This window comes from Streptomyces sp. LX-29, from assembly GCF_029541745.1.
Classification (GTDB): Bacteria; Actinomycetota; Actinomycetes; order Streptomycetales; family Streptomycetaceae; genus Streptomyces.
Window position 1 is genome coordinate 7,466,089 of sequence record NZ_CP089746.1, and the last position, 57,671, is coordinate 7,523,759.

General features: G+C 71.3%; 20 protein-coding genes (2 of these 20 only partly in view). All 20 read left to right on the plus strand.

Annotated features, from left to right (window positions below; all coding sequences use genetic code 11):
• Window positions 1-11,565: the 3' portion of a type I polyketide synthase gene (locus tag LRS74_RS30930; RefSeq protein ID WP_277744101.1), read on the plus strand. Its footprint begins 3,984 nt before the window's first position; 11,565 of the gene's 15,549 nt are visible here — the last part of the coding sequence; its start codon lies off the left edge, out of view; its stop codon occupies window positions 11,563-11,565.
• Between the two features lie 54 nt (window positions 11,566-11,619).
• Window positions 11,620-22,425 (plus strand): type I polyketide synthase, encoded by a 10,806-nt coding sequence (locus tag LRS74_RS30935; RefSeq protein ID WP_277744102.1) that lies wholly within the window; start codon window positions 11,620-11,622, stop codon window positions 22,423-22,425.
• 35 nt (window positions 22,426-22,460) lie between these two features.
• Complete coding sequence (locus LRS74_RS30940) at window positions 22,461-34,109, plus strand: type I polyketide synthase (protein WP_277745008.1); 11,649 nt, start codon at window positions 22,461-22,463, stop codon at window positions 34,107-34,109.
• Between the two features lie 744 nt (window positions 34,110-34,853).
• On the plus strand, window positions 34,854-36,332 hold the full coding sequence (locus LRS74_RS30945) for a sugar transferase (protein ID WP_277744103.1): 1,479 nt from the start codon (window positions 34,854-34,856) through the stop codon (window positions 36,330-36,332).
• Window positions 36,333-36,414: 82 nt separating this feature from the next.
• Window positions 36,415-37,740 carry a nucleotide sugar dehydrogenase gene (locus LRS74_RS30950; protein ID WP_277744104.1) on the plus strand — a complete coding sequence of 442 codons (1,326 nt, stop codon included), beginning with the start codon at window positions 36,415-36,417 and terminating at the stop codon, window positions 37,738-37,740.
• Entirely contained in the window at window positions 37,730-38,995 is a 1,266-nt protein-coding gene (locus LRS74_RS30955) for a glycosyltransferase family 4 protein (protein WP_277744105.1), read from the plus strand. Before LRS74_RS30950 ends, LRS74_RS30955 begins: the two co-directional genes overlap by 11 nt.
• Entirely contained in the window at window positions 38,992-40,359 is a 1,368-nt protein-coding gene (locus LRS74_RS30960; protein ID WP_277744106.1) for a Wzz/FepE/Etk N-terminal domain-containing protein, read from the plus strand. The genes LRS74_RS30955 and LRS74_RS30960 overlap by 4 nt, the downstream gene beginning before the upstream one ends.
• Entirely contained in the window at window positions 40,356-41,888 is a 1,533-nt protein-coding gene (locus LRS74_RS30965) for a Wzz/FepE/Etk N-terminal domain-containing protein (RefSeq protein WP_277744107.1), read from the plus strand. The genes LRS74_RS30960 and LRS74_RS30965 overlap by 4 nt, the downstream gene beginning before the upstream one ends.
• 3 nt (window positions 41,889-41,891) lie before the next feature.
• Window positions 41,892-43,820 (plus strand): asparagine synthase (glutamine-hydrolyzing), encoded by a 1,929-nt coding sequence (asnB, locus tag LRS74_RS30970; protein WP_277744108.1) that lies wholly within the window; start codon window positions 41,892-41,894, stop codon window positions 43,818-43,820.
• A 17-nt stretch (window positions 43,821-43,837) separates the two neighbouring features.
• Entirely contained in the window at window positions 43,838-46,021 is a 2,184-nt protein-coding gene (locus tag LRS74_RS30975) for a bi-domain-containing oxidoreductase (RefSeq protein ID WP_277744109.1), read from the plus strand.
• Window positions 46,018-48,003, plus strand: coding sequence for an alginate lyase family protein (locus tag LRS74_RS30980; protein ID WP_277744110.1), 1,986 nt, complete (start codon window positions 46,018-46,020; stop codon window positions 48,001-48,003). The genes LRS74_RS30975 and LRS74_RS30980 overlap by 4 nt, the downstream gene beginning before the upstream one ends.
• A gap of 9 nt (window positions 48,004-48,012) precedes the next feature.
• Entirely contained in the window at window positions 48,013-49,545 is a 1,533-nt protein-coding gene (locus LRS74_RS30985; protein ID WP_277744111.1) for a right-handed parallel beta-helix repeat-containing protein, read from the plus strand.
• Window positions 49,546-49,547: 2 nt separating this feature from the next.
• Window positions 49,548-50,840, plus strand: a complete 1,293-nt coding sequence (locus LRS74_RS30990; protein ID WP_277745009.1) for an O-antigen ligase domain-containing protein — start codon at window positions 49,548-49,550, stop codon at window positions 50,838-50,840.
• An 8-nt stretch (window positions 50,841-50,848) separates the two neighbouring features.
• Complete coding sequence (locus LRS74_RS30995; protein WP_277744112.1) at window positions 50,849-52,126, plus strand: glycosyltransferase; 1,278 nt, start codon at window positions 50,849-50,851, stop codon at window positions 52,124-52,126.
• Entirely contained in the window at window positions 52,123-53,358 is a 1,236-nt protein-coding gene (locus tag LRS74_RS31000) for a class I SAM-dependent methyltransferase (protein ID WP_277744113.1), read from the plus strand. Before LRS74_RS30995 ends, LRS74_RS31000 begins: the two co-directional genes overlap by 4 nt.
• 13 nt (window positions 53,359-53,371) lie before the next feature.
• Window positions 53,372-54,166, plus strand: coding sequence for a glucose-1-phosphate cytidylyltransferase (locus LRS74_RS31005; RefSeq protein WP_277744114.1), 795 nt, complete (start codon window positions 53,372-53,374; stop codon window positions 54,164-54,166).
• Complete coding sequence (locus LRS74_RS31010; RefSeq protein ID WP_277744115.1) at window positions 54,163-54,810, plus strand: PIG-L deacetylase family protein; 648 nt, start codon at window positions 54,163-54,165, stop codon at window positions 54,808-54,810. The genes LRS74_RS31005 and LRS74_RS31010 overlap by 4 nt, the downstream gene beginning before the upstream one ends.
• 3 nt (window positions 54,811-54,813) lie before the next feature.
• A complete protein-coding gene (locus LRS74_RS31015; protein ID WP_277744116.1) occupies window positions 54,814-55,848 on the plus strand; it encodes an SDR family oxidoreductase in 1,035 nt (344 codons plus the stop codon).
• Window positions 55,836-57,119, plus strand: a complete 1,284-nt coding sequence (locus tag LRS74_RS31020; protein WP_277744117.1) for a DUF4910 domain-containing protein — start codon at window positions 55,836-55,838, stop codon at window positions 57,117-57,119. Before LRS74_RS31015 ends, LRS74_RS31020 begins: the two co-directional genes overlap by 13 nt.
• Window positions 57,120-57,124: 5 nt before the next feature.
• Window positions 57,125-57,671, plus strand: the start of a protein-coding gene (locus LRS74_RS31025; RefSeq protein ID WP_277744118.1) for a hypothetical protein. The gene runs 761 nt beyond the window's last position; the window shows 547 of its 1,308 coding nt (coding positions 1-547); it begins with the start codon at window positions 57,125-57,127; its stop codon lies beyond the right edge, outside the window.

Genomic DNA, 57,671 nt, shown 5'->3' on the forward strand with positions numbered 1-57,671 from the left:
GTTTCCGCGGGTGCGGGTGAGGGTGTTGCGGATCTGGCGCATGCCGCGGTGTGGGGTCTGGTGCGCTCGGCGCAGTCGGAGAACCCGGACCGGTTCGTCCTGGTGGATGTGGACGGGGACGAGGCTTCGGCGCTGGTGTTGCCGTCCGTCGTCGGCTCGGGTGAGTCGCAGGTGGCGGTGCGGGCCGGTGAGGTGCGTGTGCCGCGTCTGGCGCGTGCGACGGTCTCTTCGTCGTCTGATTCTCCTGTTTGGGATGTGGATGGCACCGTCTTGGTGACGGGTGGTACGGGTGCTCTGGGTGCGTTGGTGGCTCGGCATCTGGTGGCTGAGCATGGTGTTCGGCATCTGTTGTTGACCAGTCGCCGGGGTGTGGACGCTCCGGGCGCGGTTGAGCTGCGTGATGAGCTGACCGCACTGGGCGCTCGGGTGACGGTCGCGGCTTGTGATGCGGCTGATCGTGAGGCGCTGGCCGGGCTGCTGGGCACGATCCCTGCCGAGTATCCGCTGTCCGGTGTCGTGCACACGGCGGGTGTGCTGGATGACGGTGTGATCGAGTCGCTGTCGTCGGAGCGGTTGGAGACGGTGCTGCGTCCGAAGGTGGACGCCGCGTTGAATCTGCATGAGCTGACGCGTGACCTCGATCTGTCCGCGTTTGTGCTGTTCTCCTCGGCGGCTGGGCTTCTGGGTGCGTCGGGTCAGGGCAACTACGCGGCGGCGAATGCGTTCTTGGACGCGTTGGCTGAGCGGCGTCGTGCGGAGGGTCTGGCGGGTCAGTCGCTGGCTTGGGGTCTGTGGGCTCAGGCCGGTGGCATGACCGGTGGTCTGGCGGAGGCGGATGTCTCGCGGATGACGCGTGCGGGTCTGCGTCCGTTGTCGGAGCCCGACGGTCTGGCGCTGCTGGACGCCGCCCGCGCCGCGGGCGATGCCACACTGGCTCCGATCCACCTGGACCCGGCCGGCTTCGCAACCCAGCCCGGTCTGCCCGCGGTTCTCCGTTCCCTGGTCCGCACCCCGGCACGCCGCACCGCACACGCCGGTGTCGGTGCGAGCACGGGCGGGGCCGAGGCCGAGAAGCTGATGCGGCGTCTGGCACAGGCATCCGCAGCGGAGCGGGGCCGGGTGCTGCTCGACCTGGTCCGTACGCGAGCCGCGGCTGTACTCGGCCACGCCGACGCGGACGCCGTCCCCGCTCGTCTGGGCTTCCTGGACGCGGGCTTCGACTCGCTCACCGCGGTCGAACTGCGCAATGCGCTGGGCTCCGCCACTGGCCTGCGGCTGCCCCCGACGCTGCTGTTCGACTACCCCACGCCCATGGCCCTCGCGGAGCACCTGCGTGAGGAGCTGGTGGGCGAGGCCCGGGGCCCGCTGCTTCCGACCCCGTCGGAGTCGACCGGCACGGATGACGACCTGATCGCCATCGTGGGGATGAGCTGCCGCTATCCGGGCGGCGTCACCTCGCCGGAGGAGCTGTGGGAGTTGCTGGCTGCCGGCGGGGACGGCATCTCGGAGTTCCCGTCCGACCGTGGCTGGCAGATCGACCGCCTCTTCGACGCGGACCCGGACCGCACCGGCACGAGCTATGTGCGTGAGGGTGGGTTCCTGCACGACGCGATCGAGTTCGACGCCGGGTTCTTCGGGATTTCGCCGCGTGAGGCGCTGGCGATGGACCCGCAGCAGCGGCTGCTGCTGGAGACCTCGTGGGAGGCGCTGGAGCGCGCCGGTATCGATCCGCTGTCGGTGCGCGGCAGCCGTACCGGCGTCTTCGCGGGCGTCATGTACCACGACTACGGCGCGCGGCTGCATGAGGTGCCCGAGGGGCTTGAGGGCTTCCTCGGAAACGGTAGCGCCAGCAGTGTGGTTTCGGGCCGGGTGTCGTACACCCTGGGTCTGGAGGGTCCCGCGCTCACGGTCGACACCGCGTGCTCCTCTTCGCTGGTCACCCTGCACCTGGCCTGCCAGGCCCTTCGGCAGGGTGAGTGCACCATGGCGCTGGCCGGTGGTGTCACCGTGATGTCGACGCCGGGTGTCTTCGTGGAGTTCAGCCGTCAGCGGGGTCTGGCGGCGGACGGCCGGTGCAAGTCCTTCTCGGATTCGGCTGATGGCACGGGGTGGGCCGAGGGTGTCGGCATGCTGGTGCTGGAGCGGCTGTCGGACGCGGAGCGGAACGGTCATCAGGTGCTGGCCGTGGTGCGGGGTTCGGCGGTGAACCAGGACGGTGCCAGCAGTGGTCTGACGGCGCCGAACGGTCCGTCGCAGCAGCGGGTGATCCAGCAGGCGCTGGCCAGCGCCCGGGTTTCCGCCGATCAGGTGGACGCGGTCGAGGCGCACGGCACGGGCACCACGCTGGGCGACCCGATCGAGGCCCAGGCGCTGCTGGCGACCTACGGCCAGGGCCGTCCGGACGACCGTCCGTTGTGGCTGGGTTCGGTGAAGTCGAACCTGGGTCACACGCAGGCGGCGGCTGGTGTCGCCGGGATCATCAAGATGGTGATGGCGATGCGGCACGGTGTGCTGCCGCGGACCCTGCACGTCGACCAGCCGTCCACCAAGGTGGACTGGTCGGCGGGTGCGGTCGAACTGCTGACGGAACAGGTGGCCTGGCCCGAGACGGGTCGGCCGCGCCGGGCCGGCATCTCGTCCTTCGGGGTCAGCGGCACCAACGCCCACGTCATCCTGGAGGGTGTCGCGGCGGGCGAGCGGTCCGAGGACGCGACCGCCCCGGCCGCTGACGGTGCTGCCGTGGTGCCGTGGGTGTTGTCGGCGCGGAGTGTGGAGGCGTTGCGGGCGCAGGCCCGGCAGTTGGCTTCCTTCGTTGCGGACCGGCCGCGGCTGGACCTGACGGACGCCGGCTTCTCGCTGGCGACCGGCCGGGCGAACCTGGAGCACCGCGCGGTGGTGCTCGGTTCCGACCACGAAGAACTCGCTCTCGGGCTGACCGCTCTCGTCAACGACCAGGCCACCGCCCAGGCCGTCCGGGGGGTGTCGGGCTCGCCGGGTGGTGTGGTGTTCGTGTTCCCGGGTCAGGGTTCGCAGTGGTTGGGGATGGCGGTGGAGCTGTTGGAGGCTTCGCCGGTGTTCGCTGCGCGGATGGCCGAGTGTGGGGCCGCGTTGGCGCCGTTCACGGACTGGTCTTTGCTTGATGTGGTGCGGGATGAGTCGGGGGTGTGGCTGGAGCGGGTTGATGTGGTCCAGCCGGTGCTGTGGGCGGTGATGGTGTCGCTGGCGGCGGTGTGGGAGTCGCATGGTGTGGAGCCTGCCGCGGTGGTGGGTCATTCGCAGGGTGAGATCGCGGCCGCGGCTGTGGCCGGTGCGCTGACCCTGGAGGACGCTGCTCGGGTTGTGGCGTTGCGGAGCCGGTTGCTGCTGGATCTCAGTGGTGATGGCGGGATGTTGTCCGTCGCGTTGCCGGTGGAGCGGGTCGCTGAGCGGATCGGTGGGTTCGGTGACGCGGTGTCGGTGGCCGCGGTCAACGGTCCTGGCTCGGTGGTGGTTTCCGGTGAGCGTGTGGTGCTGCTGGAGCTTCAGGCGGGGTGGGAGGCTGAGGGTGTCCGGGCGCGGATGGTGCCGGTGGATTACGCCTCGCATTCGGCGCAGGTGGAGGAGATCGAGGGCCGTCTGCTGGAGGTCCTGGCCCCGATCCAGCCCCGCAACGCTCGTGTTCCGTTCTACTCGTCCGTGACCGGTGCCCGGATCGACACAACCGGTCTGGATGCCGGGTACTGGTACCGCAATCTGCGGCAGACGGTGGAGTTCGCCAACGCCACCGCGACCCTGCTGGATGAGGGTCATGGGGCGTTCATCGAGGCCAGTGCGCATCCTGTGTTGTTGATGGGTGTGCAGGAGACCGCGGATGCCGCGGATCGTCCGGTCGTCACGATCGGCACTCTGCGCCGTGAGGAAGGCGGGCGGCAGCGGCTGTTCACGTCGCTGGCGGAGGCGTATACGCAGGGCGTCGAGGTGGATTGGGCGTCGGTGTTCGCGGGTGTGGGGGCGCGTCGGGTGGATCTGCCGACGTATCCCTTCCAACGCCAGCGCTACTGGCTCGACGCGGCACCCGGCGCGGGAGACATCGGTTCGGCGGGGCTTACCGCGGCCGACCACCCGCTTCTGGGCGCCGCCATCGGCCTTGCCGACGCGGACACGCATCTGTTCACCGGACGCCTGTCGCTGCACACGCACGCCTGGCTCGCCGACCACGCGGTGATGGACACCGTGCTGCTTCCCGGCACCGCCTTCGTGGAGTTGGCGGTCCGTGCGGGCGACGAGGTCGGTGGGGCACGCGTCGAGGAGCTGACGCTCGAAGCACCGTTGACGCTCCCGGAGCAGGGCTGGGTCCGTCTGCAACTCGTCGTCGGAGCAGCCGACGAAGCGGGCCGACGCTCGCTGACCATCCACTCACGCGTCGAGGGCGAGGCCGCTCCGGCCGACGAGCAGGTGTGGACGCGCCACGCCAGCGGTGTCCTCTCCGGCGACGTGAAGCCGGCCTCCTTCGACCTCGAAGCATGGCCTCCGGCCGATGCCGTGGAGGCCCCCGCCGGTGACGCCTACGAGCGCTTCGCCGCGGCCGGCTATGTGTACGGCGACGTCTTCCAGGGCCTGCGGCGGGCATGGCGACGCGGCGACGACATCTTCGCCGAGCTCGCCCTGCCCGAGGACGCGGTGGCGGAAGCAGGCCGGTTCGGTCTGCACCCCGCCCTGCTCGACTCCGCGCTGCACGCCTTCGCGCTGGAGAACTCCGGGGACGCGCGGCTGCCGTTCGAGTGGCGGGGAGTCTCCCTGCACGCCTCCGGCGCCTCGGTCCTGCGGGTACACATCTCGCCGGCCGACGACGGAGCGGTGTCGCTGGCGGTCGCGGACGGCACCGGCGCTCCGGTGGCATCCGTCGACGCGCTGTCCCTGCGGCCGGTCTCCAAGGAACAGCTCGATGGCGCACGGCGCGGCTCTGACCTCCCCCTCTACCGGGTGGATTGGCAGTCGGCGTCGCTGTCGGTGGCTGAGGTTGGTGCGGGTGGTGCTGGTTGGGCGGTGCTGGGTTTGGAGGATTCTGGTCTGCCGGCGTCGTTGGGTGTGGGTGAGGTCGTTTCGGATCTTGCCTCGCTGGGTGCTGGTGGTGTGGTGCCGGATGTGGTGCTGGTGCCGTGTCTGTCCGGTGCTGCGGATGTACGTGGTGCGACCGGTCGCGTCCTGGGCCTGCTGCAGGAGTGGCTGGGGGATGAGCGGTTCGCCGCGTCGCGTCTGGTGTGGGTGACCCGTGGTGCGGTTGCCGCGGGTGACGGTGAGGGTGTTGCGGATCTGGCGCATGCCGCGGTGTGGGGTCTGGTGCGCTCGGCGCAGTCGGAGAACCCGGGCCGGTTCGTCCTGGTGGATGTGGACGGGGACGAGGCTTCGGCGCTGGTGTTGCCGTCTGTTGTCGGCTCGGGTGAGTCGCAGGTGGCGGTGCGGGCTGGTGAGGTGCGTGTGCCGCGTCTGGCGCGTGCGACGGTCTCTTCGTCGTCTGATTCCCCTGTTTGGGATGTGGATGGCACCGTCTTGGTGACGGGTGGTACGGGTGCTCTGGGTGCGTTGGTGGCTCGGCATCTGGTGGCTGAGCATGGTGTCCGGCATCTGCTGTTGACCAGCCGCCGGGGCCTGGACGCTCCGGGCGCGGTCGAGCTGCGTGATGAGCTGACCGCACTGGGCGCTCGGGTGACGGTCGCGGCCTGTGATGCGGCTGATCGTGAGGCGCTTGCCGGGCTGCTGGGCACGATCCCCGTCGAGTATCCGCTGACGGGTGTCGTGCACACCGCGGGTGTGCTGGATGACGGTGTGATCGAGTCGCTGTCGTCGGAGCGGTTGGAGACGGTGCTGCGTCCGAAGGTGGACGCCGCGTTGAATCTGCATGAGCTGACGCGTGACCTCGATCTGTCCGCGTTCGTGTTGTTCTCCTCGGCGGCTGGGCTTCTGGGTGCGTCGGGTCAGGGCAACTATGCGGCGGCGAATGCGTTCTTGGACGCGTTGGCTGAGCGGCGTCGTGCGGAGGGTCTGGCGGGTCAGTCGCTGGCTTGGGGTCTGTGGGCTCAAGCCAGTGGCATGACCGGCGACCTCGACGACGAGGATCTGCGGCGCCTGACCCGTATGGGGCTGAGTCCGCTCTCCACCGAGCAGGGCCTGGCGTTGTTCGACGGTGCTTGCGCCGCGGACGAGGCCGTGGTCGCGCCGGTGCGCCTCGACACCGCGGCACTTCGCGCCCAGGCCGGTGCCGTCGGCCTGCCCGCACTGTTGCGCGGGCTGGTTCGCGAGCCGGCCCGGCGCAGTGCCGCGTCCGCGGCGGCAGCGGAGGCCGGCGCTTCGGCGCTCCGGCAGCAGCTGGCGGGACTGTCCGACACCGAGGCCCACCGCGTCCTGCTGGATCTGGTGCGGACGAACGCGGCGGCCGTCCTCGGCCATGCGTCCGGCGGAGGCATCGAGTCGACCCGGGCCTTCCGCGAGCTGGGCTTCGACTCGCTGACCGCCGTCGAACTGCGTAACCGGCTCAGCGCCGTCACCGGTCTGCGCCTGCCCGCCACGATGGTCTTCGACTACCCGACGCCGGAGGCCCTGGTCGACTTCCTCCTGGGCGAGCTGCTGGAATCCGCGCGGGAATCCGGGCCGGCGACGCAGGCTCCGGTCGCCGCCGCCGCCACCGACGACGACCTGATCGCGATCGTGGGCATGGGTTGCCGCTACCCGGGCGGGGTCACCTCCCCGGAGGAGCTGTGGCAACTCGTGTCGGCCGGCGGGGACGCGGTCTCCGCCTTTCCCACGGACCGTGGCTGGGTGCTGGACGGCCTGCACGACCCCGACCGCCGGCGGCACGGGACCTCCACCACGCTCAGTGGCGGATTCCTCTACGACGCGGCGGACTTCGACGCGGAGTTCTTCGGGATCTCGCCCCGTGAGGCGCTGGCGATGGACCCGCAGCAGCGACTGCTGCTGGAGACCTCGTGGGAGGCGTTCGAGCGCGCGGGTATCGATCCGCTGTCGGTGCGCGGCAGCCGTACCGGCGTCTTCGCGGGCGTGATGTACCACGACTACGGCGCGCGGCTGACCTCGGTCCCCGACGGTGTCGAGGGCTACGTCGGCAACGGCAGCGCGGGCAGTGTGGCCACCGGTCGGGTGGCGTACACGCTGGGGCTTGAGGGTCCGGCGGTGACGGTGGACACGGCGTGTTCGTCGTCGCTGGTGGCCCTGCACCTGGCGGCGCAGTCGCTGCGGCAGGGTGAGTGCTCGATGGCGCTGGTCGGTGGTGTGACCGTGCTGTCGACGCCGGACGTGTTCGTCGAGTTCAGCCGCCAGGGCGGTCTGGCGGGGGACGGCCGTTGCAAGGCGTTCGCCGGTGCGGCGGACGGCACCGGTTGGGCCGAGGGTGCGGGCATGCTGCTCATCGAGCGGCTGTCCGATGCCCAGCGGAACGGCCACCCCGTGCTGGCCGTCGTCCGTGGTTCGGCGGTGAACCAGGATGGTGCCTCGAACGGTCTGACGGCGCCGAACGGTCCGTCGCAGCAGCGGGTGATCCAGCAGGCGCTGGCCAGCGCCCGGCTCTCCGCCGATCAGGTGGACGCGGTCGAGGCGCATGGCACGGGCACCACGCTGGGTGACCCGATCGAGGCCCAGGCGCTGCTCGCGACATACGGGCAGAACCGCGCTGACGACCGTCCGTTGTGGTTGGGTTCGGTGAAGTCGAACCTGGGTCACACGCAGGCGGCGGCTGGTGTCGCCGGGATCATCAAGATGGTGATGGCGATGCGACACGGTGTGCTGCCGCAGACCCTGCACGTCGACGAGCCGACGCCGCATGTGGACTGGACGGCGGGCGCGGTCGAGCTGCTGACCGAGCAGATCGCCTGGCCCGAGACGGGCCGGCCCCGCCGGGCGGGCGTGTCCTCCTTCGGCGTCAGCGGCACCAACGCGCACGTCATCCTCGAAGGTGTTGCGGTCGTCGAACTTCCTGAGGACGCGGCTGCCCCGGCTGCTGACAGCGGTGCTGTGGTGCCGTGGGTGTTGTCGGCGCGGAGTGTGGAGGCGTTGCGGGCGCAGGCTCGGCAGTTGGCATCCTTCGTCGGGGAGCGGCCGGAGCTGGGTTCGGTGGATGTGGGTCATTCGCTGGTGACGGGCCGGTCGGTGTTCCGGCACCGTTCGGTGGTCCTCGCTGAAACTCGTGAGTCCGCGCTGCGTTCCCTTGCCGCGTTCGCTGAGGGCGGCGATGTCTCCGGTGTGGTGCGTGCCGAGGCGAGTGTCTCCGGTGGCGCGGTGTTCGTCTTCCCTGGTGGGGGTTGGCAGTGGGTGGGGATGGCGGTGGAGCTGTTGGAGGCTTCGCCGGTCTTCGCCGCGCGGATGGCCGAGTGCGCGGCCGCGTTGGCGCCGTTCACGGACTGGTCGCTGCTTGATGTGGTGCGCGATGAGTCGGGGGAGTGGCTGGAGCGGGTCGATGTGGTCCAGCCCGTGATGTGGGCGATCATGGTGTCGCTGGCCGCGGTGTGGCAGTCGCATGGTGTGGAGCCTGCCGCGGTGGTGGGTCATTCGCAGGGTGAGATCGCGGCGGCGTGTGTGGCCGGCGCGCTCACTCTGGAGGATGGTGCGCGGGTCGTGGCGCTTCGGGGCCGGTTGCTGACGGATCTGCCCGGTGACGGGGTGATGTTGTCGGTGGCGTTGCCGTTGGAGCAGGTCGCGGAGCGGGTCGAGGAGTTCGGCGGCGCGGTGTCGGTGGCGGCGGTGAACGGTCCGGGTTCGGTGGTCGTCTCCGGTGACCGTGAGGTGCTGCGGGCTCTGCAGAGTGAGTGGAAGGCCGCGGGGGCTCGGACGAGTTCGGTGCCGATGGGTTACGCCTCGCACTCGGCGCAGGTGGAGCCGATCGAGGACCGCATGCTGGAGGTCCTGGCACCCGTCCAGCCGCGTGGTTCCCGTGTCCCGTTCTACTCCTCCGTGACCGGTACCCGGATCGACACCTCGGGTCTGGATGCCGCGTACTGGTACCGGAACCTGCGGCAGACGGTGGAGTTCGCCAAGGCCGTTGGCACGCTGCTGGATGAGGGGCATGACGCGTTCATCGAGACCAGCGCGCACCCGGTGCTGATGATGGGCGTGCAGGAGTCCGCGGAGGCCGCCGACCGTTCGGTGGTGACCGTGGGCACGCTGCGCCGTGGTGAGGGGGGTCGGGAGCGGCTGCTCACCTCGCTGGCCGAGGCGCACGCGCGCGGAGTCGATGTGGACTGGACCTCGCTGTTCGCGGACAGCGGGGCGCGCCGGGTCGACCTGCCCACCTATCCCTTCCAGCGCGAGCGCTACTGGCTCGACGCTTCCGCTCCGGTGCCGGAGCCCGTCGCCGGGCAGAGCGCGGGGGTCGCGGAGACCCTTTTCTGGGAGGCGGTCGAGAGTGAGGACGTCGCCGCGGTCGCCGGCACGCTCGCGATCGACAGCACCGACACGCAGTCCGCGCTGAGCCCGCTGGTGCAGGCCCTGTCGTCCTGGCGGCGGCGCCACCGCGAGCAGGAAGTGGCGGACTCCTGGCGGTACCACACCACGTGGCAGCCGCTCGCCGGCACACCGGAGGGCGCGCTGTCCGGGACCTGGCTCGTGGTGAAGACGACCAGTCACCAGGACGACGGAACCGTCAGTGGTGCCATCGAGGCGCTGACCGCGCACGGCGTCCGCGTCGTCACGGCCGAACTGACCGAAGCCGACCTCGACCGCGCGGCCCTTGCCGAGCGCCTGACCGGCCTGGTCCCCGGCGGCGAGCAGGACGGCGCGGACCCGCTCCAGGGCGAGACGTCCGCCTTCACCGGCGTGCTGTCGATGCTGGCGCTCGACGAGCAGCCGCTGAAGGAGCACCCGGACACTCCGGCCGGCTTCGCACTGACCGTGGCGCTCCTCCAGGCGCTCGGCGACGCCGGGATCGCGGCGCCGCTGTGGTGCGCGACGCGAGGCGCCGTCGGCGTCAGCCCGGCCGACCCCGTCACCAGCCCGGCCCAGGCACTGGTCTGGGGCTTCGGCCGGGTCGCCGGTCTGGAGCACCCCGAGCAGTGGGCCGGCCTGGTCGACCTGCCGGAGACGCTGGACCAGCGGAGCCGGTCCCTGCTCTGCGGGGTGCTGGCCGGAAGGGACGACGAGGACCAGCTCGCCGTCCGTACGTCCGGGGTGTTCGGCCGCCGGCTGGAGCGCGCCCCGCTGGGCGCTGCCCCGGCGGCACGGGACTGGCAGCCCTCCGGCACCGTCCTGATCACCGGTGGCACCGGCGCGCTGGGCGCCCACACCGCACGCTGGCTGGTCCGCGCGGGCGCCGATCACTTGCTGCTGGTCAGCAGGCGCGGCCCCGACGCGCCCGGGGTGGCGGAGCTGGAGACCGAGCTCGCCGAGAGCGGCGCCCGCGTCACCGTGGCCGCCTGCGACGTCACCGACCGGGAAGCCGTGGCACGGCTCCTCGACTCGGTGCCCGCCGAGCACCCGCTCACCGCGGTGGTGCACACGGCGGCCGTTCTGGACGACAGCATGGTGGACTCGCTGACGCCGGAGCAGCTGGACCGGGCCCTGCGGGTGAAGGTGGGCGGTGCGCTGCACCTGCACGAACTCACCCAGGACATGGACCTCTCCGCGTTCGTGCTCTTCTCCTCGGTCGCCGGCACCATCGGCGCCTCGGGGCAGGGGAACTACGCGCCCGGAAACGCCTACCTGGACGCGCTGGCGCACCACCGCCGCAGCCGCGGACTGGCGGCCACCTCGGTGGCCTGGGGCGCCTGGGACGGCGACGGCATGGCCGACGGCTCGTTCGGCGAGCTGCTGGACCGGCACGGTCTGCCCGCGATGGACCCCGGTCTCGCCACGGCCGCCCTGCGGCGGTCCCTGGACCACGACGACACCTGCGTCATGGTCGCCGACGTCGCCTGGGAACGCTTCTCCGTCGCCCTGACCGCCAGCCGGCCGAACCCGTTCATCAGCGGCATCGAGGAAGTGCGCCGACTGCGCGGCTCCGGCTCCGGTTCCGGAACCGACGCCGGCGCCGAAACGGCGGCGCAGGTGCCGGAGCTGGTGGCGCAGCTGGCCGGCACCGCGGCGGACCAGCGGCGTGCGCTGCTGGTCGAAGCGGTGCGCGCCCAGGCGGCCGCCGTACTCGGATACACCTCGCAGGGGGCCATCCGGGGCGACCGGGCCTTCCGCGAGCTCGGGCTCGACTCGGTCACCGCCGTCGAACTGCGCAACCGGCTCGGTGCCCTCACCGGCCTGCGCCTGCCGACCGGCCTGGTCTTCGACTACCCGAACCCGGAGGCCGTGGCCGACTTCCTCCTGCAGGAACTCGACCCGGACGCGGGAGAGGGCGGCGAGGCGTCGTCCGCCTCGGCCCTCGAGGAGTTCGAGAAGCTGGAGACCACGCTCCTGGAGATGGAACCCGACAGCTCCGTGCGCACCCGGATCATGATGCGCATGCAGGCGCTGGTCTCGCAGTGGCGGGAGCCGGGCGACCCGGAGCCCGGCCCGAGTGAGACCGACGACCTCCAGTCGGCCACGGATGACGAGATGTTCGACCTGCTCAGCAAGAAGTTCGGAATTTCTTGACCTCACCGCTCCCTTCTGCTGTGACGTGTCGAGTTCCCAAGTACGGAGATTTTGATGGGGAATGAAGAAAAGCTTCGTTACTTCCTCAAGCGAGTAACGGCTGACCTGGAGCAGGCGCACGAGCGCCTGCGTGTGCTGGACGCCAGGGACCAGGAGCCGATCGCTATCGTCGGCATGAGCTGCCGCTTCCCGGGCGGTGTCAGCACGCCCGAGGAACTGTGGCAGCTGCTCGCCACCGGCGGTGACGGCATTTCGGATTTCCCGGCGGACCGTGGCTGGGGCCTGGAGGGGCTGTTCGACCCGGACCCCGACCACCCGGGCACCAGCTATGTACGGCAGGGCGGATTCCTCGACGACCCCGCCGGATTCGACGCGGAGTTCTTCGGGATATCGCCGCGTGAGGCCGTGGCGATGGATCCGCAGCAGCGGCTGCTGCTGGAGACCTCGTGGGAGGCGCTGGAGCGCGCCGGTATCGACCCGCAGTCCGTACGGGGCAGCCGCATCGGCGTCTTCGCCGGCACCAACGGCCAGGACTACGCGGCCACCATGGAACGGTCCTCCGACGCGTTCGACGGCTATCTGATGACCGGCGCCGTGGCCAGCGTGCTGTCCGGCCGGGTGTCCTACACCCTCGGGCTGGAGGGCCCCGCGGTCACTGTCGACACCGCCTGCTCGTCCTCCCTGGTGACCCTGCACCTGGCGGGTCAGGCGCTGCGCCAGGGCGAGTGCACGCTGGCGCTGGCCGGCGGCGTGACCGTGATGGGCACGCCCAGCATCTTCCAGGAGTTCAGCCGCCAGCGCGGGCTGGCCGCCGACGGCCGGGTCAAGGCGTTCGCCGACACGGCCGACGGCACGGCCATGGGCGAGGGCGCCGGCATGCTGGTGCTGGAGCGGCTGTCCGACGCGCAGCGCAACGGTCACCCGGTGCTGGCGGTCATCCGCGGTTCCGCCGTGAACCAGGACGGCGCGTCGAACGGCCTCACCGCGCCCAACGGCCCCGCCCAGCGACAGGTGATCCAGCAGGCGCTCTCCAGCGCCCGGCTGTCCGCCGATCAGGTGGACGCGGTCGAGGCGCATGGCACGGGTACGGCGCTGGGTGACCCGATCGAGGCTCAGGCGCTGCTGGCGACATACGGCCAGGAGCGTGCCGAGGGCCGTCCGTTGTGGCTGGGTTCGGTGAAGTCGAACCTGGGTCACACCCAGGCCGCTGCCGGTGTGGCGGGTGTCATCAAGATGGTGATGGCGATGCGGCACGGTGTGCTGCCGCAGACCCTGCACGTCGACGAGCCGTCCACCAAGGTGGACTGGTCCGCGGGCGCGGTACGCCTGTTGACCGAGCAGGTGGCCTGGCCCGAGACGGGCCAGCCGCGCCGGGCAGGTGTCTCGTCCTTCGGCGTGAGCGGCACCAACGCACACGTCATCCTGGAGGGCGCTCCGGCCACTGAGGCCGAACCCGTTGCGGAGCAGCCCGCCACTGATGTGGCCGGTGGTGTGGTGCCGTGGGTGGTGTCCGCGCGGAGTGCGGAGGCGCTGCGGGGGCAGGCGGGGCGTTTGGCTGCTTTTGTGGAGTCCCGGTCTGATGTGAGCCTGGCGGATGTCGGGTATTCGCTGGCGGTGTCGCGGTCCGCGTTGGAGCACCGGGCCACGCTGGTGGCCTCGGATCGTTCGGAGTTCCTGGCGGCTCTGGAGGCGCTGGCTGCCGGTGAGGCCCCGGCGGGTACGGTCCAGGGCGTGGTGTCCGGCGGCAAGCTCGCCGTGTTGTTCACGGGTCAGGGTGCGCAGCGGCTCGGCATGGGTCGGGAACTGTACGAGCGGTTCCCGGTGTTCGCCGAGGCCTTTGATGCGGTCTGTGCGGAGCTGGACGTTCATGTGGAGCGGTCGCTGCGTGAGGTGATCTTCGCGTCTGAGGCCGAGGTGCTGGACCAGACGGGGTTCACCCAGCCCGCGCTGTTCGCGGTTGAGGTGGCCCTGTTCCGGCTGGTGGAGTCGTGGGGGGTCCGCCCCGACTTCGTGGCGGGGCACTCCATTGGTGAGCTGTCTGCGGCGCATGTGGCGGGTGTGCTCTCGTTGGCGGATGCGGCGACCTTGGTGGCTGCTCGTGCCCGTTTGATGCAGGCTCTGCCGCAGGGTGGTGCGATGGTGTCCATCGCGGCCCCGGAGGCTGATGTCCGGTCGGCCCTCGATGGCGCCGCTGGTGTGTCGGTGGCGGCGGTCAACGGTCCCGCTTCCGTGGTGATCTCGGGTGACGCTGAAGCCGTGGCGCGTATCGGTGAGGGCTTCGCGGCGCGTGGGGTGAAGACCAAGCGGTTGCGGGTCAGTCACGCGTTCCACTCGTCGCACATGGACGGGATGTTGGAGGAGTTCGCGGGGGTCGCGAAGGGGTTGTCGTTTGCGGCTCCTCGCATCCCGGTGGTTTCCAATGTGACGGGTGAGATCGCGTCGGTTGAGGAGCTGTGCTCGGCGGAGTACTGGGTGCGGCATGTACGCGACGCTGTGCGGTTCGCCGATGGGATCCGTGCGCTGGAGGCGCAGGGTGTGACCCGGTTCCTGGAGCTGGGCCCGGACGGGACCCTCTCCGCGATGGCCCGGGACTGCCTGGCCGAGGACAGCGATGCCGTGCTCGTCCCGGTCCTGCGTCGTGACCGCTCCGAGGAGCAGACGCTGCTGGCGGCCCTCGGGCAGCTGTATGTGCATGGTGTCGCTGCCGACTGGGAGGCGGTCTTCGCTGGTACCGGCGCCCGCCGGGTCGACCTGCCCACCTACGCCTTCCAGCACGAGCGCTACTGGCCGAAGGACCCTGTTCCCTCGTCGGGTGACGTCACCGCGGCGGGACTCAACGCGGCCGACCACCCGCTGCTTGGCGCGGCCATGTCGCTGGCCAACGACGACGGGTTGCTGCTGACCGGCCTGCTGTCGCTGCGCACCCACCCCTGGGTCGCCGATCACGAGGTGATGGGCTCGGCACTGCTGCCCGGCACCGCCTTCGTCGAACTGGCCCTTCAGGCCGGCGACCGGGTCGGGTGTGATCGGGTGGAGGAGCTGACGTTGGAGGCTCCTCTGGTCTTGCCTGAGCGGGGGGCGGTGCAGCTGCAGATTTCTGTGTCGGCGGCCGGTGAGGGTGGCCGGTGTGGGTTTGTGTTCTATTCGCGCTCGGCTGAGTCGGGGGTGGATGAGCCGTGGACGCGGCATGCCAGTGGGTCGTTGGTCGCTGGTGGTGTGGCGTTGTCGTCGGTTGGTTTGGTGGAGTGGCCTCCGGTGGGTGCGGAGGTGGTGGAGCTTGCCGGTCTGTATGAGCGGTTCGCGGATGCGGGTCTGGTGTATGGGCCGTCGTTCCAGGGGCTGCGTTCGGTGTGGCGGCGTGGTGAGGAGACCTTTGCCGAGGTCGCTCTGCCGGAGGGGATCAGCTCCGAGGCCGACCGCTTCGGTCTCCACCCGGCCCTCCTCGACGCCGTCCTCCACGCCATGGGTGCCGACGGCCTGGAGGGACCCGATGGCGCGCGCCTTCCGTTCTCATGGGGTGGCGTGTCGCTGTACGCCGTCGGCGCATCCGTTCTGCGGGTACGGCTCGCGCCTGCCGGCGCCGACGCGGTTTCACTGACTGTCAGCGACGGCACCGGGGCGCCGGTCGCCATGGTCGATTCCCTCGTACTGCGCCCCATATCCCGAGATCAGCTCGCGAGCGGGCACCAGCAGTCGCTGTACCGGATGGACTGGCAGCCCCTGGCGCTTCCGGCCGGCCCGGCCCCGGCCACTCAGCGGTGGGCGGTCCTGGACGATGATCCGCTCGGGCTGGCATCCACCCTGGGGCTGCCCCGGCTCTCCGTCGCTTCTCTGACGGACGCGGCAGGATCGGGAGAGATACCCGACACCGTCCTCGTTCCTCTCGTCGTCGCCGCCGATGACGAAGAGGAGGCTTCCGACGTCTCGTCGAGGCTGCGGAGTGCGACGGGTCGTGTTCTGGGGCTGGTGCAGGAGTGGCTGGGGGATGAGCGGTTCGCCGCGTCGCGTCTGGTGTGGGTGACGCGTGGTGCGGTTGCCGCGGGTGACGGTGAGGGTGTTGCGGATCTGGCGCATGCCGCGGTGTGGGGTCTGGTGCGCTCGGCGCAGTCGGAGAACCCGGACCGGTTCGTCCTGGTGGATGTGGACGGGGACGAGGCTTCGGCGCTGATGTTGCCGTCCGTCGTCGGCTCGGGTGAGTCGCAGGTGGCGGTGCGTGCCGGTGAGGTGCGTGTGCCGCGTCTGGCGCGTGCGACGGTCCCTGCCCCTTCTGATTCCCCTGTTTGGGATGTGGATGGCACCGTCTTGGTGACGGGTGGTACGGGTGCTCTGGGTGCGTTGGTGGCTCGGCATCTGGTGGCTGAGCATGGTGTTCGGCATCTGCTGTTGACCAGCCGCCGGGGCCTGGACGCTCCGGGCGCGGTCGAGCTGCGTGATGAGCTGACCGCACTGGGCGCTCGGGTGACGGTCGCGGCCTGTGACGCGGCTGACCGCGAGGCGCTCGCCGGGCTGCTGGGCAGCATCCCCGCTGAGCATCCGCTGACGGGTGTCGTGCACACCGCGGGTGTGCTGGATGACGGTGTGATCGAGTCGCTGTCGCCGGAGCGGTTGGAGACGGTGCTGCGTCCGAAGGTGGACGCCGCGTTGAATCTGCATGAGCTGACGCGTGACCTCGACCTGTCCGCGTTCGTCCTCTTCTCTTCCGCTGCCGGGATCCTCGGCGCGCCCGGTCAGGGCAACTACGCAGCAGCCAACGCCTTCCTCGACGCTCTGGCGCAGCACCGCCGCGGCCTGGGCCTGGCGGGTCAGTCGCTCGCCTGGGGCCTGTGGGCCCAGAGCAGTGGCATGACCGGCGGCCTGTCCGAAGCGGACGTCTCGCGCATGACGCGTGCGGGTATGCGCCCGCTGTCGGAGTCCGACGGGCTGGCCCTCCTCGACGCCGCCCGCGCGGCGGACGATGCCGTACTGGCTCCGGTGCACCTGAACTCCTCCGTGCTGGCCGGTCAGGCAGGTCTCCCGGCAGTGCTGCGCTCTCTGGTGCGCACCTCGGCCCGGCGCATCGCCGATGCCGGTCGGGCCCAGGACGGCGGGCTGAAGGAACGACTCCTGGCCACTCCCGCGCAGGACCGTGAGCGTGTACTCCTCGACCTCGTCCGTGGCCACGTGGCGGCTGTGCTCGGGCATGGTTCACCGGACGCGGTGCAGCCCCTGCGTGCGTTCAAGGAAGTCGGCTTCGACTCGCTGACTGCCGTGGAACTGCGCAACAGGCTGATCGCGGACACGGGACTCCGACTGCCGGCCACACTGGTCTTCGACCACCCCACGCCGACCGCGATCGCGGACCTGCTGCGGACCGAGCTCCTGGGCGACGACGCCCTGGCGGCGGCCACGGCGCTTCCGGCCGTCCCGGCCTCGGCAACGGACGACGAGCCGATCGCGATCATCGGCATGAGCTGCCGCTACCCGGGCGGGGTGCTGTCGCCGGAGGACCTGTGGCAGCTGGTGGCATCCGGAGGCGACGGCGTGTCCGCCTTCCCCACCGACCGTGGCTGGGAGCTGGACGGCCTCTTCGACTCGGATCCAGGTCGCTCGGGCACCAGCTACGCCCGCGAGGGCGGATTCCTGCACGACGCGGCGGACTTCGACGCGGCGTTCTTCGGGATCTCGCCGCGTGAGGCGCTGGCGATGGACCCGCAGCAGCGTCTGCTGCTGGAGACCTCGTGGGAGGCGCTGGAGCGCGCCGGCATCGACCCGCAGTCGCTGCGCGGTAGCCGCACCGGCGTGTTCACCGGCGTGATGTACCACGACTACGGCGCCCGGGTGCGGGAGATCCCGGAGGGGCTGGAGGGCTACCTCGGCAATGGCAGCTCGGGCAGCGTGGCCACTGGCCGTATCTCGTACACCCTGGGCCTCGAGGGCCCCGCGGTCACCGTGGACACCGCGTGCTCGTCCTCGCTGGTCGCCCTGCACCTGGCGGCGCAGGCGCTGCGTCAGGGCGAGTGCACGATGGCATTCGCGGGCGGCGTGACCGTGATGTCCACCCCCGGTGTCTTCGTGGAGTTCAGCCGGCAGCGTGGTCTGGCCTCCGACGGCCGCTGCAAGTCCTTCGCGGGCGCGGCGGACGGCACCGGCTGGGGCGAAGGCGTCGGCATGCTGGTGCTGGAGCGGCTGTCGGACGCCGAGCGGAACGGCCACCAGGTGCTGGCCGTGGTGCGGGGTTCGGCCGTCAACCAGGACGGTGCGTCGAACGGTCTGACGGCGCCGAACGGTCCCTCGCAGCAGCGCGTGATTCGCCAGGCGCTGTCGAACGCCCGCCTCTCCGCCGATCAGGTGGACGTCGTCGAGGCGCACGGCACGGGCACCACCCTGGGCGACCCCATCGAGGCCCAGGCGCTCCAGGCCACCTACGGCAAGGACCGCTCTCCGGACCGCCCGTTGTGGCTGGGTTCGGTGAAGTCGAACCTGGGTCACACCCAGGCGGCCGCGGGTGTTGCCGGGATCATCAAGATGGTGATGGCGATGCGGCACGGTGTGCTGCCGCAGACCCTGCACGTCGACGAGCCGTCGCCGCACATCGACTGGTCGGCGGGCGCTGTCGAGCTGCTGACCGAGCAGATCGCCTGGCCGGAGACCGGCCAGCCCCGCCGGGCGGGTGTGTCCTCCTTCGGGATCAGTGGGACCAACGCCCACGTCATCATCGAGCAATCCACACCGAGTGATGCCGCTGACATCGAATCGGCCGATCAGCGAGCCGCCGGTGGTGTGGTGCCGTGGGTGGTGTCCGCGCGGAGTGCGGAGGCGCTGCGGGGGCAGGCGGGGCGTTTGGCTGCTTTTGTGGAGTCCCGGTCTGATGTGAGCCTGGCGGATGTCGGGTATTCGCTGGCGGTGTCGCGGTCCGCGTTGGAGCACCGTGCGGCGGTGGTGGCTTCGGATCGTGCGGAGTTCCGTGCGGCTCTGGAGGCGTTGGCTGCTGGTGACGTGGCGCCTGGTGTGGTTCAGGGCGTGGTCGGTGGCGGGAAGCTGGCCGTGTTGTTCACGGGTCAGGGTGCGCAGCGGCTCGGCATGGGTCGGGAACTGTATGAGCGGTTCCCGGTGTTCGGGGAGGCTTTCGACGCGGTCTGCGTGGAGTTGGACGTTCATGTGGAGCGGCCGCTGCGTGAGGTGATCTTCGCGTCTGAGGCCGAGGTGCTGGACCAGACGGGTTTCACCCAGCCCGCGCTGTTCGCGGTTGAGGTGGCCCTGTTCCGGCTGGTGGAGTCGTGGGGGGTCCGCCCCGACTTCGTGGCCGGGCACTCCATTGGCGAGCTGTCTGCCGCGCATGTGGCGGGTGTGCTCTCGCTGAAGGACGCGGCGACCCTGGTGGCCGCCCGCGCCCGTCTGATGCAGGGCCTCCCGCAGGGTGGTGCGATGGTGTCCATCGCGGCCCCGGAGGAGGACGTCCGGTCGGCGCTTGACGGCGCCGCTGGTGTGTCGGTGGCTGCGGTCAACGGTCCCGCTTCCGTGGTGATCTCCGGTGATGCCGAGGCTGTGGCGCGTATCGGTGAGGGCTTCGCGGCGCGTGGGGTGAAGACCAAGCAGTTGCGGGTCAGTCACGCGTTCCACTCGTCGCACATGGACGGGATGTTGGAGGAGTTCGCGGGGGTTGCGAAGGGGTTGTCGTTTGCGGCTCCTCGCATCCCGGTGGTTTCCAATGTGACGGGTGAGATCGCGTCGGTTGAGGAGCTGTGCTCGGCGGAGTACTGGGTGCGGCATGTGCGGGAGGCGGTGTTGTTCGCCGCCGGTGTTCGCACGCTGGAGGCCCAGGGCGTGACCCGGTTCCTGGAGCTGGGCCCGGACGGGACCCTCTCCGCGATGGCTCGGGACTGCCTGGCCGGGGACAGCGAGGCCGTGCTCGTCCCGGTCCTGCGTCGTGATCGGTCCGAGGAGCAGACGCTGCTGGCGGCGGTGTCCGCGCTGTATGTGCAGGGTGGTGAACTGGGCTGGGAGGCGGTGTTCGCCGGTTCTGGCGCGCGCCGCGTCGACCTGCCCACGTACGCCTTCCAGCACCAGCACTACTGGCTGGACGCCACCGCTCCGGCAGGTGACGTCACCTCGGCGGGCCTCGCCCCCGCCGATCACCCGTTGCTGGGTGCCGCTGTGGGACTGGCGGAAGGCGACGGCTACCTGTTCACCGGACGGCTCAGCGTGGACACGCACCCATGGCTCGCCGACCACGCCGTCTCAGGCATCACCGTGGTCCCGGGCACGGCCATTCTCGAACTCGCCATGCGAGCCGGGGATCAGGTCGGGTGTGATCGGGTGGAGGAGCTGACGTTGGAGGCTCCTCTGGTCTTGCCTGAGCGGGGGGCGGTGCAGCTGCAGATTTCTGTGTCGGCGGCCGGTGAGGGTGGCCGGTGTGGGTTTGTGTTCTATTCGCGCTCGGCTGAGTCGGGGGTGGATGAGCCGTGGACGCGGCATGCCAGTGGGTCGTTGGTCGCTGGTGGTGTGGCGTTGTCGTCGGTTGGTTTGGTGGAGTGGCCTCCGGTGGGTGCGGAGGTGGTGGAGCTTGCCGGTCTGTATGAGCGGTTCGCGGATGCGGGTCTGGTGTATGGGCCGTCGTTCCAGGGGCTGCGTTCGGTGTGGCGGCGTGGTGAGGAGACCTTCGCCGAGGTCGCTCTGCCGGAGGGGATCAGCTCCGAGGCCGACCGCTTCGGTCTCCACCCGGCCCTCCTCGACGCCGCCCTGCACGCCATGGCGGTCGGTGACTCGGAACAGTCCGGCCAGGCTCATCTCCCGTTCTCCTGGAGCGGGGTGTCCCTCCACGCGACGGGCGCGTCGGTCCTGCGCGTAGCGCTGGCGCCCACCGGCAACGACGCGGTGTCGCTGACCGTTGCCGACGGCTCGGGACAGTCGGTCGCGTCCATCGAATCGCTGGTGGTCCGGCCGCTGTCCGCGGAGCAGCTCCGTGCGAGTCAGGGAACCCGTCAGGACTCCCTGTTCCGGGTGGATTGGCAGTCGCTGTCGGCGTCGCTGTCGGTGGCTGAGGCTGGTGCGGGTGGTGCTGGTTGGGCGGTGCTGGGTTCGGAGGATTCTGGTCTGCCGGCGTCGTGGGGTGTGGGTGAGGTCGTTTCGGATCTTGCCTCGCTGGGTGCTGGTGGTGTGGTGCCGGATGTGGTGCTGGTGCCGTGCCTGTCCGGTGGGTCCGGTGCTGCGGATGTACGTGGTGCGACCGGTCGCGTCCTGGGCCTGCTGCAGGAGTGGCTGGGGGATGAGCGGTTCGCCGCGTCGCGTCTGGTGTGGGTGACCCGTGGCGCGGTTGCCGCGGGTGACGGTGAGGGTGTTGCGGATCTGGCGCATGCCGCGGTGTGGGGTCTGGTGCGCTCGGCACAGACGGAGAACCCGGACCGGTTCGTCCTGGTCGACCTGGACGAGGGCGCCGATGCGGCGACCGTCCTGCCGTCCGTCGTCAGCTCGGGTGAGTCGCAGGTGGCGGTGCGGGCTGGTGAGGTGCGTGTGCCGCGTCTGGCGCGTGCGACGGTCCCTGCGCCTTCTGATTCCCCTGTCTGGGATGTGGATGGCACCGTCTTGGTGACGGGTGGTACGGGTGCTCTGGGTGCGTTGGTGGCTCGGCATCTGGTGGCTGAGCATGGTGTTCGGCATCTGTTGTTGACCAGTCGCCGGGGTGTGGACGCTCCGGGCGCGGTTGAGCTGCGTGATGAGCTGACCGCACTGGGCGCTCGGGTGACGGTCGCGGCTTGTGATGCGGCTGATCGTGAGGCGCTGGCCGGGCTGCTGGGCACGATCCCTGCCGAGTATCCGCTGTCCGGTGTCGTGCACACGGCGGGTGTGCTGGATGACGGTGTGATCGAGTCGCTGTCGTCGGAGCGGTTGGAGACGGTGCTGCGTCCGAAGGTGGACGCCGCGTTGAATCTGCATGAGCTGACGCGTGACCTCGATCTGTCCGCGTTTGTGCTGTTCTCCTCGGCGGCTGGGCTTCTGGGTGCGTCGGGTCAGGGCAACTACGCGGCGGCGAATGCGTTCTTGGACGCGTTGGCTGAGCGGCGTCGTGCGGAGGGTCTGGCGGGTCAGTCGCTGGCTTGGGGTCTGTGGGCTCAGGCCGGTGGCATGACCGGTGGTCTGGCGGAGGCGGATGTCTCGCGGATGACGCGTGCGGGTCTGCGTCCGTTGTCGGAGCCCGACGGTCTGGCGCTGCTGGACGCCGCCCGCGCCGCGGGCGATGCCACACTGGCCGCGCTGCATGTGAACGGCGCTGCGCTGGCAGGTCAGCCGGGTCTCCCCGCAGTGCTGCGCTCCCTGGTTCGGACGCCCGCGCGGCGTGTCGCCGAGGCGGGTCGGGCCCAGGAGAGCGGGCTGAAGGAGCAGCTTCTGGCCACTCCCGCGGAGGACCGTGAGCGGGTACTCCTCGACCTCGTCCGCACGCGGGCTGCGGCGGTGCTCGGACACGCGAGTCAGGACGCGCTCCCGTCCCGTGCGGGCTTCCTGGACTCGGGCTTCGACTCGCTGACCGCCGTCGAGCTGCGCAACGTTCTGGGTGCCGACACGGGCCTGCGGCTGCCGTCGACGCTGCTGTTCGACTTCCCCACGCCCTTCGCCCTCGCGCAGCACCTCCGCGAGGAGCTCTTCCCGAGTGCCGACGGGGCGGGGGACACCGACCCCGCGGAGGCCGAGCTGCGAGCAGCGCTGGCGTCCATTCCGATCAGCCGCTTCCGGCAGGCGGGCCTGCTGGACGTACTGCTTCAGCTGGCCCAGCCGGAATCCGAGAGCGACGAGCCGCAGGACGAGAACGACGCGATGGACCTGGATCTCATCGACGAATTGAACGTGGAAAGCCTCGTGCAGCGGGCACTGGGCGATGCTCAGTAATAAAGAAATCGAAAGTGCCGGTTGCGGAGGATGATATGAGCACTTCTACCGAGAAGATCGTCGAGGCACTGCGTGCCTCTCTGAAAGAGAACGAGCGACTGCGGCAGCAAAATCAGCAGCTCGCCAAAGCATCGACGGAACCGATTGCCATCGTCGGGATGAGCTGCCGCTATCCGGGCGGCATCGACTCCCCTGACGCCCTGTGGGAACTCCTTTCCTCAGGAGGCGACGGGGTGGCGGATTTCCCCACCGACCGCGGCTGGGACCTGGACGCACTGCGCAATCCCGACCCCGAGGCGAAGGGTGCGAGCCACACCCATGAGGGCGGATTCCTCGACGGTGCGGCGAAGTTCGACGCCGAGTTCTTCGGGATATCGCCGCGTGAGGCGCTGGCGATGGACCCGCAGCAGCGTCTGCTGCTGGAGGCGTCTTGGGAGGCGTTCGAGCGGGCCGGTGTCGATCCGCTGTCGTTGCACGGCAGCCAGGTCGGCGTATTCGCCGGACTCATGTACCACGACTACGCAGGGCTCGTGGAGCGGACGCCCGGCGGCGGTGACGGTTTTCTCGGTAACGGCAGCGCCGGCAGCATCCTTTCCGGCCGGGTGGCGTACTCCTTCGGCCTGGAGGGACCGGCGGTCACCGTCGACACGGCGTGCTCCTCGTCGCTGGTGACCCTCCACCTCGCCTGCCAGGCACTGCGCCGTGGTGACTGCTCGATGGCACTGGCCGGCGGCGTGACCGTGATGTCGACGCCGGGCGCTTTCGTGGAGTTCAGCCGACAGGGCGGGCTGGCCTCCGACGGCCGCTGCAAGGCGTTCGCCGACGCCGCCGACGGCACGGGCTGGGCCGAGGGCGTGGGCATGCTGCTCGTGGAGCGGCTGTCGGACGCCCGCCGCAACGGCCACCCCGTCCTGGCCGTCATCCGAGGCTCGGCGGTGAACCAGGACGGTGCCAGCAGTGGTCTGACGGCGCCGAACGGTCCCTCGCAGCAGCGGGTCATCCGTCAGGCGCTGACGAGTGCCGGTCTGACCGCTGACCAGGTCGACGCGGTCGAGGCCCACGGCACCGGCACGTCGCTGGGTGACCCGATCGAGGCGCAGGCGCTGCTGGCGACGTACGGGCAAGGTCGTCCCGACGACCGTCCGTTGTGGCTGGGTTCGGTGAAGTCGAACCTGGGTCACACCCAGGCGGCCGCGGGTGTCGCAGGGATCATCAAGATGGTGATGGCGATGCGGCACGGTGTGCTGCCGCAGACCCTCCACGTGGACCAGCCGTCCACGAAGGTCGACTGGTCGGCGGGTGCCGTGCGGCTGCTGACCGAGCAGGTGGCCTGGCCGGAGACCGGCCAGCCGCGCCGGTCCGCCGTCTCCGGTTTCGGTGTCAGCGGCACCAACGCGCACGTCATCCTCGAAGGCGTTCCGGCCGCCGACACGGAATCGGTCGATCAGCGAGCCGCCGGTGGCGTGGTGCCGTGGGTGGTGTCCGCGCGGAGCGCGGAGGCGCTGCGGGGACAGGCGGCGAGCCTGGCCGCGTTCCTGAAGGCCCGGCCGGACGTCAGCCTGGCGGATGTCGGGTATTCGCTGGCGGTGTCGCGAGCCGCATTGGAGCACCGGGCCACGCTGGTGGCCTCGGATCGTTCGGAGTTCCTTGCGGCTCTGGAGGCGCTGGCTGCCGGTGAGGCCCCGGCGGGTACGGTCCAGGGCGTGGTGTCTGGCGGCAAGCTGGCCGTGTTGTTCACGGGTCAGGGTGCGCAGCGGCTCGGCATGGGCCGGGAACTGTACCAGCGGTTCCCGGTGTTCGCGGAGGCTTTCGACGCGGTCTGCGCGGAGCTGGACGTTCATGTGAAGCGGCCGCTGCGTGAGGTGATCTTCGCGTCTGAGGCCGAGGTGCTGGACCAGACCGGTTTCACCCAGCCCGCGCTGTTCGCGATCGAGGTGGCCCTGTTCCGGCTGGTGGAGTCGTGGGGGATCCGCCCCGACTTCGTGGCCGGGCACTCCATTGGTGAGCTGTCTGCCGCGCATGTGGCGGGTGTGCTCTCGCTGAAGGACGCGGCGACCTTGGTGGCCGCCCGCGCCCGTCTGATGCAGAGCCTCCCGCAGGGTGGTGCGATGGTGTCCATCGCGGCCCCGGAGGCTGATGTCCGGTCGGCGCTTGAGGGTGTCGCTGGTGTGTCGGTGGCGGCGGTCAACGGTCCCGCTTCCGTGGTGATCTCGGGTGACGCTGACGCTGTGGCGCGTATCGGTGAGGGCTTTGCCGCGCGTGGGGTGAAGACCAAGCGGTTGCGGGTCAGTCACGCGTTCCACTCGTCGCACATGGACGGCATGCTGGAGGACTTCGCAAGGGTCGCGAAGGGGTTGTCGTTTGTGGCTCCTCGCATCCCGGTGGTCTCCAATGTGACGGGTGAGATCGCGTCGGTTGAGGAGCTGTGCTCGGCGGAGTACTGGGTGCGGCATGTACGCGACGCTGTGCGTTTCGCCGATGGGATCCGTGCGCTGGAGGCCCAGGGTGTGACCCGGTTCCTGGAGCTGGGCCCGGACGGGACGCTCTCCGCCATGGCCCGCGACTGCCTGGCCGAGGACAGCGATGCCGTGCTCGTCCCGGCTCTGCGTCGTGACCGTTCCGAGGAGCAGACGCTGCTGACCGCGGTGTCCGCGCTGTATGTCCAGGGTGGTGAACTGGGCTGGGAGGCGGTCTTCGCCGGTTCTGGCGCGCGCCGCGTCGACCTGCCCACGTACGCCTTCCAGCACCAGCACTACTGGCCGAACCCGTCCGACATCCGCCCGGAGAACGTTTCTTCGGCCGGCCTGGGATCGGTGGATCACCCCCTGCTGGGCGCGGTGGTGGTACTGGCCGGCACCGATGGGGCCGTGCTGACGGGGCGGCTGTCCCTGGACGCGCAGCCGTGGCTGGCCGACCATGCGATGGCCGGGTCGGTGTTGCTGCCTGGCGCCGCGTTCGTGGAGCTGGCGGTGCGCGCCGGTGACGAGGTGGGATGTGGCCAGGTCGAGGAGCTGACGGTCGAAGCGCCGCTCCTCCTGCCCGACGATCGTGCGGTGCAGGTGCAGTTGGCGGTCGGTGCCGCGGATGACGCGGGGCGGCGGCAGCTGGACGTGTACTCCCGGCCGGCTCCGGAGACGGCGCAACCGGTGATCGCCGACGCTTCCCACGACGACGGCTGGACCCGGCACGCCACCGGCGTGCTCGCACCGGCCGACGCCCGTCCGCACGCGGACGAGTCCACTCTGGCGGTGTGGCCGCCGCAGGACTCCACCGCGGTCGACCTTGAGGGCGTCTACGAGGGTCTGGCCGATTCCGGGTACGACTACGGGCCCGCGTTCCGGGGTCTGCGGGGCGTTTGGCAGCGTGGCGAAGAGGTCTTCGCCGAGGTCGCGCTGCCGGAGGTGGCCGAGGCCGATGCCCGCGCGTTCGGCCTGCACCCGGCACTGCTCGATGCCACCCTGCATGCGATCGGCCTCGGCGGGCTCCTCCAGGCTCCCTCCGGCGATCAGGGTCAGGCTTGGCTGCCGTTCTCCTGGCGTGGGGTGTCGCTGCACGCGGCGGGTGCCTCGGTGGTGCGGGCACGGCTGACGTCGAGCGGCCCCGAAGCGGTGTCGCTGGAACTGGCCGATGGCACCGGCCGACTGGTGAGCCGCGTCGCCGAACTGACCATGCGAGCGGTGGCGGTGGACAAGCTGCGCGACAGCCATGCCACCGCGCGCGACTCGCTGTTCCGCCTGGACTGGGTCGCCCTGCCGACGGCGCCGCAGGACGCGGCCGGGACCGTGGCTGACCGCTGGGTCGTGCTCGGTGAACCCGGCGGCGCCCTCTTCCCGGCATCGGACACGGGCCAGGCCACCGTGGAGGCGTACCCCGACCTCGGCGCTCTGCGAGAGCGGATGGCGGCGGATGACAGCCAGGCACCCGAAGTCGTCGTGGTCGACACCACCGTGAGCAACGGTGACCGCTCCGACCTCGCCTCCGGCGTGCGTGGTGCGACCGGTCGCGTCCTGGGCCTGCTTCAGGAGTGGCTGGGGGATGAGCGGTTCGTCGCGTCGCGTCTGGTGTGGGTGACGCGTGGTGCGGTTGCCGCGGGTGAGGGTGTTGCGGATCTGGCGCATGCCGCGGTGTGGGGTCTGGTGCGCTCGGCACAGTCGGAGAACCCGGACCGGTTCGTCCTGGTCGACCTGGACGAGGGCGCCGATGCGGCGACCGTCCTGCCGTCCGTCGTCGGCTCGGGTGAGTCGCAGGTGGCGGTGCGGGCGGGTGAGGTGCGTGTGCCGCGTCTGGCGCGTGCGACGGTCTCTTCGTCGTCTGATTCCCCTGTTTGGGATGTGGATGGCACCGTCTTGGTGACGGGTGGTACGGGTGCTCTGGGTGCGTTGGTGGCTCGGCATCTGGTGGCTGAGCATGGTGTTCGGCATCTGCTGTTGACCAGCCGCCGGGGTGTGGACGCTCCGGGCGCGGTGGAACTGCGTGATGAGCTGACCGCACTGGGCGCTCGGGTGACGGTCGCGGCTTGTGATGCGGCTGATCGTGAGGCGCTGGCCGGGCTGCTGGGCACGATCCCCGTCGAGTATCCGCTGTCCGGTGTCGTGCACACCGCGGGTGTGCTGGATGACGGTGTGATCGAGTCGCTGTCGTCGGAGCGGTTGGAGACGGTGCTGCGTCCGAAGGTGGACGCCGCGTTGAATCTGCATGAGCTGACGCGCGACCTCGACCTGTCCGCGTTCGTACTCTTCTCTTCCGCTGCCGGGATCCTCGGCGCGCCCGGTCAGGGCAACTACGCCGCAGCCAACGCCTTCCTCGACGCTCTGGCGCAGCACCGCCGCGGCCTGGGCCTGGCCGGACAGTCGCTCGCCTGGGGCCTGTGGGCCCAGAGCAGCGGCGTGACGGGTCAGTTGACCGGCGCCGACGTCGATCGCATGACCCGCAATGGCGCCGAGGCGCTCTCCAACGAGGAGGGGCTGTGGCTGTTCGACGCCGCCCACGGTGCTGAGGCGTCCGTGCTGGTGCCCATGCGGCTGGCCGTGGCGCGGCTGCGCGCCCAGTCCGGCCAGGTGCCGGCGCTGCTGCGCGGCCTCGTCGGCGCGCCGAACCGCCGTGTCGCCGAGGCGGGGAGCGCGGCGTCGCCGCTACTCGCCGGGCTCTCCGGCGCCGAGCGGGAGCGGGCACTGCTCAACATGGTCCGCAGCGATGTGGCGGCCGTGCTGGGGCACACGTCCTCCGGCGCCATCGTGGCCGAGCGTTCCTTCCGCGACCTCGGCTTCGACTCGCTGACCGCCGTCGAGCTGCGCAACCGGCTCAACACGGCGACAGGGCTGCGGCTTCCCGCCACGCTGATCTTCGACTACCCGACGCCGGAGGCGCTCGCCAAGCACCTGAACGCCGAGCTGGCGGACACCGGCAGCGCCGGTGCGCCGGCCACGGTGTCGGCATCCGTGGCCGCCGACGAGCCGATCGCCATCGTCGGTATGGCCTGCCGCTACCCGGGCGGGATCGCCTCCCCCGAGGACCTGTGGCGCCTGGTCGCGGCGGGTGGGGACGGCATATCGCCCTTCCCCACCGACCGCGGTTGGGACCTTGACGCGCTCTACCACCCGGACCCGGAGCACACGGGCACCAGCTACGCACGCGACGGTGGCTTCCTGCATGACGCGGCGGACTTCGACCCGGCGTTCTTCGGGATCTCGCCGCGTGAGGCGCTGGCGATGGATCCGCAGCAGCGGCTCCTCCTGGAAACGTCCTGGGAGGCGTTCGAGCGCGCCGGTATCGATCCGCTGTCGGTGCGCGGCGAGCGGGTCGGCGTGTTCGCGGGCGTGATGGGCCAGGACTACGCCGCTCGCTTCGCCCGGACCCCCGAATCCGTGGAAGGCCAGCTGAGCACCGGGAGCGCGGGCAGCGTCGTCTCGGGCCGGATCTCCTACACCTTCGGGTTGGAGGGCCCCGCGGTGTCCCTGGACACGGCGTGCTCATCGTCGCTGGTGGCCCTGCACCTGGCGGCGCAGGCACTCCGTCAGGGTGAGTGCTCGATGGCACTCGCGGGCGGCGTGACCGTGATGTCCACGCCGGTGGGATTCGTGGAGTTCAGCCGCCAGCGTGCCCTTTCCCCTGACGGTCGCTGCAAGGCGTTCGCGGGTGCGGCGGATGGGACCGGCTGGGCCGAGGGCGTGGGCATGCTGCTCGTGGAGCGGCTGTCCGACGCCGAGCGGAACGGTCACCCGGTGCTGGCGGTCATTCGTGGTTCGGCGGTGAACCAGGACGGTGCCTCGAATGGTCTGACGGCGCCGAACGGTCCGTCGCAGCAGCGGGTGATCCAGCAGGCGCTGGCCAGCGCGCGGCTGTCCGCCGACCAGGTGGACGCGGTCGAGGCGCATGGCACGGGTACGGCGCTGGGTGACCCGATCGAGGCGCAGGCGTTGCTCGCGACCTACGGGCAGGGTCGTTCCGACGACCGTCCGTTGTGGCTGGGTTCGGTGAAGTCGAACATCGGCCACACCCAGGCGGCCGCCGGCGCGGCCGGGATCATCAAGATGGTGATGGCGATGCGGCACGGTGTGCTGCCGCAGACCCTGCACGTCGATGAGCCGACGCCGCATGTGGACTGGACGGCGGGCGCGGTCGAGCTGCTGACCGAGCAGATCGCCTGGCCCGAGACGGGCCGGGCTCGTAGGGCCGCTGTGTCCTCCTTTGGTGTCAGTGGCACCAACGCCCATGTCATCCTGGAAGGTGTTGCGGCTCCTGAACCGCCCGAGGACGCGACTGCGCCGAGTGGTGGGACCGCCGCCCTTGTTCCGTGGGTGTTGTCGGCGCGGAGTGTGGAGGCGTTGCGGGCGCAGGCCCGGCAGCTGGCTTCCTTCGTTGCGGACCGGCCGCGGCTTGACCTGATGGAGGTCGGGGCCTCGCTGGCGACTGGCCGGGCGAGCCTGGAGCACCGCGCGGTGGTGCTCGGAACGGATCGCGAAGAACTCGTTCTCGGGCTGACCGCTCTCGTCAACGACCAGGCCACCGCTCAGGCCGTCCGGGGGGTGTCGGGCTCTCCGGGTGGTGTGGTGTTCGTGTTCCCGGGTCAGGGTTCGCAGTGGTTGGGGATGGCGGTGGAGCTGTTGGAGGCTTCGCCGGTGTTTGCTGCGCGGATGGCGGAGTGCGCTGATGCGCTTGAGCCGTTCACGGACTGGTCGCTGCTTGATGTGTTGCGGGATGAGTCGGGGGTGTGGCTGGAGCGGGTGGATGTGGTCCAGCCGGTGCTGTGGGCGGTGATGGTGTCGCTGGCCGCGGTGTGGGAGTCGCATGGTGTGGAGCCTGCCGCGGTGGTGGGTCATTCGCAGGGTGAGATCGCCGCGGCGGCTGTGGCCGGTGCGTTGACTCTGGAGGACGCTGCTCGGGTTGTTGCTTTGCGGAGCCGGTTGCTGCTGGATCTCAGTGGTGATGGTGGCATGTTGTCCGTCGCGTTGCCGGTGGAGCGGGTCGCTGAGCGGATCAGTGGGTTCGGGGACGCGGTGTCGGTGGCCGCGGTCAACGGTCCCGGCTCGGTGGTGGTTTCTGGTGAGCGTGTGGTGTTGTTGGAGCTTCAGGCGGGGTGGGAGGCTGAGGGTGTCCGGGCGCGGATGGTGCCGGTGGACTACGCCTCGCATTCGGCGCAGGTGGAGGAGATCGAGGATCGTCTGCTGGAGGTCCTGGCCCCGATCCAGCCCCGCAACGCTCGTGTTCCGTTCTACTCTTCCGTGACCGGTGCCCGGATCGACACCTCGGGTCTGGATGCCGCGTACTGGTACCGGAATCTGCGGCAGACGGTGGAGTTCGCCAAGGCGATTGCCACGCTGCTGGATGAGGGGCATGGCGCGTTCATCGAGACCAGCGCGCACCCGGTGCTGTTGATGGGCGTGCAGGAGTCGGCGGAGAGTGCCGACCGGCCGGTGGTGACCGTGGGTACCCTGCGTCGTGGTGAGGGCGGTCGGGAGCGGCTGCTCACCTCGCTGGCCGAGGCGCACGCGCGCGGAGTCGATGTGGACTGGACGTCGCTGTTCAGTGACAGTGGGGCGCGTCTGGTCGACCTGCCCACCTATCCCTTCCAGCGCGAGCGCTACTGGCTGGATGCCTCCAAGTCGAGCGGTGACGTGACGTCAGCCGGTCTCGTCCCGGCCGAGCACCCCTTGCTGGGCGCGGCGATCGGGGTCGCCGAGACGGACACCTATGTGTTCACCGGCCGCCTGAGCCTCAACGCTCACCCCTGGCTCGGTGACCACACGGTGTTCGGCACCGTGCTGCTGCCGGGCACCGCCTTCGTCGACATGGCGGTGCGCGCCGGTGACGAGGTCGGCTGCGGCCGGGTCGAAGAGCTCACCCTGGAGGCGCCGCTGGTGCTGCCGGACCGGGGCGGGGTGCAGGTGCAGATGGCCGTGGGCGCTCCCGACGCGTCGGGACAGCGCAGCCTGACGGTGCACTCGCGCGCCGAAGGGCTTGACGGGGCGGAGTGGACACGCCACGCCAGCGGCGTGGTCGCCCCCGGCACGCGGGAGGCCGGATACGACCTGAAGGTCTGGCCTCCGGAGGGTGCCACCGAGGTGGACCTCGACGGACACTACGACCGGCTGGAAGAGACCGGCCTGGGCTACGGTCCGGCGTTCCGAGGGCTTCGGCGGGCCTGGCTCGGCGCGGCGGACGAGGTCTTCGCCGAGGTGGCGCTGGAGGCCGACGCCGGCCCGCAGGGCGAGAGCTTCGTCCTGCACCCGGCGCTGCTCGATGCCACCCTGCACGCGATCGGACTCGGCAAGCTCGTCGAGGACACCGGCCGCGCCCGGCTGCCGTTCGTCTGGAGCGGGGTCCGGCTGTACGCCTCGGGAGCCTCCACGCTGCGGGTGCGCTTCGCCTCGCAGGGCGCGGACGCCGTGGTGCTGACCGCTGCCGACGAGCTCGGCCGGCCGGTTGCCTCGGTCGACTCGCTGGTGCTGCGTCCGTTCACCCCCGGACAGGTGGGCGGCGGCCGGCAGGAGTCGCTCTTCGAGGTGGCGTGGACGGCGGCCGAGCCGCGGACGGACTCCGTGCCCGGCGGCCGATGGGCGCTGCTGGGTGAGGAGGGGATCGGTCTGGCCGCGGCGCTGATGGCCTCCGGTGCCGGTGTCGATGCCCACCCGGACCTCGCCGCCCTCGGTGAAGCCGTCGAGGCGGGCGTGGCGGTGCCGGACCTGGTGCTGGCGCCGTTCGCCCCGTCGGACCCGGCGGACGGGGGAGCCACCGGCTTCCCGGACGGACTGACCAACACCGTGCACGGTGCGGCGCACCGGGCGCTGGCGCTGGTGCAGGCGTGGCTCGCGGACGAACGGTTCGCCGCCTCGCGCCTGGTCCTGGTGACGCGCGGCAGTGTCGCGGCGGTCGACGGCGAGGAAGTGCCGGGTCTGGCACAGTCGGTGGTGTGGGGCCTGGTGCGTTCCGCGCAGTCGGAGAATCCGGACCGGCTGGTTCTGCTCGACGTGGACGAGCTGGAGGACCAGGAGGATACCGGCCGGGTCGTGCGGGCCGCGGTGGCCTCCGGCGAGCCGCAGCTGGCGGTGCGCCGCGGCAGCACTCTGGTGCCCCGGCTGGTGCGGGCGCGCTCCTCGCACGGCGCCGCCGACGGCACCGTGGCCGCGGCACGGGACACGGCACTCGACGCGTCCGGTACGGCAACGGCCGTGCCGCGCGGGACGTTCGGCCCGCAGGACACCGTCCTGATCACCGGCGGCACCGGCACCCTCGGTGTGCTGGTGGCCCGCCACCTGGTCACCGAGTGCGGTGTCCGGCACCTGCTGCTGACCAGCCGCCGCGGGCCGGCGGCCGAGGGAGCGGCCGAAGCCGCGGCGGAGCTCACGGCGCTGGGTGCGGAGGTCACGGTGGCGGCATGCGACGCCGCGGACCGCGATGCGCTCGCCGCACTCCTGGACACCATCCCGGCGGATCGCCCGCTGGCGGGTGTGGTCCACTCGGCCGGTGTCCTGGACGACGGAATCATCTCCGCGCTCACCCCGGAACGCATGGACGGAGTGCTGCGGCCCAAGGTGGACGCGGCGCTCAACCTCCACGAGCTCACCCGCGACCTCGGCCTGTCGGCCTTCGTGCTGTTCTCCTCGGCGGCGGGCATCCTCGGAGCGGCCGGTCAGGCCAACTACGCGGCGGCCAACGCCTTCCTCGACGCGCTCGCGCAAGCGCGCCGGGCCGTGGGTCTGGCCGGTGTCTCCCTGGCGTGGGGTGCGTGGGAGGAGACCAGCACCATGACCGGCGCGCTCGACGACGTGGACGCCCAGCGCATCTCCCGTGCGGGGATGGCACCCCTCAGCTCCGAGGAGGGCGTGGCGCTGTTCGGCCTCGGTCTGGCGGACCACCGTGCGCTGCTCGTCCCGACCCGGCTGAACGTCGCGGCGCTGCGCGGCCAGTCCTGGCCCGCCGGGGTTCCCGCGCTGCTGCGGAGCCTGGTGCGCACCCCGGCGCGCCGTGCGGTGGAAACGGTGCGCGACGAGCCGGTCGTGCTGCGGCAGCGTCTGGCCGCACTGCCCGCGGCCGAGTGGGACGCGGTCCTGCTGGAGACGGTCCGTGCGCAGACGGCGGTCGTGCTCGGGCACCTGTCGACCGACGAGACGCACAGCGGGGTGACGTTCCTGGAGTCGGGCTTCAACTCGTTGACCGCGCTGGAACTCCGCAACGCCCTCAACGCCGTCACCGGTCTGCGGCTGCCGCCCACCGTGGTCTTCGACCAGTCCACGCCGGCCGCGCTGGCGGCGTACGTGCGGGCGCGGCTGGTGGAGGACGGAGTCCGTGATGCCTCCGCCGCGGCCTCGGCTGTCACCGCCCCGGCCGTTCCGGAGCCCGGGGCGAGCGGCCCTGAGCCGGTCACCATCTCCGCGCTGTACCGGAAGGCGGGTGAGCAGGGGAAGATCACCGAGGCGATGCAGTTCGGCATTCTCGCCTCCGCGATCAGTCCCTCCTTCTCCTCCCCGAGCGACCTGGAGAGCCTGCCGGTCCCCCTCCGGCTGGCTCGTGGTGACAGCGGTCCCGCGCTGATCTGCCTCCCGTCGTTCAGCGTGACCGCGGGTCCTCACGAGTACGCGCGGTTCGCGGCCGTCTTCCGCGGGCGGCGGGATGTCTACGTGATCCCGCAGCCGGGGTTCGCCCCGGGGGAGAGCCTGCCGGACTCGGTGGACGCGCTCGCATGGGTGCAGGCCGAAGTGGCGCGCAGCTGCGCAGCCGGTGAGCCGTTCGTCCTCGTCGGCCGTTCCGCGGGTGGGTGGATCGCGCACGCGGTCGCCACCAAGCTGGAGGAACTCGGGACGCCCGCGGCGGCGCTCGTGCTCCTCGACAGCTACGCCGCCAGTGGTGCGGTGGGGACCGACCTGGCGGACGCGATGATGAGTGGGGTGCTGCTGCGCGACGGGACGCACTCGTCCATCACGGATCTGAGTGTCACGGCGAGTGGAGGCTACAACCGCATCTTCATGGAGTGGCAGGCGCAGCCGATCAGCACGCCCACCCTGTTCCTCCAGGCCGCTGACCCGTTCTCCGAGGATCTGCGCGAGGTGCCCGAGGACATCTGGCGGGCCCGGTGGAACCTCCCGGCCAAGGTCGTGGAGATCTCCGGGGACCACTTCACGATTCTGGAGGAGCACTCGGAGTCCACCGCGCAGGCCGTCGAGGAGTGGCTGGCGGACATGGAGTGACCCCGCAGGCGCCACCCCGCTCCCGCGCGGGGTGGCGCCACGGAACGCAGGGGCTTGCGCCGCACGGCGCAAGCCCCTGCGTCTTTCCGCTTCCGGGCGCCTGTGGTGGGCATCCCTCTCCGCGTCTCAGGCGGTGCGAACGCGCCCGCGGGTACGCGGAGGCTGCCAGGGCCCGGTTGACGAACCGTTCGAACTCCCATCGCCACAGGTCACAACGCGCTTCTTCGTCGTCGAGGCACCCGTGGGCGGTAACCGATCGATGGGGCGAGTATCAAAGCCTGCGCACAAATTGCACGCATCCCTTCTACAGGCCGACCGTGATGGTCTAGATTGACGGTGCTTCAGCTGTTCGAACACGAGGCGACCAATAATGATCTATAGGTCCGGCGCTATGGACAGCCAGCACTCGCGTCCCCGGCGCCAGACGCGGAAGTGATCAATTCTCGGAACCCGAGAGCGGCTTTGGGTGCGGGGAGCACCCGAGGTTTCCACGGGTTCCCGCGCACCTCGAGAGACTGGCAGGACAGGCGAATCCGCTGCCGCCAGGGTGGGTTGTTTCACGTAGCGCCGCATAGCCGGTAGGTCATGCGCGGGGGCGGGGGCTCCCGAGGGGCGGAACGGGGCGGCGCGAGGGGCGGGGGCCTCTCGGGGGGAGGAACAGCGCGGCGCCGGGGGGCGGGGACCTCCCGGGGGAGCAACAGTGCGAGGCGAACACGTCGAACCACTGGGAACCTGGGGGGTTCTGTGCGGCAAGGGGGATTAGTCAGCCCGTTTTCGTCGGAGCGCGGGCCTCTGACGAACGGGGCGATCAGTCAGCCCGCGAACGACTGGGAGCAGCGGTACCGCCGTACCGTGATCATCAGCGATACCGTGGCCACCGCCTTGGTGGTGGCGGCGATCGGCAACTTCTTCGGGGCCCGGGACGCGGCCAACTGGCACGAGAAGTGGGGAATTCTCGCATTCGGCACCGAGCTGCTGGTGCTGGGAGCGCTTGCGGTGAGCCGGTCATGGGCTCCGGCCGTGCTCGGCCAGGGCGCCGAGGAATTCCGCCGGCTCGGGAGATCACTGTTTGCGGCGACCGTCGTACTGGCGCTCGGCGGAATCGCCCTCACCTCGCGCAACATCAAACTCTGGATCTTCGTCGCGATTCCCGCGATCGCGCTCATCACCATGACCGCGCGGTATCTGCTGCGGCTCCGGCTGCACAAACAGCGGAAGGAAGGGCGGTGCCTGCGACCGGTGCTCGCCGCCGGGAGCCCGGACACCGTGCGCGACCTGATCACCCGGGCCCGTAAGTTCCCGCACCTCGGCTGGCGGGTGGACGCGGTGTGTACGACGGACGGTCACGGCCTCGACGGTGACCAACTCGACGGAGTACCGGTCGTCGGCCGACTGGTGGACGTCGCCAGCCACGTCCGCCGCGACGGCTACCGTGTCGTCGCGGTCACACCGGACCCGCACTGGTCACCGGACCGGCTACAGCGGCTGGCCTGGAACCTCGAAGGCAGCGACGCCGAGATGGTCGTGGCCCCCGTGCTGATGGAGGTGGCAGGACCGCGGCTGCACGTCGACGCGGTGCTCGGGATACCGCTGCTGCGGGTCAGCATGCCGACCTTCACCGGGGGCCGCCGGGTGGTCAAGGCGGTCGTCGATCGGATGGGCGCGGCGATCCTGCTGCTGCTGTTCGCGCCGCTGATGGTGCTCGTCGGACTGCTCGTCCTCGCGGACAGTCGCGGTGGGGCGTTCTACCGCCAGCGCAGAGTCGGCAAGGACGGCCGCGAGTTCACCATCTACAAGTTCCGCACCATGGTCGCCGGGGCCGACAGGGCACGCGCCGAACTGGCCCACCGCAACGAGGGCGCCGGCCTGCTGTTCAAGCTCCGCCGGGACCCGCGGGTGACCAGGGTGGGAACGGTGCTGCGCCGGTACTCGCTCGACGAGCTCCCGCAGCTCTTCAACGTGCTCACCGGATCGATGTCGCTCGTCGGTCCGCGGCCTCCGCTACCGGAGGAGTCCGCCGCCTACGGCCCGGACATCCGTCGGCGGCTGCTCGTCAAGCCCGGGCTCACCGGCCTGTGGCAGATCAGCGGACGCAGCGACCTGCCGTGGGAGGAGGCGGTCCGCCTCGACCTGCGGTACGTGGAGGACTGGTCGCTCGCCCTGGACACAGTGATCTTGTGGAAGACGCTGCGCGCGGTGCTCCACGGGCAGGGGGCCTACTGATGCGCGGGGGGACTGCGACGGGGCGATCCCGCCGGCGCGCGGACCGCAGGCCGGGAGGGCCTGCCTGGGGGAGGGACAGGTCATGAGAGTCAGCGTTTTCGGGCTCGGCTACGTGGGCTGCGTATCGGCCGCGTGCCTGGCCAGCATGGGCCACGAGGTCATCGGGGTGGACGTGAACCAGGTGAAGGTCGACCTGGTCAACGACGGCAGGGCCCCGGTGGTCGAGGAGCGGATCGGCGAGCTCATCGCCGAGGTCGTACGGACCGGAGCGTTACGCGCCACCGGCGACGTCCGCGAGGCGATCACGGGCAGCGAGGTGTCGCTGGTCTGCGTGGGCACGCCGTCGGAGCCCAACGGCAGCCTGTGCACCACGTATCTGGAGCGGGTCACCGAGCAGATCGGCGCCGTGCTCGCCGAGGGGGCCGGGCAGGGGGGCCGGCATACCGTCGTGTTCCGCAGCACCATGCTCCCGGGCACCTGCCTGAACCTGCTGGTGCCGATCCTGGAGAAGTACGTCGGCGGCACGGCCGGGGCGGACTTCGGGGTCGCGGTCAACCCGGAGTTCCTGCGCGAGGGCACGAGCGTGCGGGACTTCTTCGACCCGCCCAAGACCGTGATCGGCGAGCTCGACCCGGCGAGCGGCGACGCGGTGGCGGCGCTGTACGACGGCTTGCCCGGCGAGGTGTTCCGGGTGCCGGTCCCGACGGCCGAGGCGATCAAATACGCCGACAACGCGTTCCACGGCCTCAAGATCGGCTTCGCCAACGAGCTGGGCGCGGTGTGCCAGGCGCTCGGGGTGGACTCGCACCAGGTGATGGATGTGTTCCTGGCCGACCGCAAGCTGAACATCAGCCCCGCCTACCTGCGGCCCGGCTTCGCCTTCGGCGGCTCCTGCCTGCCCAAGGACCTGCGCAGCCTGGTCCACGCGGCGCAGCGGGCCGACGTCTCGGTGCCCATCCTCGCCCATGTGCTGCCCTCCAACTCCGACCATCTGCAACGCGCGGTGGAGCTGGTCGAGCGCACCGGCAAGCGCCGGGTGGGCATGTTCGGGTTGTCCTTCAAACCCGGCACCGACGACCTCCGCGAGAGTCCGCTCGTCGAACTGGCGGAGCGACTCTTCGGCAAGGGGTACGACCTGCGGATCTACGACCCCAATGTGAACCTCTCCCGGCTGCTCGGCGCGAACCGCGAGTACATCGAGACCCGGCTGCCGCACCTCGCGCAGCTGCTCGCGGACTCCGTCGACGAGGTGCTCGCACATGCCGAGGTGTGCCTGGTCGGGACCAGGGAACCGGACGTCCTCGCGGCGCTGCCGCATGGCGAGGAACCGGTGATCGTCGACCTCATCCGCCTTCCCGACGCCGAGGCGCGCCGGGCTGAACCGGGGTACATGGGACTTGCCTGGTAACACGACCAGCGGCGATCGGCCGGACCGGCGCGCGCTGATCCTGGTGGAGAACCTGTCGGTGCCGTTCGACCGGCGGGTGTGGCAGGAGTGCACCACGCTGCGCGACGCGGGCTGGACGGTGCACGTCATCTGCCCCCGGGGGGAGAAGCGGGACACGGAACCGGAGGCGGTGATCGACGGGGTGCGGATCCACCGCTACCCGTTGCGCGCGGCCACCGGAGGGCCGGCCGGCTACCTGCGGGAGTACGGATCGGCGTTGTGGCATACGGCCCGGCTGGCCCGCAAGGTCGGCCCGGTCGACGTGGTCCACGCCTGCAACCCGCCCGACCTGCTGTTCCTGCCGGCACTGTGGCTGAAGCGGCGCGGCGCGCGGTTCGTCTTCGACCAGCACGACCTGGTGCCCGAGCTGTACCTCTCCCGGTTCGGCCGCGGCGAAGACCTGCTCTACCGCGCCGTGTGCGCGCTGGAACGGATGACCTACCGGGCCGCGGACGTCGTGCTCGCCACGAACGAGAGCTACCGGGACGTCGCGGTGCGCCGTGGCGGTCGGCGGCCGGAGGACGTCTTCGTGGTGCGCAGCGCCCCCGCCATCGACCGGTTCCAACCGGTGCCGCCCGAGCCGGAGCTGAAGCGCGGCAAGCCTCATCTGCTGTGCTACCTCGGCGTCATGGGCCCTCAGGACGGCGTCGACTACGCCCTGCGGGCCCTGGCGAAAATGCGCGACGAGCTCGGGCGGACCGACTGGCACGCGGTGTTCGTCGGCGCGGGCGACGCCTTCGACGCGATGGTGGAACTGTCCCGGCGGCTCGACCTCTCCGAGCAGGTGCAGTTCACCGGGCGCATTCCGGACGCCGACCTGGTGCGCTACCTGTCCACCGCGGACGTGTGCCTGTCCCCCGACCCGCGCAATCCGCTCAACGACGTGTCGACCATGAACAAGGTCCTGGAGTACATGGCGATGGGCCGGCCGATCGTCTCGTTCGACCTCCGGGAGGCGCGGGTCTCCGCCGGTGACGCCGCCGTCTACGCGCCCGCCGACGACGAGGCCGAATTCGCCAGGCTCATCGCGCTGCTCATGGACGACCCCGAGAAGCGGGCCCGGATGGGCAAGATCGGCCAGGAGCGGATCAGCGGACGGCTCTCCTGGCGGAACTCGCAGGCGTCGCTGCTCGCCGCCTACGCCGCGGCCTGCCGTGACCACACTCCGGTGGCGGCGGACGGCCGGGGCCGCACAGGGTGGAGGCCGCGCGGTTGAGCGAGGACCCGATACGCCTGGTCACGATCGGGCGGATTCTCCGTCGGCGCTGGCGGCTGCTGGCCGTCGTCACCGTGGTGGGCGCGCTCGTCGGCTACGGCATCTCGGTGCTGTTTCCGCCGCGCTACACGGCCTCGGTATCGGTACTGCTGCCGGGGCAGTGGGAGGAGCGCGAGCTGCTCACCCAGGCGGAGATCGCGACCAGTTCGTCGGTGGTCGACCGCGTGGCCGCCACGCTCGGCTGGAAGGGCGTCAGCGGCGGCGAGCTGCGGGATCGCGTGAGCGCCAAGGCCACCGACGGGAACATCATCAAGATCTCCGGTACGGCCACCACCCCGGAACGCGCGCAGCAGCTCTCCGACCGGGTGGCACAGGAGTTCGTCGCCTTCGCCGCGCGGATCGCGGGCGACGACACCGACCCCGACGCGGCCACGGGGCCCGAGGCGCTGCGGAAGAAGGTGGCGGAGACCAACCGCCGCATCACCGACCTGGCCGACGCGGCCGATCCGGGGCGGACCGTGGAGAGCGTGCAGGCCCGCACCGAGCTCGAGAAGCTGCGCACCGCGCTGCAGGAGGCCATGAAGAAGCTGGACGAGACCGAGGGGGCGACCAGCAGGGCCGGCATGGTCGTCATGGGACCGGCGCCCCGGCCGACCGACGAGGCCCCGCCGACGAGGACGCACCTCGTCGCCGGTGGGGCGGTGCTGTCCTTCCTGCTCGCGGTCGTCGGCCATCTCGCCGCGGCACGGGGGAACCGCCGACCGCGCACCGAGCCGGAGATCGCCGCGGCGCTGGGCTCGGCGCTGCTGGGTACCGTCGACGTGCCTGGCGAACGGCGCGCGCACCGGCCCCGAGGCCGTGGCTCGCGGGCCTGGATCCGCCGGCTCCTCGGCGTCGACACCCGGTGGGACATACCGACCCCGCGGAGGTCCGACGACGAGGCCGGCAGGCGGATCCGCTACCGGCGGGTGATCGCTCGCCTCCGGGACCGACTGCCGGCCCCCCGGCGGCTGCTGGTCGTCGTACCGGACGGCGACGAGATCGCCCACCGGGCCGCCGGGCAGCTCGTCGCGGAGGCCGAGAGCGATCCGGTGCTGCGGGTGGTGGACGTCTCGGCCTCCCAGCCGGTGGTGCCGGACCGCGACACCGAATCCGGTGCCCTGATCGTGCTCAGCGCGGGCAGCTGGACCGCGGGCGAGCTCGCCGGCATCGCCGAGGCGTGTGCGGACGGCGGGCATGAGGTCGTCGGCGTCGTCGTCGCCGGCGCGGTCCGGGTCCGTCCGACGCGGTCTGCCGGCCGTCCTCCGGAGAGCGCCACCCTGGCGCTCGCGGGTCGCGGCCGCGCGACGGGAGGTTCGGTGTGACGACGAGCACGACCTCGGAGCCGTCGGCCGCCGCTCCCCTTGTCGACCTCCAGGCGCTGGTGGTGGCGGTGCGCAGGCGCCGCCGCCTCTGGGGCGCCATGGCGCTGCTGGGGCTGCTGGTCGGCGCGGCGATGGCGGTCCTGATGCCGCCGCCGCCGCCGACCGCGGTGACCAAGGTGCTGGTCGCACATCAGGAGGACCAGCCGAACGACACCGGAACGCTGATCCGCACCGACGTCGAGCTGCTGGGGACCACGCGGATCGCCGGCAAGGCCCTGCGGTCCCTGAAGTCCCCGGAAAGCCCGGAGGACTTCATGCGGGACTACCGGGGTACCGGCCTGACCAACAACCTGCTGCGGATCGATGTGACAGGCGACAGCGACGCGGAAGCGGTGGCCCGGGCCAAGGCGCTGGCCGACGCGTTCGTCGCGGACCATGTGAGGCGGATGCGGGAGACCGCGAAGGCCGAGGCCGAGGCCCTGCTCGAGCAGCGTGACCGCATGCGGAAGGAACTCGTCCAGGTCAACGAGGAGATCGGAGACGGACCGCCGAGGAGCGGCCCGGAGGCGTCGGCGAGAACGGAGTCGCTCTTCGCCCGCCGGGCCGAGCTCACGACGCGGATCGCCGACTTCAACCAGCGCGCCGAGGAGGCGCGCGTCGGAACGCCCCGGCTCATCGCCGGCACGCAGATCGTGGACGCCCCGCACGCGGTGCGGCACTCCCTGCCCAGGGCCGCTGTCACCAACGCCGGGATCGGGCTCGTCCTCGGGCTCGTGCTCGGGCTCGCGGTGGCCGCGGTCGGCTCGGTGGTGGCGGACCGCCCCGTGCTGCGCCGCGAGATCGCGGCGAACCTGGGCGCCTCGGTCATCGCGGAGCTGCGCCGCGTGTCCCGCCGACCGGCCGGACGGTGGCGGCTCCGACGGACCCGGGCGGCACGGACGCGGCTCACCACCACCCTGGCCCGCGCCGTGCGCGGCTCAGCGGAACCGGTGTCGCTGCTGGAACTGGGCTGTGCGCGCAGCGCGAGCGCGATCGCCCTGGACGTCGCCGGAGCACTGGCGGCGGAGGGACCCGTGGTCGTCGTCGACGGTCTGCCGGGACCGCAGCTCGCAGGCCGCCGCCGGCGGCCGGGAGACCCGGACGTGGTCAGCGGCGAGGCCGCCACGGCCGTGCCGCATCAGACGCGTCGGCTCGGCGTCGGCTCGGTCGCGCCCGGCACGGCCTGGACGGACCTGCGGTTCCTCGGCGGCCAGACCGTGCTCGTGGTGCGTGCCGGGCACGGCAGCGCCGCATGGCTGCACACCGTGGCGCGGCAGCTCGCGGACCTGGACATTCCGGTGATCGGTGTGGTGCTGATCGACCCCGATCCGCGTGACCGGACCGACGGCACCCTGTGGGACGGGCCGCACACCGCGCTGCGCGGCCCTCATCAGCGGCTGGCCCGGCAGAACGGCACGGGCCGGCTGCGGACGGAGCGGCCGCCGGTGCCGGCCGCACGGGTCCCGAACAGCGACCAGGAGGCGCGGTAGAACATGTGTGGCATCGCAGGCGCTTACCGATGGCCGGACGGGAAGGTGGTGACCGACCGGCTCACCGACACCCTCGCCCACCGCGGCCCGGACGGGGCGGGCCGGTACAGCCACCCCGCCGGTGACGGCGAAGTCCACCTCGGGCACCGCCGACTCGCCATCATCGACCTGTCCGAGACCGGCACCCAGCCGATGGTCTCGGGCGGCCTCGCCCTGACGTACAACGGCGAGCTGTACAACGCGCCCGAGCTGCGCGCCGAGCTGGCGGCCGCCGGGGTGCGCTTCCGCGGTACCTCCGACACCGAGGTCGTCCTCGAGGCATGGCGGCGCTGGGGCACCGACTGCCTGCCCCGGCTGCGCGGCATGTTCGCGTTCGGGATCTTCGACGAGCGCACCGGTGACCTGGTGCTCGCCCGCGACCAGCTCGGCGTCAAACCGCTGTTCCTGCTGCGGCGCGGCGAGGGCCTGGTGTTCGCCTCCGAGCTCAAGGCGCTCGCCGCCGCCACCGGCGGGTCGCTCCGGGTGGACCACGCGGCGCTGGTGGCCTCGCTGCTGTACTACTGGGTGCCGGACTCGCGCTGCGCGTTCCGCGAGGCGGAGAAGCTGCCGCCGGGGAGCTGGCTCAGGTGCCGGGCCGACGGCCGGGTGGAGCGCGGCCGGTTCTGGCACCTGAAGGACGTCGCCGCCGAGGGCCGGGAGCGGGCCCGCGGCGGCGAGCGGCCGGACCTGGCCGCCGTCGTCGAGGAGTCGACCCGGCGGCACCTGCTCTCCGACGTCCCCGTGGCGACCTTCCTCTCCGGCGGTCTCGACTCCAGCTACCTGACGGCCCTTGCGGCCCGCCACCAGCCCGGGATCTCCGCCTACACGATCGGGTTCCGCGCCGAGGACGCCAGGTTCGAGGCGATGCCGGACGACCTGCGCTACGCCCGGCGGGTGGCCGAGCGGTTCGGCGTCGACCTGCATGAGATCGAGATCGCCCCGAACGTGCTCGACCTGCTGCCCCGGATGACGTACCACCTGGACGAGCCGATCGGCGACCCCGCCGCGATCAACACCTTCCTGATCTGTTCCGCGGCCCGGGAGGCCGGGGTCAAGGTGATGCTCTCGGGAATGGGCGCCGACGAGCTGTTCGCCGGTTACCGCAAGCACCTGGCCAACCTGCTCGCGCTGCGCTACCAGCGCGTCCCGCGCCCCCTGCGCCGCGGCCTGTCCGCGACCGTGGACCGGCTGCCGGTCGCCACGGCCCGCCGGGGGTACCGGTCGGTGCGCTTCGCGAAGCGGTTCCTCTCCTTCGCCGATCTGCCGGAGGAGACCGCGTTCAGGCGCAGCTACACCATGTACGACCAGGACGAACTGCTCGCCCTGGTCGACCCGGACCTGGCCGGGACGGTCGAGGACGTGCTGACCGAGCACGCCGACATCTACCAGGACAACGACCTCGACGACTTCGTCAACCGCATGTGCCTGGGCGACGCCCGGATGTTCCTGCCGGGCCTGAACCTCGCCTACACCGACCGGTCGAGCATGGCCGCGTCGACCGAGGTGCGGGTGCCGTATGTGGACGTCGAGGTGGTCAAGGCGGCGTTCGCCGTGCCCGGCGATCGCAAGATCGTCGGACGGCAGGGCAAGGCCGTCCTCAAGGAGGCGGCCACCTCCGTCCTGCCCCGGGAGATCGTGTACCGGCCCAAGGGCCTGTTCAGCGCCCCGCTGCGCGCCTGGATGAGTCGGGATCTGGCGCCGCTGGTGCGCGAGGTGGTCAACGACGGCGTGCTCGTGGGTTCCGGGCTCCTGCGCCGCGACGCCCTGGCGCGCATGGTCGCCGAGGACGCCGCCGGGCAGCGGGACTTCTCCAAGCATCTGTGGCATGTGCTGACCCTCGAGTACTGGTATCGCGGCGCGACCTCCGGGTCCGGCCAGAAGGCTACGGCGTAGAAACAAGGGGACTTCGGGTGAAACAGGTTGTGCAGAACTACAAGAGCGGCGAGCTGGCGGTGCTCGACGTGCCGGTGCCGGGGTGCAAGCCGGGCGGTGTGCTGGTCAGAACCGCCTACTCGCTGATATCCACCGGGACCGAGCTCATGAAGGTGTCCGAGGCCGGCATGTCGATGCTGGGCAAGGCCCGCTCCCGGCCGGACCAGGTGGCCAAGGTCATGCAGAGCGTGGCCACCAACGGGCTGCCCGCCACCTACCGCAAGGTGATGGGCAAGCTGGACTCCTACACGCCGCTCGGCTACTCGCTGTGCGGGGTGGTCGAGCAGGTCGGCGCCGGGATCGACGATGTGAAGGTCGGCGACCTCGTGGCCTGCGCAGGCAACGAGCACGCGCTGCACGCCGAGCTGAACTGGGTGCCGAAGAACCTCTACACCCCGGTGCCGGACGGCCTCGCGCCGCGCCACGCGGCCTTCGGCACCGTCGGGTCGATCGCGATGCAGGGCGTCCGCCAGGGCGAGCCGCAGCTCGGCGAGGTGGCGCTGGTCATCGGCCTCGGGCTGATCGGGCAGCTGGTCGTGCAGCTCCTCACCGCGTCGGGAGTCCGCGTCGTCGGGGTCGACCCCGACCCGGCGCGCTGCGGGCTCGCCGAGCGCCTGGGCGCCGCGGCCTGCGGCGATCCCGCCTCCGCGGCCGTGGCGGCCGCCGTCGCCGAACTCACCGACGGTCACGGCGTGGACCAGGTGTACCTGGCCGCCGGCGGCGGCAGCAACCAGCCCGTCGAACTGGCCGCCGAGTTGAGCCGGGACCGCGGCCGGGTCGTCGACATCGGCAAGTGCCGCCTGGACCTGCCGTGGAACGCGTACTACGAGAAGGAGCTCGACGTCCGGTTCTCCCGCAGTTACGGCCCCGGGCGCTACGACCCGGAGTACGAGCTCGACGGGCGGGACTACCCGATCGGCTATGTGCGCTGGACCGAGCGCCGCAACCTGGCGTGTTTCCTCGATCTCGTCGCCCGCGGCCGCGTCGACGTGGAGCCCCTGGTCTCCCACATCGCCGACTTCGACGACGCCGTCGAGACGTACCAGCGCCTGAAGGACGGCGACCTGAAGGCCGTGGCGGTGCTGTTCCGGTACCCCGAACCCGCGGGGGAGGTGGCGGCCCCGGAGGTGGCCGTGCCCACGGTGAAGCCACGCAGCGGCACCGTGTCCACCCCCGCCCGGTCCGGCACGTCACCCGTGCGCCTCGCGTTCGTCGGCGCGGGAAACTACGCGACCTCGATGCTGCTGCCGCACCTGGCCGGGCGCGACGGCGTCGAGCTGTCGACCGTGGTCACCACCACGGCGCTGTCCGCGGCCAACGCCCAGCGGAAGTTCGGCTTCGCCGAGGCGACCACCGACCTCGACGCCGTGCTCGGCGACACGTCCATCGACGCGGTGTTCGTGGTCACCCGACACAGCTCGCACGCCGAACTGACCCGCAAGGCGCTCCTCGCGGACAAGACGGTGTTCGTGGAGAAGCCCCTGGCCCTCACCGAGGACGAGCTGACCGGTGTGCTCGCGGCGGTGGAGGAGTCCGGCAACGACCGGTTGCAGGTGGGCTTCAACCGCCGGTTCGCGCCGCTCTTACAGGAGGCCAGACAGCGGTTCGGCGCCCGGACCGGCCCGGCGAGCCTCCGCTACCTGGTCAACGCGGGCCGGTTGCAGCCCGGCAGCTGGTACCTCCGACAGGGCACCGAGGGATCACGGTTCGTCGGCGAGGGCGGACACTTCATCGACACGGCGAGCTGGCTGCTCGGGGCCGACCCGGTATCGGTGTACGCGGTCGCCCCGTCCGGCACCGAGGACCTCCAGATCGTGCTGCACTACCCGGACGGGTCCACCGCCACCATCAGCTACGTCACCACGGGTGCGCCCGGCTTCCCCAAGGAGACGCTGGACCTGGTCGCGGACGGCAAGGTGCTGCGGCTCGACGACTTCGTCCGCGCCTCGGTGTACAGCCGTAAGCGGTGGGTCAGTTCGCGGCTGCCCAAGGCCCGGGACAAGGGCCAGTCCGCCGAGCTGGCCGCGTTCATCAAGGCCGTGCGGACCGGCGGGCCGATGCCAGTGCCGCTTCAGTCGCTGGTCGCCACCACGTCGGCCACCCTCGCCGTGCGGGCCGGCCTGGCCGGCGGCGCGCCGGTGACGTTGGCGAGGGCACGATGACGGTGAGCTCGGGGAGTCCGGGCTGGTACCTGCGACGCCTTTCCCGGATGGGACCGCGGGAGGTCGGCGGCCGGGTGAGCGACGCGGTGCGCAGGCGGCGGTGGCGGTCGGCGCGGCCCGACTGCCCGAGCGTGACCGGTGCCCGGTTCACCGCGGTGCTGCCCGCCGGGACGCTCGCCGCCGTGCCGCCGGACGCCGCGAAGCGTCTCATCGCCGAGGCCGACCGGCTGATGGCCGGGCACGCCGAGTACTTCGGCGTGGACCGCGACGACCTGGCCGACCCGGACTGGTGGCGCGACCCGAAGACGGGGCGCCGCGCTCCGTGGGGCTACGCCTTCGACGTGCCGTACCGCGACGAGGACGCGGTCGGGGACATCAAGCAGATCTGGGAGCTGTCCCGGCATCAGTACCTCACCGTGCTCGCCGCCGCCTACGCGATCACCGGGAACGAGCGGTACGCCGAGCGCGTGGCCGAGCACCTGCGGCTGTGGTGGGCGGCCAACGCGCCGCTGCGCGGAGTGCACTGGATCAGCGGCATCGAGCTGGGCATCCGGCTGCTGTCCTGGGTGTGGATCCGTCGGCTGCTCGACGGCTGGCCGGGCGCGCCCGGGCTGTTCGAGGACAACCCGGTGGCGCTGAACCAGATCTGGCACCACCAGCGCTGGCTGGCCGCCTTCCCCAGCCGGGGGTCCTCGGCCAACAACCACGTCATCGCCGAGGCCGCCGGGCAGTTCGCCGCAGCCTGCGCTTTCGGGTGGTTCCCCTCCTCGGCGCGCTGGCGAGCCGACGCGCTGCGGTCGCTGGAGCGGCACCTGTGCGGCAACACCTTCGACTCCGGCCTCAACCGCGAGCTGGCCACCGAGTACCACGGACTCGTGCTGGAGCTCGGCCTGGCCGCGGTGGCCGAGGCGGATGCCGCAGGCGTGCCGGTCCCCGCGTCCGTCCGCCGTGTGCTGCTGCGGATGACCGACGCGCTCGCGGCCATCGTGGACAACCGGTTGCGGCCGCCGCGCCAGGGGGACGCGGACGACGGGCACGGTCTGGTCGTGGACGGCGCGGGCACCGACCGCTGGGCCTCGCTCCTCGCCACCGGGGACGCCGTGTTCGGCCGGCTCGACTGGTGGCCGGCCGTGACCGGCACCGATGTGCGCACCCCGCTGCTCGCCGCGCTCATCCGGCCGTACCCGAAAAGCGGAACCGCCGCGGCCGTGACCCGCCCGCCAAGCCGACCAGGCCACTTCGCCGACGCGGGGCTCACCATCCTGCGCGGTCCGGGGGAGATCTGGTGCCGCTGCGACGGCGGTCCGCACGGCTTCCTGTCCATCGCCGCGCACGCCCACGCGGACGCGCTGTCCGTGGAGGTCCGGCACGACGGCGTCGACGTGCTCGCCGACCCGGGGACGTTCTGCTACCACGGGCAGCCCGAGTGGCGGCAGTACTTCCGGTCCACCCTCGGCCACAACACCCTGCAACTGGATGGCGGTGACCAGTCCGTCTCCGGCGGCCCGTTCCTCTGGACCCGGCATGCCCGCAGCCGCGTCCTGGTCGCGGACACCTCCGAAGCCTCCGACGGGGGGACGGCCCGCTGGTGTGCCGAGCACGACGGTTACCAGGGCTCCGTGCACCGCCGCCGGGTGGAGCTGACGGCCGCGAGCCGGGAGCTGCGGGTGGTCGACGAGGTGCGCGGCCCGCGCCGGGCCGTGCGCCTGGCGTTCCACCTCGGCCCGGCGATCGCCGCGGACCTGGTGGGGGACCGGGCACAGCTCACCTGGACCCGGGACGGCGAGGACCGCTCCGCGGTGCTCGCCCTGCCCGGTCAGCTGTGCTGGCGGGCGCACCGCGGCGAGACCGACCCGCCGCTGGGCTGGTACTCCGCCGGCTTCGGGCGCAAGGAACCCACCACAACGCTGGTCGGCACCGGATTCGCCGACGGCGCTGCGCTGTGGGGGGATTTCACCACCGTACTCAGGTTCCACGGTTAGGGAGGACGCGTGGGGATCACGTGGCGGCACCGGGCGTTGCCGGTGGCAGCGCTGGCGCTGGCCCTGCTGGCGGCGACCGGCTGTGAGAGCACGCCGGCCGCGCCGCCGGAGCCGACCGCCGCGCCGTCCACGTCCGCGGCACGGTCGGTGGCCCGGGTGTGCGCCGAGCCCGCGGCCGGTCCTGGGAAGGCACCGGCGGGCGCGGTGACGGTCGACCCCGCGGTGGTCGGTGACCTGGCCGCGAAGACCAGGAGCAGCCCCCCGCACACGACGTTCTGGCTTGCGCCGGGCAAGCACCGGCTCGAACCGGAGCGCTACGCCCAGGTCATGCCCAAGAAGGGGAACCGCTACCTCGGCGCGCCCGGCGCGGTGCTCGACGGCCGGAAGATCAACCAGTACGCGTTCAGCGGCAGCGCCCGCGACGTCACCATCCGCCACCTGACCGTGCAGCGTTTCGTCGCGCCGCACGACGAGGGTGTGGTCAACCACGACATGGCCGACGGGTGGGTGATCGAGCACGCGAAGGTCCAGTACAACTCCGGTGCCGGGCTGATGGCCGGTGCCCGCCAGCAGGTCCGCGCCAGCTGTCTGCGCGGCAACGGACAGTACGGAATGAACGCGTACAAGACCGGTGACTCCATCCGTGGCCTGGTGGTCGAGGGCAACGAGATCGTGGGCAACAACACCGGCGACTGGGAGCGGAAGCGGCCGGGCTGCGGCTGCACCGGAGGCGTCAAGTTCTGGGCCGTCGACGGCGCCGACATCCGCGGCAACTGGGTGCACGACAACCGCGGAGTCGGGTTGTGGGCGGACAACAACAACAACGACTTCCGCATCGAGAACAACGTCCTCGAGGCCAACGACGGTGCCGCGTTGATGTACGAGACCAGCTACAACGCGGTCATCCGGAACAACACGATCCGGCGGAACAACTGGGTCGAGGGCCGCAAGGGCGCCGACCGCGGCGACGACTTCCCGTACGCGACCGTCTACGTGTCCGAGTCGGGTGGCGAACCACGGATCAAAGCCCGCACGGACAAGATCGAGATCTACCGGAACGTGCTGGAGGACAACTGGAACGGCATCACCCTGTGGGAGAACGCCGACCGGTTCTGCAACAGCCCCGCCAACACCTCGACCGGTTACTGCACGTTGCTGGTGAAGGACACCGACCGCTGCGCGCGCCCGGCCATCGCCACCGCACCGCTCTACGCCGACTGCCGGTGGAAGACCCAGCGGGTGGACATCCACGGCAACCGCTTCGTCCTGGACACGTCCGTCGTCAGGTGCACGGTGGAGTGCGGCCACATGGCGGTCCTCGCCAACTACGGCACCTATCCGAACTGGTCGCCGTACAAGGGCAAGCGGGTGGCTGAGGCGATCACCCACCAGCAGCACAACCGCTGGCACGACAACGTCTACTGCGGACCGTGGAGCTTCGTCGCAGGCGACCCGGGTCGGAAACTCGGCCCCGGGCAGTGGCAGAGCACGCCGCACCGGCAGGACGCCGGCAGCACCTTCGCCCCACAGGCCGGTGGTTGAGATTGGGCGGGGACCTGACGCGCGGTGGGCCGCCGGGCCGACCGGACACAGCGGGCACCCAGACCGATGCCGCACCACGCCCTGCCGGCACACCGAAGGCCGTCGGGATCGTCTGGGCGTTGCTGGCCCTCAACACGCTCGGCTCAGCCGGGGCGAAGACCGTCATCCCGCTGCCCCGTTCCCTCATCCAGATGGCCACCATGGGCGCGCTGGTCACCGCGTTCGCGCTGGCGCTCGCGCTCAACCTCCGCCTGCGCATCCGACCCAGCGCCTTCGTGTTCCTGCTCACCCTGCTCCTGGTGCCGAGCGTGATCTCCAGCGTGAACCTGGAGGTCGGGTACGGCGCGCTGTTCCGCTGCGCCCGCCTCGCGCTCTTCGTCGGCACGCTGTGGCTGCTCAGCCGCTGGTGGGACGGCAGCCTGACGTTCGTCCGATACCACATCCGGATGTACTTCGCGGTGCTCGTGCTGGTGGCCGCGGGCCTGGTCGTCTCGCCGGGCACGGCCATGCCCGAGTACTACGGCGGACGCCTGGTCGGCGCGTTGTGGCCGCTCACCCCGCCGCAGATCGGACAGTACGCCGCGGTGGTCATCGGGCTCACCGTGCTGCTCGTCCTCGGCCGCCACACCACCGGGGCAGGCGCGGCGGTGATCATCGTGCCGTCACTCGTCCTGCTGGTGTTGACCCATACCCGCACGGCCACGCTCGGCCTGCTCATCGGGTTGGTGCTGGCGATCGGCTCGCTCGTCCCGACCAGCGCCGCCGCCCGCCGGTTCTTCGCCTGGACGGTGGTGTGCGCCACGGTGGCCGCAGTGGCGTTCAGCTCCGCGCTGCGGACCTGGTACCTGCGCGGACAGAGCCAGGAGAACCTCTCCAACCTCACCGGTCGGGCCAAGGTCTGGGACGCCCTGCTCGCGGCGCCCCGGACCACCGGGGAGAAGGTGTTCGGCGTGGGCCTGAGCGACAAGTCGTTCGGCGGGCTGCCGATCGACAACAGCTGGCTGGCCGTCTACCACGAGCAGGGTCTGATCGGCGTCGCCATCGTGGCAGTGATGATCACCGTCCTGGGCGGCGTCGCGCTGCTGCGGCCACCGTCGCTGCCGAGGGCCTGCGCGATCTTCCTGATCGGCTACTGCGCGATCTCGTCGTACACCGAGGCCGGTCTGGGCGACGCCTCGCCGTATCTGCTGCATCTGGCCCTGGCGGCCTCGCTCCTCGTGGCACCTGCCCAGGCCACGCCCCTGTCGACGGCCGCGGTGCCGCGACGACGTATCCCGCGATGGGCCCGGAGGTGACCTTGGGCATGCACGTCCTTGTGGTGCACAACCGCTATTCCTCGAAGCAGCCGAGCGGAGAGAACAGAGTCGTCGACGAGGAGGTGGGGCTGCTGCGCGCGGCCGGCCACCGGGTCGACCTCTTCGAACGACGCAGCGACGACATCGCCGCCCGCTCCCTCCTCGGCAAGGCCGCGGTGCCCCTGCTGGTGCCGTGGAACCCGGCGGTCCGCGCGGAGCTCACCGCCCGGCTGCGCACCGAGCGACCGGACGTGGTGCACGTCCACAACGTCTTCCCGCTCCTGTCGCCCGCGGTCCTCGCCGCCTGCGCCGACGCCGGCGTGCCCGTCGTCGCCACGCTGCACAACTACACCCAGGTCTGCCCGCCCGGCACCCTGCACCGGGACGGAAAGTCGTGCACCGAGTGCGTCGGGTCGACGGCGTCGCTGCCCGCCGTACGGCACGGCTGCTACCGGAACTCCCGGCTGGCGACGGTGCCGCTCGCGGTCAGCCTGTCGGTCAACCGGCGGCGGTGGTGGTCCGGCGTGGAGCGGTTCTTCTGCATCTCCGCCGCGCAGCGCGACGTCCTGGTGCGCTCCGGCATGCCACCCGAGCGGCTGGCGGTGAAGCACAACTTCGTGCCCGACCCGGGCGCCCGCCGAACCGGCGATGGCGAGCATCTGCTCTTCCTCGGACGGCTCGCGGAGGCCAAGGGCGTACGGCTGCTCATGGCCGCGTGGGACGAGGTCGCAGCGAGCGGCGGTGTGGGCGTGCCGCTCGTGCTCGCCGGCGCGGGGCCGCTGGAGGGAGAGGTCACCGCCTGGGCGGCGGGCCGGGACGACGTGCGGTACGTCGGTCTGTACGACCCGGCTCAGTGCCGGCGGGCCGTCGCGCGGTCGGTCGCCGTGGTGGCTCCCTCGATGGCCCTGGAGACGTTCGGCCTGGTGGTCGCGGAGGCGATGGCGGCGGGGGTTCCGGCCGTCGCCGCCGGTCACGGCGCCTTCGTCGAACTCGTCGAGGACGGGGTCACCGGGCTGCTGCACCAGCCGGGCGAGCCCGCCTCGCTCGCGTCCTGCCTAAGCCGGATCGCGGCCGAGCCCGGCCGCAACCGGGAGATGGGCCAGGCGGCCCGGCGCCGTTACGAGCAGGGTTTCAGCCCGGCCGTCGGCCTGGAGCGCCTGGTGGAGGGGTACCGCACCGCGATCGCGGGTCGGTCGGGCGGCGCGGACGGCGCGCCGCCGACAGGGAACGGAAGCAACGGCTCGCGGCGGGGGGCCCGTGCGAGCAGGGATGGGGGAAGTAGATGACACGATGCCGACTCTGCGGCTCGGCGACGCTGGCGAGCGTCGTCGATCTGGGGGCGACCCCGCCGTGCGAGAGCTTTCTCGCCGCGGACCGACTGGACCAGCCGGAACCGGCCTACCCGCTGCACCTGCGGGTCTGCACCGACTGCTGGCTCGCGCAGATTCCTCCGCTGATCACGCCGGAGGAGACGTTCACGCAGTACGCGTACTTCTCCTCCTACTCGACCTCCTGGGTGGAGCACGCGCGCACGTTCGTCGCCGACGCCGCCGAGCGGGTGGGTCTGGGCCCCGACGCCTTCGTGGTCGAGGTCGCGAGCAACGACGGGTACCTGCTGAAGCACGTGGTGGACCGGGGGATCCGCTGCCTGGGCATCGAGCCGTCGGTGAACGTCGGCGCCGCGGCGCGGGAGAAGGGGGTGCCCACGCTCACGGAGTTCCTGACCCCGGAGACCGGCACGGCCGTCCGCGCCGAGCACGGCCCGGCGGACCTGGTCGTGGCCAACAACGTGTACGCGCACATCCCCGACGTCGTCGGGTTCACCCAGGGGCTGCGCGCCCTGGTCGCCGAGGACGGCTGGGTCTCCATCGAGGTGCAGCACCTGCTGACCCTGATCGAGCAGAACCAGTACGACACGATCTACCACGAGCACTTTCAGTACTACACGGTCGCGTCCGCGATCCGGGCGCTGGCGAGCGGCGGACTCTCCCTCGTGGACGTCGAGTTGCTGCCCACGCACGGCGGCTCCATCCGGCTGTGGGCCCGGCCCACCGAGGTGGCGGGCGAGCCGAATCCACGGGTGGCCGACGTGCTGGCTCGGGAGAAGGCAGCCGGGCTCCAGGAACTGTCCGGGTACACCGAGTTCTCCGCCCGGGTGGCCAAGGTGCGCCGGGACCTCCTGCGGTTCCTCATCGAGGCGGCCGAGCGCGGCGAGACGGTCGTCGGCTACGGCGCCCCGGGCAAGGGCAACACCCTGCTCAACCACTGCGGCATCCGGCCCGACCTGCTCCCGTACACGGTCGACCGCAACCCCTACAAGCACGGCAGGTTCACCCCGGGCACCCGCATCCCGATCCTGCCGCCCGAGCAGATAGCCGCCGACAGACCGGACTACGTGCTCGTCCTCCCGTGGAACCTGCGGGACGAACTGGTCGAGCAACTGTCCTTCCTCCACGCCTGGGGCGGCCGCCTGGTCTTCCCCATCCCGGAACTGAGCATCGTCGAGGTCACGTCGTGAAAGGGATCGCAGCATGAAGGTCGTTCTGTTCTGCGGCGGCTACGGGATGCGGATGCGGAGCGGTGCCGCGGACGACGTGCCCAAGCCGATGGCGATGGTCGGCCCGCGACCGCTGATCTGGCACGTCATGCGCTACTACGCGCACTTCGGGCACACGGAGTTCATCCTGTGCCTCGGCTACGGGGCGCACCACATCAAGAACTTCTTCCTCACCTACGAGGAGACGGCGTCCAACGACTTCGTGCTGCGAGGCGGGCGGACCGAGCTCCTCTCCACCGACATCTCGGACTGGACGATCACGTTCGCGCAGACCGGCATCGAGTCGCCGATCGGGGAGCGGCTGCGCCGGGTGCGGCACCACCTGGACGGCGACGAGATGTTCCTCGCCAACTACGCCGACGTGCTCACGGACGCCCCGCTGCCGGAGATGATCGATTCCTTCGCCCAACGCGACGCCGGTGCGTCGATGATGGTGGTGCCGCCGCAGTCCTCGTTCCACTGTGTGGAGTTGGGCGAGAACGGCCTGGTGGGGGGCATCACCGCGGTGAGCGAACTGCCGCTGTGGGAGAACGGCGGCTACTTCGTGCTCCGCCAGGAGGTCTTCGACCACATACCGGAGAACGGGGACCTGGTCGCCGACGGATGCGCCCAACTGGCCAAGCGGGGCCGCCTCGTGGCGCACCGGCACCGCGGCTTCTGGAAGCCGACCGACACCGTGAAGGAACGGGCCGCGCTGGACGCCGCCTACGCCCGGGGCGACCGCCCGTGGGCCGTGTGGGAACAGGACCGCGCGGGGGTGGGGGCGTGATCCAGCTCAGCACCGGGCGCCTGGACCAGGTCGTCGCGGTGGGCGCGCACTGCGACGACATCGCCATCGGCGCCGGCGGCACACTGCTGACGATGTGCCTCGCGCGGCCCGGGATCCGCGTCGACGCGCTGGTGCTCTCCGGCGGTGGCAGCGAGCGGGAGCAGGAGGAGCGGGCCGCGCTCGCCGCCTTCTGCCCGGGCGCCGACCTGCGGCTGACCGTGCTCAAGCTGCCCGACGGCCGGATGCCCGCGCACTGGGACGAGGCCAAGATCGCGGTCGAGGAGCTGCGCGTGCGCAGCGAGCCGGATCTGGTCCTCGCTCCGCGCACCGACGACGCGCACCAGGATCACAGCGGCCTGGCGAAGCTGGTCACCACCGCCTTCCGCGACCACCTCGTGCTCGGCTACGAGATCGTCAAGTGGGACGGCGATCTCGGCCGCCTCGCCGCGTACCAGCCGCTGTCGCCCCAGATCGCCGAAGAGAAGGTGCGGCTGCTGCAGGAGCACTACCCCTCGCAGCAGCACCGGCCCTGGTACGACCGGGAGACCTTCATCGGTCTCGCACGGATCCGCGGCATCGAATGCCACGCGCGGTACGCCGAGGCGTTCGCCACCACCAAACTCACACTCAACCTGGGGGACTGAACCTTGCGCGTGCTGCTGACCGGACACCAGGGCTACCTGGGCACGGTGATGGCCCCGGTCCTGAGCGCCGCCGGGCACGAGGTCGTCGGTCTCGACTCCGGCCTGTTCGCCGACTGCGTCCTCGGCCCGGCACCCGCCGACCCGCGGGGACACCGGGTCGACCTGCGCGACGTCACGGCCGACCACGTGGCCGGGGTGGACGCCGTGATCCACCTGGCCGCGCTCTCCAACGACCCGCTGGGATCGCTGGCGCCCGACCTCACCTACGACATCAACCACCACGCCGCGGTACGCCTGGCCCGGCTGGCCCGCGACGCCGGAGTGCGGCGCTTCCTGTACGCGTCGACCTGCTCGGTCTACGGCGCCGCCGGCGACCCCGACGTGTCGAACCTGGTGACCGAGGACGCCCCGCTGCGCCCGGTGACCCCGTACGCGGAGTCCAAGGTGCGGGTCGAGGACGACCTGCACGCACTCGCCGACGACGACTTCACCCCGGTGTTCATGCGCAACGCCACCGCCTTCGGCTACTCGCCCCGGCTGCGCGCCGACATCGTGCTGAACAACCTGGTGGGCCACGCGCTGCTGTCCGGCGAGGTCCTCGTGCTCTCCGACGGCACCCCCTGGCGCCCGCTGGTGCACGCCGCCGACATCGCACGGGCCTTCGCGGCCGCGCTGACCGCGCCGCGGGAGGCGGTGCACGGCCGGGCGTTCAACATCGGCAGCGAGACCAACAACGTCACGGTCGCCGAGATCGCCGAGCAGGTCGCCGAGGCGGTGTCCGGCGCGAAGGTGGTGATCACCGGGGAGACCGGTGCCGATCCGCGGTCGTACCGGGTGGACTTCTCCCGGTTCCGCGCCGCGGTGCCCGGCTTCGACTGCGAGTGGACGGTGAAGCGGGGCGCGCTCGAACTCGTCGACGCCTACCGGAAACACGGGCTGACCCGGGAGGACTTCGAGCGACGCTTCACCCGCCTCGCCGTGCTGCGCGCGGCGTCCGACACCGGCGCCGTCGACGACACCCTGCGGTGGCGCCGATGACCGCGGCCGGAGAGCGGATGCACCAGCTGGTGAAGCGGCTGTACCCGCTGTGCCGGAGCATCACCGGCGACGGTGTGCGCGCCACCCTGGAGATCGTCGGCGAGTACGTTCCGCTCCAGGTGCACGAGGTGCCGACCGGGACGCAGGTGCTCGACTGGACGGTGCCGCAGGAGTGGAACATCCGGGACGCGTACATCGCCGACACCGCCGGCAACCGGGTCGTCGACTTCGCCGCGTCCAACCTGCACGTGCTCGGCTACAGCGTGCCGGTGGCGCGGACCATGCCGCTGGCCGAGCTGCGCGCACACCTGTACACCCTGCCCGACCATCCGACCTGGGTGCCCTACCGCACCAGCTACTACCAGCCGCAATGGGGGTTCTGCCTGGCCCAGGAGACCTTGGACGCGCTGCCGGACGGCGAGTACGAGGTGCGCATCGACTCCACCCTCGCCGACGGCCACCTCACCTATGCCGAGCACGTGATCCCCGGGCGGATCCCCGACGAGGTGATCGTCTCCTGCCACGTCTGCCACCCGTCGCTGGCCAACGACAACCTGGCCGGCATCGCGGTGGCGACGTTCCTGGCCCGGGCGCTGGCACAGGAGACGCCCTACTACACCTACCGGTTCATCTACGCGCCCGGCACCATCGGGGCGATCACCTGGCTGGCCCGCAACGCGGAACGGATCGAGCGGGTCAAGCACGGCCTCGTGCTGGCCTGCGCCGGAGACTCGGGCCGGCTGACGTACAAGCAGAGCAGGCGCGGCGACGCGGAGATCGACCGGGTGCTGCGGCACGTCCTCGCCGCCTCCGAACGCCCACACCACATCACCGAGTTCACTCCGTACGGCTATGACGAGCGGCAGTACTGCTCGCCCGGGTTCGATCTCGGAGTGGGCTCGCTCAGCCGCACCCCGTACGCCGGCTACCCCGCGTACCACACCTCGGCGGACAACCCGGACTTCGTCTCCCCGGAGGCGATGGCGGACACGCTCGCCGTCTGCCGCGAGGCGTTCGCCGTCCTGGACCGCAACCGGCGGTACCTCAACCTCAGCCCCTACGGCGAGCCGCAGTTGGGCCGGCGCGGGCTGTACGGCTCGCTCGGCGGCCGCAGCGACGCGAAGCAGGCCCAGATGGCCATGCTCTGGGTGCTCAGCCTCTCCGACGGCGAGCACAGTCTGCTGGACGTCGCCGAGCGGTCCGGGCTGCCGTTCGACACCGTCGCCGCCGCGGCCGACGCCCTGCACGACGCCGGGCTGCTCAAGGCGTGAGACCCATGACCACCGGGAGGGAGAAGACGACGACACCGGCGGGCCCGGCCGGACCCACCCGGCGCACCGCCAGGCGCGCCATGGCCGGAAGGCTGTCCTGGGGACTGGCCGACCAGGCGGTCTGCAGCATGACCAACTTCGCGGTGGGGATCTACGTGGCCCGCTCGCTGGGCCTTGCCGCGTTCGGCGTGTTCAGCCTGGCCTGGGTGACCTACGGCGTGGTGCTCAGCGTCTCCCGCGGCCTGGCCACCGACCCGCTCGTGGTGCGCTTCAGCGGCGTGTCGGCGGCGTCCTGGCGCGCGGCGGCGGCCCGTTCGACGGGTACCGCGCTCGGCGTCGGCGCCGCCGTCGGCGCGGTGTGTCTGGTGGTCGGCCTCGCCCTCGGCGGCCGCGTGGGGCCCGCTTTCGCCTGCCTCGGCGTCGTGCTGCCGGGGCTGCTGCTGCAGGACGCCTGGCGGTTCTCGTTCTTCGCCGCGGGCACCGGGCGAAAGGCGTTCGCCAACGACCTCCTGGGAGGCGTCGCGCTCGTCCCGGCCATGGTCCTCGCGGCCC

Excerpts from the sequence above, each read along its gene's own strand:
- LRS74_RS31005 (WP_277744114.1), top strand. The coding sequence starts at position 53,372 with ATGAAGGTCGTTCTGTTCTGCGGCGGCTACGGGATGCGGATGCGGAGC.
- LRS74_RS30950 (WP_277744104.1), top strand. The coding sequence starts at position 36,415 with ATGAGAGTCAGCGTTTTCGGGCTCGGCTACGTGGGCTGCGTATCGGCC.
- LRS74_RS30935 (WP_277744102.1), top strand. The coding sequence starts at position 11,620 with ATGGGGAATGAAGAAAAGCTTCGTTACTTCCTCAAGCGAGTAACGGCT.
- LRS74_RS30995 (WP_277744112.1), top strand. The coding sequence starts at position 50,849 with ATGCACGTCCTTGTGGTGCACAACCGCTATTCCTCGAAGCAGCCGAGC.
- LRS74_RS30940 (WP_277745008.1), top strand. The coding sequence starts at position 22,461 with ATGAGCACTTCTACCGAGAAGATCGTCGAGGCACTGCGTGCCTCTCTG.
- LRS74_RS31000 (WP_277744113.1), top strand. The coding sequence starts at position 52,123 with ATGACACGATGCCGACTCTGCGGCTCGGCGACGCTGGCGAGCGTCGTC.
- asnB (WP_277744108.1), top strand. The coding sequence starts at position 41,892 with ATGTGTGGCATCGCAGGCGCTTACCGATGGCCGGACGGGAAGGTGGTG.
- LRS74_RS30980 (WP_277744110.1), top strand. The coding sequence starts at position 46,018 with ATGACGGTGAGCTCGGGGAGTCCGGGCTGGTACCTGCGACGCCTTTCC.